At 57.9% G+C, this 54813-nt stretch carries 60 protein-coding genes and 2 pseudogenes (1 of these 62 only partly in view); 29 read left to right on the top strand and 33 right to left on the bottom strand.

Annotated elements, in window-relative coordinates:
• A protein-coding gene (locus AC2FFE_RS17390) for a sodium-dependent bicarbonate transport family permease (protein WP_496847229.1) crosses the window boundary here: on the top strand, nucleotides 1-932 show its 3' portion. Its footprint begins 31 nt before the window's first position; only the last 932 of its 963 coding nucleotides appear in the window; its start codon lies beyond the left edge, outside the window; it ends in the stop codon at nucleotides 930-932.
• Here the strand turns inward: AC2FFE_RS17390 and AC2FFE_RS17385 are convergent.
• From AC2FFE_RS17385 to AC2FFE_RS17370, 4 genes are read right to left on the bottom strand one after another with little or no spacing between them, the layout of a single operon-like run.
• Nucleotides 925-1827: an OmpA family protein gene (locus tag AC2FFE_RS17385; RefSeq protein WP_496847228.1), complete on the bottom strand. Its 903-nt coding sequence runs from the start codon at nucleotides 1825-1827 to the stop codon at nucleotides 925-927. The genes AC2FFE_RS17390 and AC2FFE_RS17385 overlap by 8 nt on opposite strands.
• Complete coding sequence (locus AC2FFE_RS17380; protein WP_496847255.1) at nucleotides 1824-2381, bottom strand: peroxidase-related enzyme; 558 nt, start codon at nucleotides 2379-2381, stop codon at nucleotides 1824-1826. Before AC2FFE_RS17380 ends, AC2FFE_RS17385 begins: the two co-directional genes overlap by 4 nt.
• A gap of 30 nt (nucleotides 2382-2411) precedes the next feature.
• Complete coding sequence (locus AC2FFE_RS17375; protein ID WP_496820584.1) at nucleotides 2412-3122, bottom strand: GNAT family N-acetyltransferase; 711 nt, start codon at nucleotides 3120-3122, stop codon at nucleotides 2412-2414.
• Nucleotides 3119-3841, bottom strand: coding sequence for a competence/damage-inducible protein A (locus tag AC2FFE_RS17370; RefSeq protein WP_496820583.1), 723 nt, complete (start codon nucleotides 3839-3841; stop codon nucleotides 3119-3121). The genes AC2FFE_RS17375 and AC2FFE_RS17370 overlap by 4 nt, the downstream gene beginning before the upstream one ends.
• A gap of 49 nt (nucleotides 3842-3890) precedes the next feature.
• Here AC2FFE_RS17370 and sfsA point away from each other — a divergent pair, with 49 nt between their 5' ends.
• The 3 genes from sfsA to map all read left to right on the top strand — a co-directional run bounded on the left by sfsA (nucleotide 3891) and on the right by map (nucleotide 6150).
• Nucleotides 3891-4607, top strand: a complete 717-nt coding sequence (sfsA, locus tag AC2FFE_RS17365) for a DNA/RNA nuclease SfsA (protein WP_496847227.1) — start codon at nucleotides 3891-3893, stop codon at nucleotides 4605-4607.
• A gap of 63 nt (nucleotides 4608-4670) precedes the next feature.
• Nucleotides 4671-5198, top strand: a complete 528-nt coding sequence (locus tag AC2FFE_RS17360) for a GNAT family N-acetyltransferase (protein ID WP_496820581.1) — start codon at nucleotides 4671-4673, stop codon at nucleotides 5196-5198.
• Nucleotides 5199-5337: 139 nt separating this feature from the next.
• Nucleotides 5338-6150 (top strand): type I methionyl aminopeptidase, encoded by an 813-nt coding sequence (gene map / locus AC2FFE_RS17355; RefSeq protein ID WP_496820579.1) that lies wholly within the window; start codon nucleotides 5338-5340, stop codon nucleotides 6148-6150.
• Here the strand turns inward: map and AC2FFE_RS17350 are convergent.
• From AC2FFE_RS17350 to AC2FFE_RS17335, 4 genes are read right to left on the bottom strand one after another with little or no spacing between them, the layout of a single operon-like run.
• Nucleotides 6138-6317: a hypothetical protein gene (locus tag AC2FFE_RS17350; protein ID WP_496820577.1), complete on the bottom strand. Its 180-nt coding sequence runs from the start codon at nucleotides 6315-6317 to the stop codon at nucleotides 6138-6140. The two genes, map and AC2FFE_RS17350, sit on opposite strands and share 13 nt — an antisense overlap.
• Nucleotides 6318-6341: 24 nt before the next feature.
• A complete protein-coding gene (locus AC2FFE_RS17345) occupies nucleotides 6342-6977 on the bottom strand; it encodes an HAD family hydrolase (protein ID WP_496820575.1) in 636 nt (211 codons plus the stop codon).
• Nucleotide 6978: 1 nt separating this feature from the next.
• On the bottom strand, nucleotides 6979-7536 hold the full coding sequence (gene rsmD / locus AC2FFE_RS17340) for a 16S rRNA (guanine(966)-N(2))-methyltransferase RsmD (RefSeq protein ID WP_496820574.1): 558 nt from the start codon (nucleotides 7534-7536) through the stop codon (nucleotides 6979-6981).
• Complete coding sequence (locus AC2FFE_RS17335) at nucleotides 7533-8744, bottom strand: NAD(P)/FAD-dependent oxidoreductase (RefSeq protein ID WP_496847226.1); 1212 nt, start codon at nucleotides 8742-8744, stop codon at nucleotides 7533-7535. The genes rsmD and AC2FFE_RS17335 overlap by 4 nt, the downstream gene beginning before the upstream one ends.
• 99 nt (nucleotides 8745-8843) lie before the next feature.
• Here AC2FFE_RS17335 and AC2FFE_RS17330 point away from each other — a divergent pair, with 99 nt between their 5' ends.
• The 4 genes from AC2FFE_RS17330 to AC2FFE_RS17315 all read left to right on the top strand — a co-directional run bounded on the left by AC2FFE_RS17330 (nucleotide 8844) and on the right by AC2FFE_RS17315 (nucleotide 10370).
• Entirely contained in the window at nucleotides 8844-9329 is a 486-nt protein-coding gene (locus AC2FFE_RS17330; RefSeq protein ID WP_496847225.1) for a peroxiredoxin, read from the top strand.
• Nucleotides 9330-9432: 103 nt separating this feature from the next.
• A complete protein-coding gene (locus AC2FFE_RS17325) occupies nucleotides 9433-9678 on the top strand; it encodes a glycine zipper 2TM domain-containing protein (protein WP_496847224.1) in 246 nt (81 codons plus the stop codon).
• Complete coding sequence (locus AC2FFE_RS17320) at nucleotides 9672-10034, top strand: EF-hand domain-containing protein (protein WP_496847223.1); 363 nt, start codon at nucleotides 9672-9674, stop codon at nucleotides 10032-10034. Before AC2FFE_RS17325 ends, AC2FFE_RS17320 begins: the two co-directional genes overlap by 7 nt.
• Before the next feature lie 24 nt (nucleotides 10035-10058).
• Nucleotides 10059-10370, top strand: a complete 312-nt coding sequence (locus AC2FFE_RS17315; RefSeq protein ID WP_496847222.1) for a hypothetical protein — start codon at nucleotides 10059-10061, stop codon at nucleotides 10368-10370.
• On the opposite strand, the gene AC2FFE_RS17310 is transcribed toward AC2FFE_RS17315, so the two are convergent.
• From AC2FFE_RS17310 to AC2FFE_RS17295, 4 genes are read right to left on the bottom strand one after another with little or no spacing between them, the layout of a single operon-like run.
• Nucleotides 10367-10660: a 4a-hydroxytetrahydrobiopterin dehydratase gene (locus tag AC2FFE_RS17310; protein ID WP_480551051.1), complete on the bottom strand. Its 294-nt coding sequence runs from the start codon at nucleotides 10658-10660 to the stop codon at nucleotides 10367-10369. The two genes, AC2FFE_RS17315 and AC2FFE_RS17310, sit on opposite strands and share 4 nt — an antisense overlap.
• Entirely contained in the window at nucleotides 10657-11844 is a 1188-nt protein-coding gene (locus tag AC2FFE_RS17305) for a GNAT family N-acetyltransferase (protein WP_496847221.1), read from the bottom strand. The genes AC2FFE_RS17310 and AC2FFE_RS17305 overlap by 4 nt, the downstream gene beginning before the upstream one ends.
• Nucleotides 11845-11889: 45 nt before the next feature.
• Nucleotides 11890-12657 carry a glycerophosphodiester phosphodiesterase family protein gene (locus AC2FFE_RS17300; RefSeq protein ID WP_496847220.1) on the bottom strand — a complete coding sequence of 256 codons (768 nt, stop codon included), beginning with the start codon at nucleotides 12655-12657 and terminating at the stop codon, nucleotides 11890-11892.
• Nucleotides 12654-13109: a RidA family protein gene (locus tag AC2FFE_RS17295; RefSeq protein WP_496847219.1), complete on the bottom strand. Its 456-nt coding sequence runs from the start codon at nucleotides 13107-13109 to the stop codon at nucleotides 12654-12656. Before AC2FFE_RS17295 ends, AC2FFE_RS17300 begins: the two co-directional genes overlap by 4 nt.
• Before the next feature lie 290 nt (nucleotides 13110-13399).
• Between AC2FFE_RS17295 and AC2FFE_RS17290 the strand changes: the two genes are divergently transcribed.
• Both AC2FFE_RS17290 and AC2FFE_RS17285 read left to right on the top strand, forming a co-directional pair.
• Entirely contained in the window at nucleotides 13400-14215 is an 816-nt protein-coding gene (locus AC2FFE_RS17290; protein ID WP_480551044.1) for an MlaA family lipoprotein, read from the top strand.
• On the top strand, nucleotides 14205-14813 hold the full coding sequence (locus AC2FFE_RS17285) for an MlaC/ttg2D family ABC transporter substrate-binding protein (protein WP_496847218.1): 609 nt from the start codon (nucleotides 14205-14207) through the stop codon (nucleotides 14811-14813). The genes AC2FFE_RS17290 and AC2FFE_RS17285 overlap by 11 nt, the downstream gene beginning before the upstream one ends.
• Nucleotides 14814-14905: 92 nt before the next feature.
• On the opposite strand, the gene fliP is transcribed toward AC2FFE_RS17285, so the two are convergent.
• Genes fliP through fliF form a run of 4 tightly spaced genes read right to left on the bottom strand, consistent with a single transcriptional unit; the run spans nucleotide 14906 to nucleotide 18099 of the window.
• On the bottom strand, nucleotides 14906-15637 hold the full coding sequence (gene fliP / locus AC2FFE_RS17280; protein ID WP_496820561.1) for a flagellar type III secretion system pore protein FliP: 732 nt from the start codon (nucleotides 15635-15637) through the stop codon (nucleotides 14906-14908).
• The gene (locus AC2FFE_RS17275) at nucleotides 15637-15924 is read right to left on the bottom strand and encodes a FliM/FliN family flagellar motor switch protein (protein ID WP_496847217.1); all 288 of its coding nucleotides are present in this window, start codon (nucleotides 15922-15924) and stop codon (nucleotides 15637-15639) included. Before AC2FFE_RS17275 ends, fliP begins: the two co-directional genes overlap by 1 nt.
• Nucleotides 15917-16513 carry a FliH/SctL family protein gene (locus AC2FFE_RS17270; RefSeq protein ID WP_496847216.1) on the bottom strand — a complete coding sequence of 199 codons (597 nt, stop codon included), beginning with the start codon at nucleotides 16511-16513 and terminating at the stop codon, nucleotides 15917-15919. The genes AC2FFE_RS17275 and AC2FFE_RS17270 overlap by 8 nt, the downstream gene beginning before the upstream one ends.
• Nucleotides 16513-18099, bottom strand: a complete 1587-nt coding sequence (gene fliF / locus AC2FFE_RS17265) for a flagellar basal-body MS-ring/collar protein FliF (protein ID WP_496820557.1) — start codon at nucleotides 18097-18099, stop codon at nucleotides 16513-16515. Before fliF ends, AC2FFE_RS17270 begins: the two co-directional genes overlap by 1 nt.
• A gap of 119 nt (nucleotides 18100-18218) precedes the next feature.
• On the opposite strand from fliF, the gene AC2FFE_RS17260 reads away from it, so the two are divergent.
• From AC2FFE_RS17260 to AC2FFE_RS17240, 5 genes are read left to right on the top strand one after another with little or no spacing between them, the layout of a single operon-like run.
• Complete coding sequence (locus AC2FFE_RS17260; RefSeq protein WP_496820556.1) at nucleotides 18219-18716, top strand: flagellar basal body-associated FliL family protein; 498 nt, start codon at nucleotides 18219-18221, stop codon at nucleotides 18714-18716.
• Between the two features lie 9 nt (nucleotides 18717-18725).
• Nucleotides 18726-19217, top strand: a complete 492-nt coding sequence (locus AC2FFE_RS17255; RefSeq protein WP_496820555.1) for a hypothetical protein — start codon at nucleotides 18726-18728, stop codon at nucleotides 19215-19217.
• A complete protein-coding gene (locus AC2FFE_RS17250) occupies nucleotides 19217-19801 on the top strand; it encodes a MotE family protein (RefSeq protein WP_496820553.1) in 585 nt (194 codons plus the stop codon). Before AC2FFE_RS17255 ends, AC2FFE_RS17250 begins: the two co-directional genes overlap by 1 nt.
• A gap of 46 nt (nucleotides 19802-19847) precedes the next feature.
• Nucleotides 19848-20717 carry a flagellar motor stator protein MotA gene (motA, locus tag AC2FFE_RS17245; protein ID WP_496820552.1) on the top strand — a complete coding sequence of 290 codons (870 nt, stop codon included), beginning with the start codon at nucleotides 19848-19850 and terminating at the stop codon, nucleotides 20715-20717.
• Complete coding sequence (locus AC2FFE_RS17240) at nucleotides 20714-22849, top strand: hypothetical protein (RefSeq protein ID WP_496847215.1); 2136 nt, start codon at nucleotides 20714-20716, stop codon at nucleotides 22847-22849. The genes motA and AC2FFE_RS17240 overlap by 4 nt, the downstream gene beginning before the upstream one ends.
• 52 nt (nucleotides 22850-22901) lie before the next feature.
• Here the strand turns inward: AC2FFE_RS17240 and AC2FFE_RS17235 are convergent, their stop codons facing one another.
• A complete protein-coding gene (locus AC2FFE_RS17235) occupies nucleotides 22902-24254 on the bottom strand; it encodes an MmgE/PrpD family protein (protein ID WP_496847214.1) in 1353 nt (450 codons plus the stop codon).
• Nucleotides 24251-26692 carry a GcvT family protein gene (locus AC2FFE_RS17230; RefSeq protein ID WP_496847213.1) on the bottom strand — a complete coding sequence of 814 codons (2442 nt, stop codon included), beginning with the start codon at nucleotides 26690-26692 and terminating at the stop codon, nucleotides 24251-24253. Before AC2FFE_RS17230 ends, AC2FFE_RS17235 begins: the two co-directional genes overlap by 4 nt.
• 331 nt (nucleotides 26693-27023) lie before the next feature.
• Here AC2FFE_RS17230 and AC2FFE_RS17225 point away from each other — a divergent pair, with 331 nt between their 5' ends.
• Nucleotides 27024-27353, top strand: a complete 330-nt coding sequence (locus tag AC2FFE_RS17225) for a hypothetical protein (RefSeq protein WP_496820548.1) — start codon at nucleotides 27024-27026, stop codon at nucleotides 27351-27353.
• A gap of 3 nt (nucleotides 27354-27356) precedes the next feature.
• Here the strand turns inward: AC2FFE_RS17225 and AC2FFE_RS17220 are convergent, their stop codons facing one another.
• Together AC2FFE_RS17220 and trhO are read right to left on the bottom strand one after the other, a co-directional pair.
• Nucleotides 27357-27869: a potassium channel family protein gene (locus tag AC2FFE_RS17220; protein ID WP_496847212.1), complete on the bottom strand. Its 513-nt coding sequence runs from the start codon at nucleotides 27867-27869 to the stop codon at nucleotides 27357-27359.
• Nucleotides 27870-27934: 65 nt separating this feature from the next.
• The gene (trhO, locus tag AC2FFE_RS17215) at nucleotides 27935-28840 is read right to left on the bottom strand and encodes an oxygen-dependent tRNA uridine(34) hydroxylase TrhO (RefSeq protein WP_496847211.1); all 906 of its coding nucleotides are present in this window, start codon (nucleotides 28838-28840) and stop codon (nucleotides 27935-27937) included.
• Nucleotides 28841-28936: 96 nt separating this feature from the next.
• Between trhO and pncA the strand changes: the two genes are divergently transcribed.
• The gene (gene pncA, locus AC2FFE_RS17210) at nucleotides 28937-29530 is read left to right on the top strand and encodes a bifunctional nicotinamidase/pyrazinamidase (RefSeq protein WP_496847210.1); all 594 of its coding nucleotides are present in this window, start codon (nucleotides 28937-28939) and stop codon (nucleotides 29528-29530) included.
• On the opposite strand, the gene AC2FFE_RS17205 is transcribed toward pncA, so the two are convergent.
• The gene (locus AC2FFE_RS17205; RefSeq protein ID WP_496834427.1) at nucleotides 29527-29964 is read right to left on the bottom strand and encodes a hypothetical protein; all 438 of its coding nucleotides are present in this window, start codon (nucleotides 29962-29964) and stop codon (nucleotides 29527-29529) included. The genes pncA and AC2FFE_RS17205 overlap by 4 nt on opposite strands.
• 262 nt (nucleotides 29965-30226) lie before the next feature.
• Between AC2FFE_RS17205 and pncB the strand changes: the two genes are divergently transcribed.
• On the top strand, nucleotides 30227-31519 hold the full coding sequence (pncB, locus tag AC2FFE_RS17200) for a nicotinate phosphoribosyltransferase (RefSeq protein WP_496847209.1): 1293 nt from the start codon (nucleotides 30227-30229) through the stop codon (nucleotides 31517-31519).
• Here the strand turns inward: pncB and AC2FFE_RS17195 are convergent.
• From AC2FFE_RS17195 to AC2FFE_RS17170, 6 genes are read right to left on the bottom strand one after another with little or no spacing between them, the layout of a single operon-like run.
• Complete coding sequence (locus AC2FFE_RS17195; protein ID WP_496820542.1) at nucleotides 31516-32967, bottom strand: aldehyde dehydrogenase family protein; 1452 nt, start codon at nucleotides 32965-32967, stop codon at nucleotides 31516-31518. The two genes, pncB and AC2FFE_RS17195, sit on opposite strands and share 4 nt — an antisense overlap.
• Nucleotides 32968-33002: 35 nt before the next feature.
• On the bottom strand, nucleotides 33003-34601 hold the full coding sequence (locus AC2FFE_RS17190) for an ABC transporter ATP-binding protein (protein WP_496820541.1): 1599 nt from the start codon (nucleotides 34599-34601) through the stop codon (nucleotides 33003-33005).
• A complete protein-coding gene (locus AC2FFE_RS17185) occupies nucleotides 34598-35413 on the bottom strand; it encodes an ABC transporter permease (RefSeq protein WP_496847208.1) in 816 nt (271 codons plus the stop codon). Before AC2FFE_RS17185 ends, AC2FFE_RS17190 begins: the two co-directional genes overlap by 4 nt.
• Nucleotides 35410-36357 carry an ABC transporter permease gene (locus AC2FFE_RS17180; RefSeq protein WP_496820539.1) on the bottom strand — a complete coding sequence of 316 codons (948 nt, stop codon included), beginning with the start codon at nucleotides 36355-36357 and terminating at the stop codon, nucleotides 35410-35412. The genes AC2FFE_RS17185 and AC2FFE_RS17180 overlap by 4 nt, the downstream gene beginning before the upstream one ends.
• Before the next feature lie 40 nt (nucleotides 36358-36397).
• Nucleotides 36398-37417 (bottom strand): hypothetical protein, encoded by a 1020-nt coding sequence (locus tag AC2FFE_RS17175; RefSeq protein WP_496820538.1) that lies wholly within the window; start codon nucleotides 37415-37417, stop codon nucleotides 36398-36400.
• A 22-nt stretch (nucleotides 37418-37439) separates the two neighbouring features.
• On the bottom strand, nucleotides 37440-38927 hold the full coding sequence (locus AC2FFE_RS17170; RefSeq protein WP_496847207.1) for an ABC transporter substrate-binding protein: 1488 nt from the start codon (nucleotides 38925-38927) through the stop codon (nucleotides 37440-37442).
• Nucleotides 38928-39097: 170 nt separating this feature from the next.
• Here AC2FFE_RS17170 and panB point away from each other — a divergent pair, with 170 nt between their 5' ends.
• The 4 genes from panB to AC2FFE_RS17150 all read left to right on the top strand — a co-directional run bounded on the left by panB (nucleotide 39098) and on the right by AC2FFE_RS17150 (nucleotide 42795).
• Nucleotides 39098-39937, top strand: a complete 840-nt coding sequence (panB, locus tag AC2FFE_RS17165) for a 3-methyl-2-oxobutanoate hydroxymethyltransferase (RefSeq protein ID WP_496820535.1) — start codon at nucleotides 39098-39100, stop codon at nucleotides 39935-39937.
• Nucleotides 39934-40788, top strand: a complete 855-nt coding sequence (gene panC, locus AC2FFE_RS17160) for a pantoate--beta-alanine ligase (RefSeq protein WP_496847206.1) — start codon at nucleotides 39934-39936, stop codon at nucleotides 40786-40788. The genes panB and panC overlap by 4 nt, the downstream gene beginning before the upstream one ends.
• A gap of 72 nt (nucleotides 40789-40860) precedes the next feature.
• Nucleotides 40861-42339, top strand: coding sequence for a glycerol kinase GlpK (gene glpK / locus AC2FFE_RS17155; RefSeq protein ID WP_496847205.1), 1479 nt, complete (start codon nucleotides 40861-40863; stop codon nucleotides 42337-42339).
• Nucleotides 42340-42378: 39 nt separating this feature from the next.
• A complete protein-coding gene (locus tag AC2FFE_RS17150; RefSeq protein WP_496847204.1) occupies nucleotides 42379-42795 on the top strand; it encodes a VOC family protein in 417 nt (138 codons plus the stop codon).
• A 229-nt stretch (nucleotides 42796-43024) separates the two neighbouring features.
• On the opposite strand, the gene AC2FFE_RS17145 is transcribed toward AC2FFE_RS17150, so the two are convergent.
• A complete protein-coding gene (locus tag AC2FFE_RS17145) occupies nucleotides 43025-43438 on the bottom strand; it encodes a hypothetical protein (RefSeq protein ID WP_496847203.1) in 414 nt (137 codons plus the stop codon).
• A 225-nt stretch (nucleotides 43439-43663) separates the two neighbouring features.
• Between AC2FFE_RS17145 and AC2FFE_RS17140 the strand changes: the two are divergent.
• Nucleotides 43664-44292: pseudogene (locus AC2FFE_RS17140) on the top strand (IS6 family transposase); the annotation flags it as partial.
• Nucleotides 44291-44721, top strand: a pseudogene (locus AC2FFE_RS17135) (transposase); the annotation flags it as partial. The pseudogenes AC2FFE_RS17140 and AC2FFE_RS17135, both read left to right, overlap by 2 nt.
• Before the next feature lie 70 nt (nucleotides 44722-44791).
• Here the strand turns inward: AC2FFE_RS17135 and AC2FFE_RS17130 are convergent.
• Nucleotides 44792-45409, bottom strand: a complete 618-nt coding sequence (locus AC2FFE_RS17130) for a helix-turn-helix domain-containing protein (RefSeq protein ID WP_496820530.1) — start codon at nucleotides 45407-45409, stop codon at nucleotides 44792-44794.
• A gap of 102 nt (nucleotides 45410-45511) precedes the next feature.
• On the opposite strand from AC2FFE_RS17130, the gene AC2FFE_RS17125 reads away from it, so the two are divergent.
• From AC2FFE_RS17125 to AC2FFE_RS17105, 5 genes are read left to right on the top strand one after another with little or no spacing between them, the layout of a single operon-like run.
• The gene (locus AC2FFE_RS17125) at nucleotides 45512-46702 is read left to right on the top strand and encodes an LLM class flavin-dependent oxidoreductase (RefSeq protein ID WP_496847202.1); all 1191 of its coding nucleotides are present in this window, start codon (nucleotides 45512-45514) and stop codon (nucleotides 46700-46702) included.
• Nucleotides 46695-47372, top strand: a complete 678-nt coding sequence (locus AC2FFE_RS17120) for a glutathione S-transferase family protein (RefSeq protein WP_496847201.1) — start codon at nucleotides 46695-46697, stop codon at nucleotides 47370-47372. The genes AC2FFE_RS17125 and AC2FFE_RS17120 overlap by 8 nt, the downstream gene beginning before the upstream one ends.
• Nucleotides 47372-47854, top strand: a complete 483-nt coding sequence (locus AC2FFE_RS17115) for a flavin reductase family protein (protein ID WP_496847200.1) — start codon at nucleotides 47372-47374, stop codon at nucleotides 47852-47854. The genes AC2FFE_RS17120 and AC2FFE_RS17115 overlap by 1 nt, the downstream gene beginning before the upstream one ends.
• Complete coding sequence (locus tag AC2FFE_RS17110; RefSeq protein WP_496847199.1) at nucleotides 47851-48747, top strand: alpha/beta hydrolase; 897 nt, start codon at nucleotides 47851-47853, stop codon at nucleotides 48745-48747. Before AC2FFE_RS17115 ends, AC2FFE_RS17110 begins: the two co-directional genes overlap by 4 nt.
• Nucleotides 48744-49118, top strand: a complete 375-nt coding sequence (locus AC2FFE_RS17105; protein ID WP_496820524.1) for a nuclear transport factor 2 family protein — start codon at nucleotides 48744-48746, stop codon at nucleotides 49116-49118. Before AC2FFE_RS17110 ends, AC2FFE_RS17105 begins: the two co-directional genes overlap by 4 nt.
• Nucleotides 49119-49810: 692 nt before the next feature.
• Here AC2FFE_RS17105 and nadC read toward each other — a convergent pair.
• The 4 genes from nadC to AC2FFE_RS17085 form a co-directional block, all read right to left on the bottom strand.
• Nucleotides 49811-50689 (bottom strand): carboxylating nicotinate-nucleotide diphosphorylase, encoded by an 879-nt coding sequence (nadC, locus tag AC2FFE_RS17100; RefSeq protein WP_496847198.1) that lies wholly within the window; start codon nucleotides 50687-50689, stop codon nucleotides 49811-49813.
• Nucleotides 50690-50692: 3 nt separating this feature from the next.
• Entirely contained in the window at nucleotides 50693-52231 is a 1539-nt protein-coding gene (locus AC2FFE_RS17095; RefSeq protein WP_496820522.1) for an L-aspartate oxidase, read from the bottom strand.
• Nucleotides 52228-53199 (bottom strand): quinolinate synthase NadA, encoded by a 972-nt coding sequence (nadA, locus tag AC2FFE_RS17090; protein ID WP_496820520.1) that lies wholly within the window; start codon nucleotides 53197-53199, stop codon nucleotides 52228-52230. The genes AC2FFE_RS17095 and nadA overlap by 4 nt, the downstream gene beginning before the upstream one ends.
• Before the next feature lie 77 nt (nucleotides 53200-53276).
• Entirely contained in the window at nucleotides 53277-54158 is an 882-nt protein-coding gene (locus tag AC2FFE_RS17085) for an NUDIX hydrolase (RefSeq protein WP_496834425.1), read from the bottom strand.
• Between the last annotated feature and the right edge of the window lie 655 nt (nucleotides 54159-54813).

Raw genomic sequence — 54813 nt, 5'->3', positions numbered from 1 at the left:
ATCTGCTGGTACCTACCATATTGTTTTTTGCCCTTGGGCTTCTGGCGGCCTTCGTGCGCAGCGATCTGTCGATTCCAGCAGGAGCGGCCAAGTTCATGTCGCTCTATCTGCTGCTTGCCATTGGGTTCAAAGGAGGGGCCAGCCTGGCCGCCCACGGCATTCACCTGCAACTGTTCCTGACCCTGATAGGCGGGGTTGCCTTGTCATTTGCCATCCCATTTGTTGCCTTTGGTATGCTTAGGGTCATGACACGGCTGGATCCGCTGAACGCAGCAGCGGTGGCAGGGCACTATGGGTCCATCTCGATTGTGACGTTTGTCACTGCCATCAGCCTGCTGGATCTTGTGGGCATCAGTCATGACGGTTTCATGGTAGCCGTTGCGGCAGCGATGGAGGTTCCAGCCATTCTGTCGGCGCTTTGGCTCGCGCACAAGACCGGCAACAATGGCGTCAAGGATGACAAGCTGTGGCGGGACCTGCTGGCCAATGGCTCGATTGTTCTGCTCACCGGTGCGTTTGTGATCGGGGCCATTACCGGTGGTGAAGGAATGCAAATGATCGCGCCTTTCATCGTCACACCTTTTACCGGCATCCTGTGCCTGTTTCTGCTGGATATGGGCCTGTCGGCTGGACGCAGCCTGATCAGCAATCGGGACAAGCTGTCGGTTGGTCTGTTTGCCTTTGGCGTTCTGATGCCTCTGATCGGTGCATTGATGGCATGGGCGGTCGGAACCCTGATCAGTTTGCCACAGGGCAGCTTGTTCCTGTTCATGGTGCTGTCGGCTTCCGCCTCATACATCGCGGTTCCGGCTGCCATGAAAATCGCGCTACCGAAGGCCGAATCCGGGATTTACCTGACGCTTTCGTTGGGTGTTTCGTTCCCGTTCAACATCACCGTCGGATTGCCGCTTTACCTGTGGTGGGTCAGTTGACCAGCAAAACGGCCTCAACCCGGCGGTTGAGGTCGCGCCCTTCGGGCGTCGCGTTCGAGGTGATCGGGGCAAGATATCCCACGCCCTGAGCCTCGATCCGGTCAGCAGCCACGCCATGCGCTTCGATCAACCGGCTACGGACCGCCTCGGCCCGGCGTGTGCTGACCCGGATATTCGCGTCCAGGTCGCCGGTATCATCGGTATTGCCAACCAGCGCCAAACGCATGCCTGGGTTGTCAGCCAGAAATCCGGCCAGCAACGAGAGCGAGGAAAATGGCCCGTCGCCCAGCGCCACCTCACCCGTGCGGAAATGCAGGTCGTCCAGAATGACGTGCCCGTTTTTCTGCAACTCGACCAAAAGGCCCTCGGTTCCATCGACGGATTGTTCAACAACAATAGGTTCTGGCGCGGGCTGATCGGCCGGAGTGACCCGGATCATTTGCACATAGCCGTCGGGCGTATTCCGGCTGACCAGCAGGCTCAGCACGGTTTGCCCTTTCTGTGCTGCCAGAAACCGGTAGTCCTGAATGGCCACATACATGTCGGGCGTGGGTACGACCTCGGTTCCAAACCGAAAGTCAAAACCGCCACAGACGCGGGCCTCGCATTCGAAAAGGATGTCATATCCTTGCGCTTCGATCTGATCCCGCAGTGGGGCCAGCAACTGCAGGGTCGTGCTGGACCCGGCCTGCAGGCGCCACGTGTACCGCTCAACCTGCCCTTCGACGGTTCGTGATGGCACAGCCCCATCTGCAAACGGTCCGGTTGGCAGATCATAGCTGTCCAGGGCCGAACTGCGGTCGCTGATCTGCTGTGCCGTCTGCGGCAAGGTCAGTTCTTGCGCCACCACAGGTCCGGCACAAACCAGCAAAACAGATACAAGCGTTCGGATCATCGAAATTGCGCGTGGTATTCGGGGTTTGGTGCCATGGCGGTGGCGCTGGCGACCCGGTTGGACATGTTGAAGAACCCGGCCACATTGGCGATGTCCCAGATGTCACGGTCGCTGAACCCCACATCGCGCAAGTGCTGACGGTCAGGTTCTTCAATCTCGGCGCTGGCCTTGGTCATTTTGGCAGCAAAATCCAGCATGGCACGCTGACGCGCATCTAAAGGTGCAACGCGATAGTTCATCGCCAGCATCTCTCCCAATTGCGGATCACCCGACAGCTGCCGCACTGCCGCACCATGGGCAACAAGACAATAGAAGCATTTGTTGATTGATGACACGACAACCGCGATCATCTCACGTTCCAGTTTGGACAGCCCGCTATCGGCCAGCATCAGGTCGTTATACATGGCGGTAAAGGCGTTCAGCTTATCGATATCGAACGCGTAGGCCCTTAGCACATTTGGCACCATGCCCAGTTTCTCGACACAGATATCAAAGTATTTCTGCGTCTCAGGTGGCAGCGGATCGACCATAGGCAGGTCCAGCGCGGTAGGCATATCTTGTTGTGTCACGGGGACCTCTCTTCGTCAGATAAGTTGACGGTAATGGTATTCGCCCACGATCTCCATCCCAAGCGCGCGGTAGAGACCATTTGCCCCTTGGTTCGCCTTGGTGCAGATCACGCTGAGCGTTTGCGCACCGTTGTCGCGCCCCCATATGGCAGCGGCCCGCATCGTCCATTCGCCCATACCCTGCCGTCGGTGATCTGGCAGAATCTCAAGCGCATGCAGCATGGCGATGTTCTCGTGCATCGCAACAAATGCAGCTCCGCAAGGTTGATCCGAATGGCGCAAGAGCAGGCTGGTCTTGGGCCCTTTGGCGCGCTCCATGATCGCCACTCTTTCAGGGCCGATCCCACCGGAGGCCCAGATTTCCCGCATTATTGCAAGCGGTTCCCAGATCTGGAAAACGGTGACCAACGGGATCGGGCGATCTGTCAGTTCTGAAACAGGGCAGGTGTAGATGTTAACCGGGTCCAGCACCTGATAACCGCGCGCGGCAAGCTGCGCATCCAACGCTTCATCACCTGGGCGCAGGCAAAAGATGCGCTTTTGCCCCATGGCAAGCATTGCCTGTTCTGCCGCATCAATATCCGCTTCGCTGACCAGGCCTACGGCACTGGCTGCCGAAACCCGCGACCCGCCGCCCTGACCCCGGCGCAGCTGAAAAGGGCCCAACTGCCCATACCCAGCCGCGGGCCAGGTGCCATCGACAACCTCGGCCCAATTGACGCTCACAATTCCAGCTCTTTTGCCAGTTGGGTCATGGCGGCGTCGATGCGTGTCCCTTCGGTTCCACGGATCACGACGTTTGCGCCGAAAACCCCGTTAACTTGGAACGGGTAGCAACCGATCGACAGGTCATCATAGGTGTCCGCCAAAGAGGCCAAAGTCGCCGCGATGTCGCCCTCACCCCGGTCCACGCGCAGGGTCTGAGACAAGAGCGGGCTGCCTCCGGTCAGCTTGGGCAAAACGCTCGCCACCATGGCCTGAAACACCGATGGCACCCCAGCCATGACATGGACGTTTTCGATGGTAAAACCCGGCGCGGTTGAGACCGGGTTGTCAATCAGAGCCGCACCATCGGGGATACGGGCCATGCGCAGGCGCGCTTCGTTCAGCTCCAATCCCGATTTGTCATAATGTGCCTGCAACAGGGCCCTTGCATCATCTCGCACATCAATATGCGCCCCAAAAGCGCGCGCTATGCAATCGGCAGTGATGTCATCATGGGTCGGGCCGATCCCACCGCTGGTGAACACAGTGTCATAGCTGCCGGACAAAGCCTTCACAGCGGCCTCAATCGCCGGGGCATCATCGCTGACAATGCGCACTTCGTTCAGGTCGATACCGTGTTTGGTTAGCTCTCCAGCGAGGTAGTGCATATTCGCATCGCGCGTCCGGCCGGATAGAATTTCATCCCCGATCACCAGCATTGCAGCGGTTGGATTGGCCATAGCGCTTCCCCTCTTGATCGACCTTAGGGGCAGGTATAGGCCCTAGGCTATGCGATTTGAAACCCCTCTTGTCCCCGCCCGCCTGATCCGCCGTTACAAACGCTTTCTGGCCGATTGCACACTGGAGGACGGCAGCCAGATCACCGCCCATTGCGCCAATCCTGGTTCGATGTTGGGGCTGGCGGAACCTGGGCAGAAAATCTGGCTGGAACCGAATGACGATCCAAAGAAAAAGCTGAAATACGGTTGGCGGCTGGTTGACCATGAGAACGGACATTTCACCGGGGTCGATACATCCGTGCCCAACAAAGCCCTGCGTCTGGTGTTGCAGTCGGGTGAGATTCCCGAACTGGCCGCCTATGATAGCGTCCGGGCCGAGGTGAAATACGGCCAGAACAGCCGCATCGATTTCCTGCTATCCGGTCCCGGCCTGCCCGATGCTTATGTCGAGGTCAAAAGCGTCACCCTGTCTCGTGAACCCGGGCTGGCCGAGTTCCCCGACAGCGTCACCGCACGCAGCACCAAACATCTGGGCGAGTTGGCCGCGATGGTCGAGCAAGGGCACCGGGCGATCATGCTGTATCTGGTGCAGCGCACCGATTGCGAACGCTTCGCGCTGGCCGCAGACATCGATCCAGCCTATGCGGCGGCGTTTAAGGCTGCACAGGTGAAAGGAGTGGAACGGTTGGCCTATGGCACTCGGATAACGCCCGAGGGCGTTTGGGTTGATACAAATGCCTGCATCGGATCTGAAACCAAGATATGATCGCAGGATGTCGGTGAAACCTGTTCGCGGCAAAAGCCAGTACGGCCAGCTAGGAGCCCCCTGATGGTAGAAGTATCGATTGAAACCTGTACCGAGTTACCGGAAAAGGACGCATTCAACAGCATTTTATCGCAGTATTATGGCCTCATCGTCCAACGAATGCAGGAAATGGGTTTCGACATAGACCCAACCGCACCCGAAAGCGCAATGGCCGAATTCTGGGCCAATTCGAACGATTATCTGCCTCCGGACGGCTGCATCGTTGTGGCGCGAGATGCCGCCGGTGAAATCATCGGATGTGGCATGCTGAAACGGCTTGATGACCAGACTGGTGAACTCAAGAGAGTCTTTGTTGTTGAGGGCGCAAGAGGAACAGGCACCGGAAAAGCACTGATCGAAGCCCGAGAAACGGCCGCGCGCGCGATGGGTCTGACACGATTGGTCGCCGATACGCTGACGCCCAATGTCGAAATGCGCAGCCTTTATCCAAAACTGGGCTTTGTAGAACTGGATGAACCAATTGAGACGACAACCTACAAAGACCAACCTATGCTGCGCCCGCATATGCACTACTTCGTGAAAGAAATTTAAGGCAATACGCCCTTGCTGGCGATACTTGAACACTGCGACACACCCGCCAATTTGGGGATCTCAGCCCCACGCCCTCTGGAACTTTCTGCACAAGCAGCGTAAATAAAGTGCTGCGCGACATATTTGGAGCTGAGCGTCGATGAAAGAGCATCGCGGCCGTATGACGAAGGACGGCATTCGCATATATGAACAGGGTGACTTTGCTGGCATGCATGCGGCAGGGGCCTTGGCTGCGCGGATACTCGATGACATTGCCGAGCATGTGTTTCCCGGTCAGACAACCGGCGCGATTGATGGGCTGATCACGCAGATGGTCGAGGATGCAGGCGCGACCTCGGCGACCATCGGCTACAAAGGCTATCAGCACGCCAGCTGTATCAGCGTGAACCACGTCGTGTGCCATGGCATCCCCGGCGACAAGAAGCTGAAAGAGGGCGATATCCTGAATATCGACGTGACCGTCGTTGTCGATGGTTGGTTCGGTGACACCTCGCGCATGTACGTGGCGGGAAAACTGCCTCGCAAAGCCGAGCGCCTGATCCAGGTCACCCATGACGCGCTGTTCAAGGGCATCGAGATGGTCAAGCCCGGCAACACGTTCGGTGATATCGGCCACGCCATTCAGGCCTATGTTGAGGCGCACCGGATGAGCGTTGTCCGCGATTTTTGCGGCCACGGTCTGGGCCGAGTGTTCCACGCACCGCCGAACGTTCTGCATTACGGCCGTCCGGGAACCGGCGCGGTGCTGGAAGAGGGCATGTTCTTCACCATTGAACCAATGGTCAATCTGGGACGTCCCGAAACCAAAACGCTGGCCGATGACTGGACCGCCGTAACCCGCGACAAATCCTTGTCCGCGCAGTTTGAGCATTCAGTAGGTGTCACGGCAGATGGGGTTGAGATTTTCACCCTGTCACCTGGCGGGAAGTATCACCCGACCTACTCGTCCTGATCGGCGGCCTGTTCGCGCAGAAGCTTCAGCAACATCGTCTCTGCCCCCCATGGCGTGACAGCATCATGGATCAACACCGGCGCATTCCGTGGCTTTGGCGGCGGGTTTGTCGCTGTATCGGTATCTGGCGCAATGCTCCAGATTGGCAGGGATAAGGCGCGGTCCATAGCGCCGACGATAGCACGGTTCGATCAAATCCCCAAAAGATCGGGAACTGCTGCCATATCCTCAAAGACCTCCGCCCCAAGCTCTGCAAGGCTCGCGCCACCCCCATGTGGTGCGTAAGCCAAACAACGCATATCGGCGCGGATGGCTGCGGTCACACCGCTGGCGCTGTCTTCGATCACAACCGGAGATTTGGCCCCAAACTGCGCGGCAGCGGTGCGAAACATGGTCGGGTCCGGTTTTCCAACGCCGATTGTATAGGCCGAGAACATCACATTCTGAAACCGGTCCCAAAGACCATGCTGGCCCAGCGTGATCTTCATCTTCTCGACATGGCCATTTGAAGCGACGCAGAACGGCAGGCCTTGCGTGTCCAGGATTGTCAGCAATTCGGGTATGCCTTTGACCAGCGGCACACCGTTGCGCAGCCGGGCATAGGTTTCTGCGTAGACTTCATCGATCCAGTCGCCGAGCAGGGCGGCGCCCATTTCGCCCGCGATCTCCTGCGCGCGGGCCATGGTGGTGCCGACGAACGTATCCATACACTCGGCCATGGTCAGGTGCAGGCCATACTGGGCCAGACTATCGATCATCACCTGGTTCATCAGTGGCTCGCTATCGACCAGAACGCCATCGCAATCGAAGATTACCAGATCGTGCATCTTAGCCCTCTGTGCGCCACATCAGTGAGATATGCGTGTCGCCATATTTTCGCTGGTCGCGCAGATCGAACCCTTCGGGCGCAGGCATCGAGGCACTCTCTTCCCAGACAATCAGGGCATCGGTGGCGAGCCATCCGCCCTGCCCCGCCATGGCTAATGCCTTCTGGCCCAGGGATTTGCCATAGGGCGGGTCAAGAAAGACAAGGTCATATGGCGCGCCGGGATTGTCACCAAGGCGGGTTGCATCGCGCCGGATCAGATCACTCTGCGTCCGGCTGCCCGTCAGCTCGATATTCTTGCGGATCAAACCCTGCGCAACCCGACCGTCATCGACAAACGTGACATGGGACGCGCCGCGCGACAGCGCCTCAAGCCCCAGTGCGCCGGTGCCTGCAAACAGGTCCAACACGCGCAGACCGTCGAAGTCGATCTGATGCATCAGGACGTTGAACAGGCTTTCACGCACCCGGTCAGTGGTGGGGCGCAGATGCGCGCCCGCATCGCCCCTGCCGACGGAGGCCAAGGCGCGGCCCCGGAAGTCTCCGGCGATGATCCTCACGCTTTGAGTAGCGGCTTCAGGTCCGCTTCCGGGTCTGCGACCACGGATGGATCAGCTGTCTTGCCCGCATCGATCAGGCGTTTGCCAACCATGTAGGCACGGGGATCATTCATTGCGTCGACCGCGATCAGCTGATCGCCCTTGTAGTACCAGAACGACACCGTCGCGCCCTCGCCTTTGCGGGTCACAACCCGGTCATACCCCGTGTTCAGCCCAGCGATTTGTAGTTTGACGTCATATTGATCTGACCAGAACCACGGCGTTGCGGTGTAGTCCTTGGCGGCACCCAGCATGTTCTGAGCGACAATCTCGGCCTGGTCGATAGCGTTTGGGACGCTTTCAAGACGAATACGCCCTTCGCCATGCGGGAAGGATGCACAATCGCCTGCCGCCCAGATCGATGGGTCAGAGGTACGGCCATGCGCGTCGGTTTTAATGCCGTTGTCCAGTTCCAGCCCCGCCATCTCGGCCAGTTGTGTCGATGGGGCGATGCCAACACCGACAACCACGAAATCTACCTCGATCTCGGACCCGTCCGTCAAAACGGCGCCGACCACTCTGCCGCTGTCACCGATCAGCCGATCCAACCCAACGCCTTCGCGGATATCCGCACCGTATTCGCTGTGCAGCGCACGGAAGTAATCGCTGGTTTCCTTCGCAGCGACACGTTGCAAGATACGCTCGGCCATCTCTACCAGAGTCACTTTGACCCCGCGCTTGGCACAGACGGCCGCGGCTTCAAGCCCGATATAGCCGCCACCCACGATCAACGCGCGTGCGCCTTCGGTGACACGGGGCTCCATCTCATCGATATGCGCCAGATCGCGTACCACATGTACGCCCTGCAGATCACCTCCGATCGCGGCGGGGAGATAGCGCGGGTCCGATCCAGTAGTCAGCGCCAGTTCGTCGTAGGAAATGGCATCATCGCCAACCGTCACCGTCTTGGCCTGCGGATCAATTGCGGTGACACGCTGCCCCAGGCGCAGAGTGATGTTGTTTTCGGCATAGAAGCTCTCGGGTCGCAGGAACAAGCGCTCCAATTCCATTTCACCCAGCAGATAAGCCTTGGATAAGGGCGGGCGCTGGTAGGGCGGATGCGGTTCAGCCCCGATCAGGGTGATGTCCCCTTCGAACCCGTCTTTGCGCAGCCGCGCGACAAGCGAAGCGCCCGCTTGTCCGGCACCGATCACGACAATATGGCTCATGTTCCTCCCACCCTGTCGAATTACCGTGGTCTCATCCACGCGACCACCTATATTGCGGCAAAGCCCGACTCTGCAAATCCAAACGACAGGAGGTAAGAAATGATTTCAACAGGTGACACGCTGCCCGATGCCACGTTAACCCAAATGGGTGCGGAAGGCCCGGAAGAAGTGCGGATTTCCGACAAAACCAAAGGTCGGAAAGTGGTGATCTTCGCGGTGCCGGGTGCCTATACCGGCACCTGCACCACCGCCCATGTCCCCAGCTTTATCCGGACCAAGGATCAGTTCGACGCAAAAGGTGTAGACGAGGTGATCTGCGTTTCTGTCAACGACCCGTTTGTTATGCATGCCTGGGGCGAATCCACCGGCGCGGCTGCGGCGGGGCTGACCATGCTGGGCGATGCCACATCGGAATTCACCAAAGCCCTCGGCATGGATTTCGATGCACCACCCGTGGGTCTGATCGCGCGGTCCAAACGCTATGCGATGCTGGTCGAGGACGGCAAGGTTGTCGCGCTGAACCTGGAAGAAAACCCAGGGATGTGCGAAGTCTCGGCTGGCGAGGCGCTGCTGGACGCAATCTGAACCGATCTGGCCCCGGCCTGTGTCGGGGCCAGATGAACCCTATTTAACTTGCGACAACACCCCATTGCGCGAATACTTGACGCATAAACACGGGAGTTGATTGATGAAACTCAGATTTTTAACCCTCTGCGCGGCCTGTACAGGTGCTTTGGCAGCCTGCGGCCCCGCCCCGACCCCGCAACAACAAGCCGCGCGCCAGCATGAGATCGCCTGCCTCGGCGGCACATTAGGCGGCGCTTTGATCGGCGGTGCAATTGGCAATCAGTTCGGAGGCGGTTCCGGCAAAACCATCCTGACTGCGGCAGGCGCTGCTGCGGGTGGCATCGAAGGGCAGAGGTTCGCATGTTGAAAACATTGAAGATGAAACCGTTTTTTCTGATCGCTTCAGTGGCACTGACCGGTGCGGCCCAAGCGGAAACCGTGGCCGAGCTACACGAAAACGAATTGCGCGCCATTGACGCCAACAATGACGGGTTCCTGTCCAAGGACGAATTCAACGCCTTTTCCGACTACGCGTTTCAGACGATGGACGAGGATAAGAACGGCACGCTGGGATTGGATGAGGCCAAGCCGTTTCTGGACATCAAACAGTTTCAAAACGTTGACCGGAACGACGATAGCTTTATCTCAAGGGCAGAATACGACGCGCAGATGGGCAATGATTTCACCACTGCGGATCAGGACGGAAACGGCCAGCTGGACTAGGCCAACTCTGAACAGGAGCGTGGTATGAACAAATGGATCGCCTTTGGGGCGCTTGCCGCCCTTTGCGCATGCGATGTGCCCCAAGCCCCAGTCATAACGGGGCCGGATGGCCAAGCCCGCATTCAGATCAATACCAGTGGTTTGACCTGCTACAATACAAAGTGTCTGGATATTAATCCGGCCGCGCGTAGCGTGCGTCAGGTGGGCAACCGCACAACCGGAATTCCGGGCAACATCAATGTCAGTGACGGAACCGTGACACCGGCCGAGTTTGAACAGATGGGCGTCGCCGCCTCATTGGCCGGTGGAATGGGATCGCGCGGAGATCGAGGCTAGACTAGACTGTCCATCTTGCGTGCCAGTTTGGCATCCAGAGACGACAAACCGCCCACATCGTGGGTGGACAGCACAACTTCGACCGTGCGGTAGACGTTGAACCATTCCGGGTGATGGTTCCATTTCTCGGCCCAGATCGCCACCTGTGTCATCCAACCAAAGGCGGCAACAAAATTGTCGAAAATAAAGGTTTTGGTGATAGCATCCCGGCCTTCAACCATTGTCCAACCGTTGCTAAACAGCGGATCCAGTAGGGGGCCTCGGGTCTCGGTCGACAAAAGCTCGGTCATTGCTGTTCCTCCGGGTTCGATTTTCTGAAGGGTCCGTAATCAGTCAAGATTTCAATCTCTTCTCCTACGGCGCGGCCTTCGGCGTCCAGATATCTTTTGACAGCATCAGCAAAACTCGGATCACCGACCCAATGCAAGCTATGCGTGCGCGTCGGCAGATAGCCGCGCGCCAATTTGTGCTCGCCCTGCGCACCTGCCTCGACCCGAAGCAAACCCTGGGCAATCGCAAAATCAATCGCGCGATAGTAACACAGTTCGAAATGCAGGCAGGCGTGGTGTTCGACACAGCCCCAATACCGACCAAAAAGCGTTTCGCGCCCGATAAAGTTCAACGCCCCTGCAACCGGATAACCGTCGCGCACGGCCAGAACCAGCGCCATGTCATCCGCCATCGTGTCCTGCGCGATGTCAAAGAACTGCCGCGTCAGATAGGGTGAGCCCCACTTGCGGGCACCAGTATCCTGATAAAACTGCCAGAACGCATTCCAGTGTTCGGGGCGCAGCTCTGACCCGGTCAAAGTGATGATCTCACCACCGAACCCGTTTGCCTGCGCCCGTTCTTTGCGGATATTTTTGCGTTTGCGCGAGGACAAGGCCGCAAGAAACCCGTCGAAATCCGCATATGCGTCGTTCAACCAGTGAAACTGCTGCGAGCTGCGCAGCATCAGGCCCATCTGCTCACCCGCAAGCGCCTCATCCTCGGTGCAGAAGGTTGCGTGCAGGGATGAAACCTGATTGTCAGCCGCCAGTTGTACCGCGCCCTGCACCAGCGCGGACATGCCAATCGCCTCATAACCTGGTCGCACCAAAAATCGCCGCCCGGTTGCGGGCGTGAAGGGAACGGCAATTTGCAGTTTAGGATAGTAGCGCCCGCCCGCATTTTCATAAGCATGGGCCCAACTATGGTCGAAAATGTATTCGCCCTGACTGTGCGACTTGGCATACATCGGCGCGGCGGCGATCAGCATTCCGTCCAGATAGCTGGTCAGGTATTGCGGGTGCCAGCCAGTTCCTGACCCGACCGATCCGCTGTTTTCCAGCGCCAACAGAAACCGATGGGTGGTGAACGGATCCAGAGGGCGCCCGCCATCTTCGGCCTCGGGGCAAGCGCAGGCATCCCACTCTGCCGCAGAAATCTGCGACAGAGAGCTCAGCACCTGAACTTCGATCTGAGCCTGATCCATGTACCCTCCGCGTCTGTTCTTTATCTGTGACAGTGCGGGGCAGGTTCAACCCGGATGGGCGGCCAAATACCCCTCGAAGGTCACATTGTCGGCAATGTCGCGGGCTTTTGCCTCTTGTTCGGGCGAACGCACTGTCCAGCACAGAATCGGAACGCCCTGTGCCTTTAGCTCGGCAACACGGGGGCGGTGCAGGTCGTGAACCTCATGGCTGATGAAGCTGGCCCCCACCCGGTCAAAATCCGGGATGCCGCGCAGATGATCACAAATGCTGTCTGACAGAGGCCAATCCCGCGGATCATAAGAGCTGGTCACGATCCCGCGCGGCAGATGCGGCGCCAAGCGCGCCAATTCAGCCACGCTGTTGGGGTTGAAGGACATCAACGCCACCGGGCCCTTGTAGCCCTGCAGGGCCCGCACGGCATCCGCCTCAAGCGGGCCAATATCGGTACCCATCGCGCCATCCTGATCTTTTAGTTCGATCAGCAAAGGCACCTTTCCGGCGACCATCGCCAGCACCTCATCCAAAGCGGGAATACCATCATCGCCATGCAGCAAGGGGACGTCCGCCGCTTGCGCCGAGGTGATCCGCCGGATCGGACCTGCCTGTCCGGTCAGACGCGCCATATCATAGTCATGAAAGACCATGGCGCGGTTGTCCGACGTCAGTTGCAGATCAATCTCAATCCCGTACCCGGCGTCCACCGCTGCACGAATAGCCGCCCGGCTGTTTTCCGGGCGACGATCCGAGATGTCATGCAGGGCTCGATGCGCAATCGGAGCCTGCAGAAATTCGGCTGGCAGTTTCGGGGTCATTGGACCTCGAAAATGCCTTCGATTTCAACCGCAACGCCCAAGGGCAGAGAGGCCGCGCTGACGGCCGAGCGGGAATGACGCCCCGCGTCGCCCAGCGCCTCGACCAGGAAATCGGACGCGCCATTGATCACCTGCGGCTGCGCGGTGAAATCAGCGGTCGAATTCACAAAGCCGGTCAGCTTGATCACGCGCTCCAGTTTCTCAATGTCACCACCGCAGGCCGCTTTGACCTGTGCCAGAAGGTTGATGGCGCAGACCTTTGCCGCCGCAGCGCCCGCTTCGACATCCATGTCATCGCCCAGCTTGCCGGTAATCAGATCATCCGCCTTGGAAATCTGGCCCGAAATATAGACAATATTGCCCACGCGCACGAAAGGTACATAGTTCGCGGCAGGTGCAGGGGCGTCGGGCAGGCTGACGCCCAGGCTTTCCAGTTTTGCGGTGATACTCATGCGATGATCCTCATCCCTGATTTGACTCGGGCGGACGCTACCCCCTTGGGCGCGACAGGGAAAGCAGGAAACTGGCATTTTTGAACGTGGCGTTTATCTGGGCATAACTTCTCTTATTCCGCAGTGTTGAAGCGATGTCACTTTACCACGCGCAGGCAGACGCGCTAAATGCTGGATGTTTCAATTTGGACCTGAAACATTTATGTGACCAAGACTTGTGCCAACGCGGCACTATTATCGATTTAACATCTGGCAATCATGGGCCGGATTACTTTGGAGTAGCAAAGACCGTGTTGAGCAGATTGCGTCTGAAACACCTTGTTGTGCTGTCCCTGTTGCCGATCCTGTCCGCCTGCGCCACGCAGCCATCGGAGCAGGCGGCCCGGGGCGAAGTGTTCGACCCTTACGAAAAAACGAACCGCGGCATCCACAAGTTCAACCTGGGTGTTGACCGGTTTTTGTTCCGCCCGGCCTCAAAAGGTTATGTCAAAATCGTCCCCGATCCGATGGTGACCAGTTTCAGCACCTTTGCTGAAAACATCTCGCTGCCTGGTCAGGCCGTCGATTATCTGCTGCAAGGCAATCCAAAACAGATGGGCAACGCGCTGCTGCGTTTTGTTGTGAACATGACAGTGGGCGGGTTTGGCCTGTCTGCACCCGCTGATGAGCTGAACCTGCCGCCCGTGGATACGGATTTCGGCGAAACGCTACATGTCTGGGGATTTGGAGAGGGCGCCTATGTCGAGCTGCCGTTCTACGGCCCCTCAACAACCCGCGATGCGGTGGGCGTTGTGGTCAACCTGTTCTCGAACCCGATCAACTTTACCCCCACGCGCCCCGCCGACAACCTTGGCGTTTATGCCGAGATCGTGCGCCGTATGGGCGACCGGGGGCGGTTTTCGGATACAGTTGACTCGATCCTGTATGAAAGCGCCGACAGCTATGCGCAGGCACGACTGATCTATTTGCAAAATCGCCGCTTTGAACTGGCACGCGATGATGAGGATGCCTATCTGGATTTGTACTCCGATCCCTATGCTGAAATCGGAACCGACCCTGTCAGGGACCCCTATCTAGACCCTTACGAGGACCCCTATGCCGAGTAAATCTTTGAACCGACGTCATTTTGTTTTCACCAGCCTGACCGGATTGGCGCTGACTGCGCTACCTGCATCCGCCTTTGCCCAGACCGAAGCAAGCGCCAAGGCGCTGGTGAATAGTGTTGTGGCCGAGATCAACCGCGTGATCGCGTCCGGCAAATCTGAAAGCGCCATGCTGCGCGATTTCGAGAAAATTTTCGTGCAATATGCCGATGTTCCGATCATGGCGCGCTATGCGCTTGGCGCCGATGCGCGTACCGCCAGCCCGGCGCAGCTGAAACAATTCACCAAAGCCTTTCAGAGCTATATTTCGCGCAAGTATGGACGCCGGTTCCGAGAGTTCATCGGTGGCGAAGTACAGGTGCGCAACGCTCGCAAAATCCGCGCCGGTTACGAAGTCAGAACACGGGTAAAGTTGCAGGGCTCCTCCCCGTTCGAGGTTACCTTTCTGGTGTCGAACAAATCCGGGCGCGACAAGTTCTACAATATGTTCATCGAAGGCGTGAACCTGCTGCTGACCGAACGGACCGAGATCGGCGCTATGCTGGATGCCCGAAGTGGAGACCTCAACCAGCTGATCAAAGATCTGAACCGGACCGCGTAAGTCTCGGTTTCGTATCCAAGGGGCCGCTTTGCCACGGGCAGCGCGGCCCTTTTGTTATCTTTGACGCCCGGCCCTTCATTTCCCAGACACGTCTAGGGCATGTAGCTGCGCACAAGCGCACTGGCGATCAGGGCCCAACCATCGGCAATCACAAAGAACGCCAGCTTGAAGGGCAACGAGACGATGGCCGGAGGGACCATCATCATACCCATCGACATCAGCACGGCCGCGACAACCAAATCGATAATCAGAAACGGCAAGAAAATCAGGAAGCCGATCTGAAAGGCCCGCGCAATTTCTGACAGCATGAAAGACGGCATCAGGACAGACAGTGGTGCCTCGGGCGACAATTCCATCGCGTCACCCCCCGGCCGCAGCGCCGCCATGGCTTGAAACGTATCTACATCCAGACGCGCAGCCATGAAGGCACGAAACGGTTGCAAGGCGCGCTCAAGTGCAGGTTCCACCTCCATCGTTTCGTCGATCATGGGGCGTATTCCTGCTGTCCACGCCTCGGTAAAGACTGGGTCCATGATGAAATAGGTGAGGAACAGGGCCAGGCTGACAATCAGCATATTCGGTGGTGATTGCTGCAATCCGATCCCTTGACGGAGGATCGACAAAACCGTGATCAGAAAGGGGAAACAAGTGATCATGATCGCCAGCCCCGGCGCAAGGCTGAGGACCGTGATCAAAAGGATCAACTGGATGGTGCGCGCCGAGATCGATTCCCCGTCACCCAGCGACAGGCTCAGGTCTTGCGCCACGGCTAGCGACGGCGTCAGCACCGCTGCGGCAAGCACCAGCCCGATCAGAAGGCGCATCAGCCGATCCCGTTCTGCAAATCTGCGATTTCCGTCAGGCGCACGGCCAGTTGTCCGGCCTGATCACCTTCCATCTCTTCCAGAAGGCCGCGCGCGACCAATTGATCGCCAACGTATAAGTCCACCGGGTCTTCGATCCGTTTGTCCAACGTCAAAACAGCGTTTTCGCCCATGTTCAGCAAATCCCGGATCAACGGGCGGGCACGGCCCACTGAGACCGTGACCTCAATCGGGACCGCGTCGAACGGGTTGGCTTTTTCGGGTTTCTGGATCTGGGGGTCACTCATTTTTTAATGCCTCTCTGGCTTCAAATAGATATGCATCAAAGGCCCGTCCGACCGAGGCCAAAATGGCACGGCAATCCACTTCGCTGCGAGAGATACCCACCTGCAGGCGGGCTTGTCCCGGCTCTAACGCGGGGTCTTCAATGACTTTTGGGGATGAACTAAGAGGTGCCGACAACATCGCTTCGACCTCGGCTGCACGACCTTCGGGAACCATGACGTGCATGGGCTGACCAATCTGATCGCGCGCCATCTCGGTCAATTGCTCGACCACTTGCGCGGCAAAGCCACGATCGATCATGTCGGGCAAAACCAGCCGGGTCAGGCTGTCGAACATCGGTTCCAGCGACAAGGACATTCGGGTAACCGCCTCGGTGTAGGTGAACGACATATCCTCAAGCGATTTCCCCAGTTCAGACGAAATCTGCCCACGACTTTGTTCCTGCACCTGCGTTGCGTCCTCCCACCCCGCGCCGTAACCTTGTTCAAAGGCCGCAAGGCGCTGTTCTTCCAGGGCGTCTTCGTCCAGCAGATGAACCCGACCGCCTCCGGCAAGTATGGTGAAATCTTCAAGAAGATGGGTGATCGACATCAGACACGCTCCTCACCTTCTTCCAGCCAGCTGCGCAGAATCTCGACCGTTTCCTCTTGCTTGTCGCCGATCATCGCTCGCAAACGATCCACCGGATCCTGCGATTGATCGACGCCAATAGCGGGCACGTCGGCTTGCGCGGCCAAAGGCGCAAACTCAGACGCACCATCAGGGGCGATCTCACCCGTCAGCACCTGCGCGTTCTCAGTCTCAGGATCCCCACTCGCCGGCAGCAAGGCAGGCATCACCGGAGGTTTCATCAGGATCGGGCGAATGACAAACAGTGCCAAAACCAGTGAAACCGCCGCCAGAACCGCCATCTGAACCAGAGACATCGCATCCAGATGAACGTTCTGCCACATTGATGCGGATACCAGTGTGCCTTGCGGCTCAACCACCGGTAAATCCAGCGATTTCAGGGTTATCACATCCCCGCGCTCGGCATCGAAGCCCACTGCCGAAGCAACAAGTTCTTGCAACGCGTCCAATTCGTCCTGCGGAAGTGGCGCAAAGCTTTCAGCCCCAGCAGCATCGACCACACGTGTGCCATTGACCAACACAGCGACTGTCAGGCGTTTGACGGCGCCGGGAGCAGTATGCACTTCAAGCTCGGTTTCTGAGACCTCGTAATTCACCCGCTCGCGTGTCTGGGTCGCATTCGAGTTCGATTCGTCGCCGCCAGCCCCATCGCCATCGGGCAAGTTCGAGGCCACCGTCACATCCGATGATTGATTGCGGGCACTGTCCGAACGTTCCTCAACATCGGTGCTGATAGCAACGCGGCCTTTGGGGTCGAAACGCCGTTCGCGGATCGATTCGGTTTTGGTCACTGTATCAACGCTGACCTCGACAACCGCGTTGCCCGCACCGACACGCGCCTCAACCAGACGCAAAACACGCTCACGCAGCTGGCGTGATTTATCATCGGCCGTTTCGGCAGCCGCAGCAGTTTCCTGCCCTCCGATCACCGCACCTTTCGAATCGATCACCGCCACGTTTTCCGGAGCCAAACCGCTAACCGCCGAAGACACAAGAAACCGGATCGCCTTGGCCTGATCACCGGTGATTTCAGCTCCCCTAGACACCAGATAAACCGAAGCAGTCGGCGCCACGCTGGGTTGAAACGGGTTTGCAGACCCGTTGGCAATATGCACGCGCGCCTGACTGACATGAGGGCTGCCAACAATCGTGCGCGCAAGCTCGCCCTCTTTGGCGCGCCAATAGGCGGCATCAAACATCTGAGAGGTGGTGCCAAACCCGCTTAGCGAATCGAGCAGCTCGTACCCGCGATTGCCGTTTGCTGGCAACCCTTCGCTGGCCAGGGTCATCCGCAGTTCATCCCGTTGCCCGCCCGGCACATAGATAGACCCACCGCGAATCTCATATGGCACGCCGCGTTGATCGAGCGAACGGACGATATCACCCGCTGCGCCGCTTTCCAGCCCCGCATAAAGCAGCGTCATCGACGGCGCAGACGCCAACCGCGACATGCCCAAAATTCCCAGAAACACCAGCACAACTGCGCCGGCAACGATGATTTGTTTTCGCCTGTCCAAACTTGCCCAGACAGTTCCGATCTGCTGCACGCTCACCTCCGACTCGCCGACATTCTGCCCGACGCGTTCTCTGTTTGGACCATTGCCCTTAACAATCGGTTAGTCCCTGACGGGTTATGACGGATTCACAATGAATGGATGAGGACGTCATGACAGACGCAACGGCAGAAGAGGCAGAAGCGCCTGAGAAAAAGGGGAAAAAGGGTCTGTTGATCGGGCTGATTCTGGCCGTCGCTGGCGCCGCGGGTGGATATTTTTTGACCACATCGGGCCTGCTGCCTTTCGGCGCAAAATCCGAGGAGACATATGCCGAAAGTGATAAGAAAGACGCCAAGGCTGAACCGCTTGCGGATGTCGGTTTCGTGAATCTTCCGCCCGTGGTCATCTCTTTGACCGAAAGCCAGGCGCGTCATTTGAAATTTCACGCGCAGCTCGAAGTTAACGCTCCGTACATCGCTGATGTGGAAAAAATACAACCACGAATCATGGATGTGCTGAACGGCTATCTGCGCGCGGTCAGGGTTTCGGATCTGGAAGATCCGATGGCTTTGACCCGGATCAGAGGACACCTGCTGCGGCGCATTGAAATTGTTACTGGAGAAGGTCGGGTGCGCGATGTTCTGGTCATGGAATTTGTACTGAATTAGGAGGCGAAATTGGAGCTTATCGCGGATATTTTGCTGGTCGCGGGCGCGCTGGGTGCAGGGCTGTATTGCTTTGTTCTGTCGCGCAGACTCAGACGGTTTACCGATCTTGAAAAGGGCGTAGGCGGCGCTGTTGCGGTGCTGTCCTCGCAGGCAGATGAGTTGAAGAGATCCCTCGACAATGCGCGCGCGGCTTCGGATCAGTCAGGCGAGTCTTTGAAGGATCTGACTCAGCGCGCCGAAAGCGTGGCGCAACGTCTGGAACTGATGATGGCCTCGATGCACGACGTGATTCCAGCAGAGGAGACCGATCCCGAAACGGTCGACATCAAGGACCCTCTGGTCGAGCCTGCACCAAAGTCTGAGGTAGCGAACGAAGTTGCTGAAACTGACGTGGAACCGCCCGAAGCGCAGCCTGAGGACACACTGAGTGAGGCCCCTGCCAAAGCCCCCGAAGGGCTGATGTTTTTCCGGCATGGCCGAAACATGAACGAGGCCACCTGATGCGTTCCAAAACTGCGGATAAAGGGCAAAATCGTCCGCGCGCGGGGGTGTTGACGGTCATCTCTCTGTTGATGATCGGATCAGCGATTATTCGTGTCGGGCTGGAAGCCGGGCCAGCGCTGGCGAAATCCGCGGATGTCGAGCAGTCGAAAGAAAAACACGCAACAACGCAAGCGCGCGATGTTGAGGGCCTTCTGGCCGAGTTGTTGCGCCGTGAAGAACGCGTGAAACAGCGCGAAGATAGGGTGATGGAAAAGGAAAAGGCTTTGGAAATTGCCAATGAGGCCATCGACATGCGCCTCGCCACTTTGCAAGAGGCCGAAGAGTCACTGCGTGCGACCCTGGCCGTGGCAGACAAAGCCGCCGAAACGGACCTGACCCAGCTGACAGATGTCTATCAGAACATGAAGCCGAAAGACGCGGCCGCGTTGTTTGAGACGATGGACCCAACCTTTGCGTCCGGCTTTCTGTCACGCATGCCGCCAGAGGCTGCGGCGAGCATACTGGCCAGTCTCAGTCCGGATGCAGCCTATACCATCAGCGTTGTGATGGCAGGTCGCAACGCGACCGCACCGCAAGAGTAGACCCCATGGACCGCACACCTGCCTCGAACATGCCTGGAGATCGCAAATGATTGGAATTGTTGGAATTATCGTCATTTTCGTAATGGTGTTCGGCGGCTACCTTGCAGCCGGCGGTAAGATGACAATCATCCTGAAATCGCTGCCATACGAGATGATGATGATCGGCGGGGCTGCCGTCGGGGCCTTTTTGATCAGCAATGATGCAGGTGGCATCAAGCACACAATCAAGGACATGGGTAAGGTTTTCAAAGGGCCAAAATGGAAGCCCGAAGATTACCGTGACCTGCTCTGCCTTTTGTTCTCATTGATCCGTATTGCGCGCGCGAACCCGGTTGAGTTGGAACAACACATCGAAGAACCCGAAAGTTCGAGCCTGTTTTCTGCTTATCCCAAGATTCAATCCGACAAAGAGGCGGTGGATCTGATCTGCGACACGATGCGCGCTGCCGCCATGAACTATGACGATCCGCATCAGGTGGAAGAAGTGCTGGATAAACGGATGGAGGCGAATTTTCATCACGCCATGCATTCAAGTCACGCATTGCAAACCGTAGCGGACGGCCTACCGGCCTTGGGCATCGTTGCTGCGGTTTTAGGAGTGATTAAGACCATGGGCTCGATTGATCAACCGCCCGAGGTGTTGGGTAAACTGATCGGGGGGGCGCTGGTTGGGACTTTTCTGGGCGTCTTCCTCGCCTATGGCCTGGTTGGCCCTTTTGCAGGCAAGTTGAAAAACGTGGTGGAAGAGGACAACCATTTCTACCAACTGATAAAAGAGGTGCTTGTCGCCAATCTCCACAACCACAACGCTGCAATGTGTATTGAAGTCGGTCGACAGAACACACCCACACATAATCGCCCCGATTTCACCGAGTTGGAAGATGCCCTGAAAGAGCTTAAGCAGGCGGCCGCATGATCCGGTTTGTCGTATTGGCATTCGCGTTGATGGCCTCAGCAACGCTGGCGTCGTCACAAGAGGTAACAATCCGCTCGGGTGAGCATGACGGATACACACGCCTTGTGTTTAACGTGCCGCCAAACACGGGTTGGGTCGTTAAGCACCGCAAAGGCGGGGCACGTTTGATCGTCGATCTGGACAATGTGACCTACAAGACCGGAGGCGTGTTCAGTCGACTGACAACAAACCGCCTCGCCTCGTTGTCGCAGAAACAGCCGGGGGATGGGCTGGACCTGGATTTTGGCTGCGACTGCGTTGCTTCTGCATTTCTTTATCGCGACTCGATGATCGTTCTGGATATTGCGCCCGGCGCGATATTGCCGCCGTTGCTAGCCAATATTCCCCCGCCCCGATCATCACCCAAGCCCGACCTTTCGTCACGCCCTAACCCATCAGAAGCCATTGAATTGCCTTTGTTGCCCCTTGGCGGGCAGAGTTTCAAGGAGCAGCTATCGACGCGTCTTCTACAAGGGGCGGATCGGGATGTATTGGATCTGAATCTGGCTACTATCGGACCAAGACGGCTGCCCGAGCTGCAGGCACTACCCTTGACGGGTGCTTTGAATTCAAACGTAGAGCTTTCGACCGCATTTGATGAACTCAATGCCCTGCTGGGTTCTGAATTCCCGCAGATCGAAGCCAAACCTACCTGTTTCACAAGCGTCGAGCTTGGATTTGAAACCTGGGCAGACGATCGGCCTTTCCTGGACCAAGTCGCACGGCTGCGCGCAAAGCTGTTTCAAGAGTTCGACAGGCTGGACGTAGACCGCGCTTTGGCTTTGTCCAAGCTTTATGCCTATTACGGTTTTGGCGTGGAAGCCCTCCAAATGCTGAGCCTTTCGAGCTTGCAAAGTGATGAGGCTCAACGGGTTGCGGCAATTGCAAGTATCGTTGACGATCAGCCGTTTTCCCAGCGCAGCCCATTTCACGGCCTTCAGCGATGCGACAGCGATGCCGCGCTTTGGGCTGTGATGGCTGAACGGAAACTGACAACCGATGCGCGCGTTGAGGCAATCGAACAAAGCTTTTTTCGATTGCCCGACCATCTGCGCCGCAGTCTGGGCCCGCGGCTATCCTCAATTCTGGTTGACGCCGAGCAACTTGAAGCGGCGCGGCGTGTTTTGCGGTCGGTAGAGCGTGTTGAATCGGAAACATCACCCTCACTCTCCAACGCCAAGGCCGAAGTGGCCTCTGCCGAAGGGGATGGCCAATCAGAAGAAGGCCACTTATCCGAAGTGATCAAAGCGCCTGAAGCCTCGACCGAGGCGCCGCTGGCCCTGGCGCGTCTGATTGAAAAACGCTGGAACGATCGCGGGGCTGTTTCGCCGCAGGAACTGGATCTCGCCGCCGCCTATGCGATCGAATATCGCCAAACCGATATGGGGCCTATGATGGCCCGAACACATGTGGTGGCACTAGGTCTGATACAGGAATTCGAACAGGCCTTTGCACTGATCGACACAATGCCAGTTAATGCAGAAGTTCCTGCCCTGCTGGACCGGCATCTGCAATTGCTTGCAGAACGTGCGGATGACTTAGCTTTTTTGAGACAAAGCCTGTCTCTCTCACAGTCTCAGAAGGATGCTGTTTCAACCGATACAGCTATTGCACTGTCCATGCGATTGACGAAGCTGGGGTTCGGCGCTCAAGCGGCGGAACTTGCGAACCGCCACCAAGATCGCGCGAGGCGCGCGGAACGGGCGTTGCTACGGGCGCAGGCCGCGTTGCAAATTGGTCGCCCCTATCAGGCAGTGCTGGAATTGGCAGATGACCCGTCAAAGGCGGCCGATGCTTTGCGGATCGAGGCGATGATTGCCAGCCGCGACTTTGCCAACGCCGCAGCTTTGTTGCAGGAGGTCGGCGATGTGCAGGCCGCAAACAGATATTACTGGTTGGCAAATTTACCAGGCCGGGCCAATTCGGATATGAACGAAAAGTTCGCTGAATTAAATGCGACGACACAGGCACTGGCCAGCCTGCCTGAACGCATAGAGGACAAACCATTGGCAGATGCTGTAAACCTGCTGGATGAAAGTGTTAAAGCACGCGCAAGAATCGCTGCTTTGCTTGAAATCGTGGAGATCGATTAGACTAGTCAATCGACGCCGGTTGCGGTCTTAAACTATGAGTTCTGGGAAAAAGCTATAGAGCCGGTGGTTCATACAGAAGCGCAGCCAAATCAGCATAACGCGAATGCGGATCGGTCCAACCCAAAATCGCGTCGCGGATGGCCTCGGCCCGATCCACACCGACGACAGGCTCAGCAAACTCCATGTACTTCGCAATTACGTCTGATCGCGAAAACGGCGCTTCGGGGCCGCCTCGGGCATGAATATCGCCAGAATAAAGCACGTGCCCATCCGTGGTGGTGATCTCAACATCGGCCCAGCGCCCCTTAGGGAACCGCGCAGTGTGCCGCTCAACTTCCGCAACCTGAATACGGGACATGAACGCGGCAACCTCGGGATCGGAAAGGCCACTCCCCGAGATATGCTCAACACAAATCCGGCCATGAAGTGCGTAGACAGCCAAGGCAAAGGGCAAAGAATACTGCGCTTGAGATGTCGACTGAGGGATACCCGAATACAGACAGGCCGCCTGATGAAAGCTGTTCACCTTCAGGGTCGCAATTTGGCTAGGGTTCAAGTTGTGTTCGATCATCACCGCCCGCGTGGCATCGATGGCCGCGTGGGCCCATCGGCAGATGGGATAGGGTTTCACATATTGATGCTCGACCTGCCAGAAGCTCCCCAGATCCAACCAATGCGATGCCGCTTCATCAGCTTCGATGGTGATAGCCGGGGCCCCGGTGAACCCACGCTCAGCCAACACGGCGGCGGACAGACCAACCAATGCGCCCCAGCCTGAACCGTCATGCAGCATGGTGGGGTTTGCAATCTCGCGCATCATCTGGCTGCGGGGCCCATGGTATTCGGCGATGCCCATGGCCTGCCGCAGTTGTTCGGCACTTTGCGCCCGCAGGCGCGCTGCCATGGCCGCGACGCCCAAAGAATTCCACGCGCCCGATGTGTGATAGTCACTGACGCTGTCATGCAGCGATATCCCGGCCCGACCGGCAATTTCATAGCCTGTGATCACCGCTGCCAACGCCTCGGGCCCTGACAGATCGGGTCGATGTTCGGCCAAAGCTGCCAGAGTGGGCAGAACAACGACACCGATATGACCCTTGGTCGGGTTATAGCCATCATGGCCGTCCAGATTATCGGTCTGGGTCGCGGCCGCATAAGCCGCACCTGCCAGACTGACCGCGCGGCCATCGAACATCATGCGGGCGCTGAACGCTGGATCAGAGCTGGCATACAGCAGCGCCGCAGTGTCGCGCGCGATCACGCCCGCCTCCATCGGACCTGCGGCGATCAGGATACCCATCGTATCCAGCATCATCAGCGCCGCTGCCTCGTGCGCGCTGGAGGGCATATCGGAAGCCGCCCGCGTCAACGCAAATTCTACAACTCGGGCGAAACTATTGGTCACGCCACGCCCTCCATCACCGGTTGTACATCGCGCAGCCGGTGGCCTGCCGGGTCAAACGGGGGCTCTGACAAAATCCGGGCTTTGTGCGGTTTGCCGAGGATGAAAACCTCAACCGTATCGCCGGGCTTGGCCACCTTCGGGTCCGCATAGCCGATGGCCAGCGATTTCCCCACCGAATAACCATACGCGCCCGAGGTCACGCGGCCCACCGGCGTGCCATCCAGTGCAAAGATCGGCTCGCCACCGCTGGCATCGGCATCTGCGGCGTCAACCTCGAAGATCGACAGGACCTCACGCGCGGAATTGTCCTTGATGGACAGATAGGCCTCTTTGTGCAGGAAGTCCTTGTCCAGCTTGATCAGGCCCGCAAGGCCAACCTCTTGCGGCCAGTATTCCTGAGAATACTCGCGCCCCCAAGAGCCATAGCCCTTTTCGATACGCAGCGACCCGAGTGCGCGACCGCCAACCGGGCCACCACCATGTTCTTTCGCCGCGTCCAATAGCGCTGTATAGAGCCTGATCTGGTCGGATTCTGCGCAATGCAACTCCCACCCCAAATCGCCCGTAAAGCTGACGCGGATAGCCAGACAGGTGACACCCGCGACCTCGATGGTTTGCGAGCGCATGAAGCGGAACACCTCGTTCGACAGGTCCGAATTCGTCAGGCGTTGCAGGGTGTCGCGCGATTTTGGGCCCGCCACGTTGAAGCCAGCGATGCGGTCCGTGGCGACCTCAAGCGTGGTTCCTTCGGGCAGGTTAACCATGTTGAAGAAACGCTGATGATAGCGCTCGGCCATGCCCGAGCCGATCATCATGTATTCACCATCCGCCATTTTGGTGATCGTGAAATCCCCGGCCACGCCGCCACGCACCGAGATCAGCGGGGTCAGGCAGGACCGCCCAACCTCAGTCGGGACGCGGTTGGCCACCAGCTGATCAAGCCAGTCATAGGCGCCGGGCCCCTTGATCACGTAGTTGGCGAAGTTCGAGATATCGATCACGCCAACCGCATCGCGCAGCATCTTCACTTCGCGCCCCACCGGCTCCCACCAGTTCTGGCGGGTAAAGCCATTGGTTTCGACGGTTCCTGGCTGATCGGCAAACCAAAGCGGATGTTCCCAGCCGCAGTTCAGGCCAAAGACACACCCCATCGCCTTTTGCATCTCATAGGCCGGGCGCACGCGGGCGGGGCGGCCGGCGCTGCGTTCTTCGTTGGGGAAGTGGATGGCGAAACGGTGCGAATACTGATCCTCGACCCGCGCCTTGGTGAACTTCTTGTCGGCCCATTCGCCAAAGCGAGCCAGATCCCAGGCGAACATGTCGTATTGCGGCTCACCCTCGATCATCCACTGCGCCGCCAGCAGGCCCAGCCCGCCGGATTGCGAGAAGCCGGGGATGATGCCGGTGCAGCAGAAATAGTTCTGTAGCTCGGGCACCGGCCCCCAGATCGCGTTGGAATCCGGCGACCAGATCATCGGGCCGTTGATGACGCGTTTGACGCCCGCGGTGGCGGCGACCGGCACGCGTTCGGTGGCGCGGATCACGTTTTCCATGATCCGGTCCAGATCGTCGGGGAACAGATCGTGGGCGAAATCCAGTGGCGTGCCGTTTTCGGCCCAGAACCGCATGTCTTTCTCATAAGCCCCGATTAGCAGGCCATTGCCTTCCTGTCGAAAGTAGTACTCCCCGTCCCGGTCAGCGATCGACGGCAGACGGCGGCCCATATTGGCCACTTCGTCGATTGCTTCGGTGACGAAATACTGGTGCTCGGTCGGTTGCAACGGCAGTTCGATCCCCGCCAGCGACGCAACCTCGCGCCCCCAAAGACCACCCGCATTGACGACCCATTGCGCGTTGATGTCACCCTTTTCGGTCTGCACGATCCAAGAGCCGTCGGGCTGCTGTTCCGTCCCTATTACGGGGCAGAACCGCTCAATCGTGGCTCCCATAGCGCGTGCGCCTGCGGCATAGGCCATGGTCACACCGGACGGATCTACATTGCCGCCATCGGGTTCGTACATGATGCAGCGGATATCATCGAACTGCGCAAGCGGATGCAGTTCTTTCGCCTGTTCACGGCTGATCTCATAAAAGTTCAGGCCGTAGAACCGCGCTTTGGCCTCTTGCAGGCGCAGCTGATGTTCCCGGTCTTCGGTTTGGGCCAGGTATAGCGAACCTGGTTGAAATACGCCGCAGCCTTGCCCTGTCTCTTTCTCCAGCTCTTTATATAGGTTCATCGTATAATGCTGGATGCGCGTGACGTTGTTATTGTCATGCAGCCCATGGATATTCGCCGCCGCATGCCAGGTCGAGCCGGATGTCAATTCATCCCGCTCCAACAAAACAACGTCTGTCCAGCCGAGCTTGGCCAGGTGATAAAGGATTGAACAACCGACTAGGCCCCCTCCGATAACGACGGCCTGTGCGTGGGTTTTCATGAGATCTCTCCTAAAAAATCGGGCGCTGCCTGCATGGCAGGTTTCAACAAGAGTCAGCCATAGGTTGGAATAGGCATATGTTCTGTTCCCGACGCCAAATGTCGGGAACAGGTCTTTCTTAACATGAGTCTAACTCAACCCAATTAAAACCTTTATGATGTTTGGAAAGCTTCTGGGTTAAGTGGAGTAACCCTGTAATCTTTTTGAATACGGGCCTGTCATCAGGGCTGCTTTGGAGGAAAAACGCCGAACGACAGGCCAAAACCCACAGGATACTTGAAATATTCGGTTAATGTTCTATTTATGTTCTACAAAGTCAGAGGACAAACCGATGGCCCAGCACATCCGAAATTCGGCTCTGGGTGAGCCGAGCAACGATTATCACCTGCTGCCAGTGACAGACCGGCAGATGCGGTATGCCCGTGCGATTGCAGAGCAATCTGCGCTGGAAATCCCTGTTGATGTGCAACGAGACCGCAGGATGCTGTCTGACTGGATTTCAGCGCATAAGCCCCGCGCAACCTCGCAATTCGACAATTACCCAACTGGCAAGCAGGTCGCCTTTGCCGAGCGGATTTCGCGCAGCAAACGCCGACCTATCCCATCCGAATGCTTCCATGATAAACGGATGATGTCGCGCTGGATTGACCAGAACAAATAGGCTCTAACCTTGGCTGTTTGGGGTGTGGTTGCGTGCATAGATTGCAACCGCGGCTGCCACAAACATACCCAGCAGAATGTAACCCGTGACCGCTTCGGCCGCAGCAAGTGCGCGGCACAGTCCGACTGGGGACATGTCCCCGTAGCCGACGGTGGTGAAGGTGACATACGAGAAATATAGGATGTCCCCAGGCCCCTGTGCACCGATCACGCAATTGTCGTTATAGCCAAAGGCGCCATAGACGGCGGCAAACAGGAACGGCACGACCTGAATGAAGGACACGCCCATCAGCAGCAACAGCCGCCGGGGGGATTTCACCTGGGTCACATAGTACCACGATTGCGAGGCAATCCAGATCAACAAACCCACTGAGGCGAAAGAGCCGATTGTATCGCCAGCGGTCGCATCATTCAGGCGCGACAGGCCATACCACGCCAGAAAACTGGCAATCACCAAACCCAAGGCGGCCAGCAGGGTCGATTTCCACTCTTCCAGAGTTTTCGGTTCACGATGCATTGGGGCTCCATCCCGCTGATGTGCCCCTGATCATCCGGCTTAAGGAGCAGGCCCGCAAGCCGAATTTAGTTCGAACCCAGATGCTCAAACCCACGTTTGCGCGCCAGCAGGATTTGCTTTTGCCGTTCACGAAACCGGGCCTTGTCCGCCTCGGAGGTCTCATCGACACAGCGATGACAAGCCACGCCGTGCTCGTATTCAGGGCGTTTCATATCTTCGGGCAGGATCGGGCGGCGGCAGGCATGACACAGACTGTGCGGCCCCTCGACCAGCCCATGACCGACCGAAACACGATTGTCGAACACAAAGCACTCACCCTGCCAGGTGCTGTCCTCTGCAGGCATCTCTTCGAGATAGCGCAGGATCCCGCCTTTCAGGTGATAGACATACTCAACCCCCTGCCCCAGCAGATAGTTGGTAGATTTCTCGCACCGAATGCCGCCTGTGCAGAACATCGCGACACGCTTGTTGTGAAAGCGGCCCTTGTTTTCCTCCCACCAGGTCGGGAAGTCACGGAAACTTGCGGTTTCAGGGTCTATTGCGCCCTCAAACGTACCGATTGCCACCTCATAATCGTTGCGTGTGTCGATCACCACCACATCGTCCGAGCGGATCAGCTCGTTCCAGTCCTCCGGCTCAACATAGTTGCCGACACGGGCACGCGGATCGACATCCGGCTGGCCCATGGTCACAATCTCTTTCTTCAACCGCACCTTCATCTTGCCGAATGGCGGATGGTCTGCGGTTGCCTCTTTCCACTCGAGATCAGCACATCCGGGCAGCGCTTTGATATGCGCCAGCACCGCATCAATCCCAGCACGAGGACCCGCGATGGTACCGTTGATCCCTTCCTGCGCCAGCAGCAGCGTGCCCTTGACCGATTGGGCGCGGCACAGGTCCAGCAACGGGTGCCGCAGGGCGGCGTGATCCGGAAAGCGGGTGAAGTGATAGAGAGCAGCGATCGTATACATGCGCGCGGTCTAAACCCGCAGGCGCAGAGTCGCAAGAGACCGCATTGACGACCAGCCCCCGCCCGCCTACCGATAAAGCATCAAAGGAGGCCCCAGATGACCCATGCCCTGATCGTAATCGACGTCCAGAATGATTTCTGCCCCGGGGGTGCGCTGGCGGTAGCGGGCGGGGATGAGGTCGTGGCGCCCATCAACGCAATGATGAATGATTTCGACGCGGTGATCTTGACGCAGGATTGGCATCCGGCAGGCCATTCCAGCTTTGCTAGTTCGCACCCGGGTAAAACCCCGTTTGAGATGATCGATATGCCCTATGGCCTGCAGGTCCTGTGGCCCGATCACTGCGTTCAGGGCACGAATGGCGCGGCGTTTCACCCCGGTTTGCGCACCGACGCCGACCTGATCATCCGCAAAGGATTTCGCAGCGCAATCGACAGCTATTCCGCCTTTTTTGAGAATGATCGAAAAACACCGACAGGACTTAAAGGCTATCTTGACACACGTGGCCTGTCGAAGGTCACCCTGGTCGGGTTGGCAACGGATTTCTGTGTTCACTACTCCGCCGTAGATGCCGCACAGCTGGGGCTGGACGTGACCGTCCGACTGGATGCCTGTCGTGGGATCGATATGGACGGGTCAATAGCAGCGGCTGAGCAGGCGATGCGCGCCGCCGGTGTGATTCTGGCTTAAGGCGTCGGGGTGCCGCTTGCCTCCAGAAACTTGAACATCACAAAAAGTATGACCGCCAAGCCCAGGGCAAAGCCGATGCGACCCGGAATGGCCCGCCGCCGGGTTCGGCTTGCCGGGATCGGTTCTGGCGTAGGCGCAGTCAGAACAGGCTGCACGATCCCTTGCACCGGCCGCGCGCGTTTCACATGCGCTAGGAACTGCAAAAGGTCGAATTCGCCGCTGTATTCACCCTGAACGCCCTGGCTTTTGATATTGGCAAACAGCACCTGCAAAATCTGGTCACGGTCGGCCTGATCTGAGGGCGGATAAACATCGGGCGCGATACCGCTGTCATGCGCGGCCAGCTCAAAGCCCGCATCCTGAAATATCTTGCGAATCTTGGGCGATGCCCCGCGCAAGGCATCCGACGTTTTCACATCCCGAAACAGCGCCACAGGGCGAATCCCATCCTTGGTCTCGCCTGAAAGTGTTTCAAATGCTTGATCGCCTGATGTTTTTCTTAAAATATCAAAATCGTATCGAAGACTCATTCACGAACCAACAACCTTTTCTTTCCATCCCGCACCCTCACTAATCGGTGATCAGATCAAACAATATGCCCGCTTTGTGGCGTCAAGCGGGCATTGTCACCAAATCAGCGACTCTTGCCATTCGCCGTGCCGATTGATCTAACAACGGAAATCGCAGGAGTTCCCCATGGTCGATATTGCGACCCGTGTTTACAATCACAAATGGAAGATTGATCCGATTGTGCGGTCTTTGATCGACACGGATTTCTACAAACTGCTGATGTGCCAGTCAGTGTTTCGAAACAAGCCCCAAACAAATGTCGAGTTTTCGCTGATAAACCGCTCGAATCACGTGCCATTGGCGCGCCTGATTGACGAAGGCGAGCTGCGCGAACAGCTGGATCATATCCGCTCGCTCAGCCTCAGCCGGGGGGAAAGCACCTGGCTGCGCGGCAACATGTTTTATGGCAAACGGCAGATGTTCCGCTCGGATTTCATGGAGTGGTTCGAAAACATGCGCCTGCCGCCCTACCACCTGGAGCGTAAGGGCGACCAATATGAACTGACTTTTGAGGGTAAATGGCATGAGGTCATGTTGTGGGAAATCCCTGCTTTGGCCGTGCTGATGGAACTGCGATCCCGCGCGGTATTGAACCACATGCGCCGGTTCGAGTTGCAGGTTCTTTATGCCCGCGCAATGACGCGGGTATGGGAGAAGATTGAACAGCTCAGCACCATTCAGGGCCTTGGAATCGCGGATTTCGGAACACGCCGGCGGCACTCTTTCCTCTGGCAAGACTGGTGTGTTCAGGCGATGATCGAAGGGTTGGGCCAAGCCTTCACGGGCACCTCGAACTGCCTGATCGCGATGCGGCGCGAGGTCGAGGCCATTGGTACCAACGCCCATGAATTGCCCATGGTCTATTCCGCTCTGGCCGACACGGATGAGGCATTGGCGCAGGCCCCGTATGACGTCCTGAGCGATTGGCACGATGAACATGACGGCAATCTGCGCATCATCCTGCCCGACACCTATGGCACCAAGGGCTTTCTGGACCGCGCGCCCGATTGGCTGGCGGGTTGGACCGGCATCCGCATCGACAGCGGCGACCCTGCTGAAGGGGCCGAAGTGGCCATTGAGTGGTGGAAATCTCGCGGTGAGGACCCGAAACGGAAGCGAGTCATATTCTCCGACGGGCTGGACGTCGACAAAATCAAAGAATTACACGCGCAGTTTGTCGGGCGCACCAACATCTCATTTGGGTGGGGCACCTTGTTGACCAATGATTTCCGCGGGCTTGTACCGAATGAGGCGCTAGCGCCGTTCTCTCTGGTCTGCAAGGCGGTGTCAGCCAATGGGCGGCCAACGGTCAAACTGTCGGACAACCCGGAAAAGGCGATGGGTCCCGACGATCAGATCGACCGCTACAAACGGGTATTCGGTGTCGGTGCTCAGAAGGCCATCGAGGTGATCGTCTAGCCGTGAAACGCCGCAACCGTTTTGAGTTGTGAAAAGCCATAAAGCGCCTCGAACCCCTTCTCACGGCCATGGCCGGATTTTCCAACCCCTCCGAATGGCAATTCGACGCCACCGCCAGCGCCATAGTTATTGATGAACACCTGCCCCGAGCGCAAGCGTTTCGCCAGCCGCATCTGCCGGGCGCCATCGCGGGTCCAGATACTGGCGACAAGGCCATAATCGGTGCTGTTTGCTATAGTTAGAGCCTGTTCTTCGATCTCAAACGGGATCAGAACCTGAACCGGTCCGAAAACTTCATCCTGCGCCAGAACGTGATCAGCTGGCACGTCAGCGAATAAAGTCGGTTGGACATAGGCACCATCCTCTGGCGCACCCGGAGTGATCTGCCCCCGCGCGGCTATGGTCAAATCCTCTCCCTTCGCCAGAAAACCGGAAACGATGGTTTTTTGCCTGTCTGAGATCAAGGGGCCCACCCGCAGGTCCTCCATTGCGGGCCCAACAGTCAACTGGCCATAAGCCTCAGACATTCGTGCCTTGACCTGATCATAGACCCCGCGCTGCACCAGAATGCGTGATGAGGCCGAGCAGGTTTGCCCCGCATTCTGAATGCCCGCATTAACTAGAAACGGTAAAGCCGCGTCCAAATCAGCGTCATCAAACACCAATTGCGGGGATTTTCCGCCGAGTTCCAACGTCACAGGGACTACGTTGCGCCCCGCTGCTTGCTGCACCAAAGCCCCAGTCGCGACGGACCCAGTGAACGAGATATGATCGACCCCAGGATGTCCGGATAGCGCGGCCCCAGCCTCGGCCCCCAATCCGGGCACAACATTCAGCGCGCCAGCCGGTAACCCGGCCTCAGTCGCCAGATGGGCAAAGGCCAACGCGGTCAGGCAGGCCTCTTCCGCTGGTTTCAGAACACAGGCATTGCCCATGGCCAGCGCTGCGCCGACCGAGCGACCAATGATCTGCATCGGGTAGTTCCACGGCACGATATGACCTGTCACGCCATGTGGTTCGCGCAGCGTGTAGACGGTGTAGCCGTCCAAATAAGGAATGGTCTCGCCCATCACCTTGTCCGCCGCACCACCATAAAACTCACAATACCGCGCCAGGGCTACGGCATCCGCCCTTGCCTGTGTCAGCGGTTTGCCGACATCCATCGCCTCCAACTTGGCCAAATCATCAACACGCTCCAGAACCAACCGCCCTAAGCGGCTTAGGATACGCCCCCGCTCGAAGGCAGGCATCCGGCCCCATTCGCCATCTAGGGCAGCGCGGGCCGCTGCGACGGCGGCATCGACATCCGATGCATTCCCCCGCGCGATCCGGCAGATTTCCGATCCATCGGACGGGTTGACCAAGGGCAGAGATTGACCATTGACCGGCGATTGCCACGCGCCCCCGATCAAACAGAGGCTGGGATCAAACCATATCATATTGGTCATCGGAAACTCCTATTTCGGCTCTAATACTGATGAAATCACGCTGCACCCACCCCGATCTCCGGCAGCTGCGGCGCGGCCGAAATCAGCTTTTGTGTGTATGAGTGGCGCGGGTTGGTGAAGACCTGCTCGGTCTCGCCCTGTTCAACGATCTTTCCGGCCTGCATGACCATCACCCTGTCCGTAATCGTGCGCACGACGCTCAGATCGTGACTAATAAACAGATAGGTCAGATCATAGGCCGCACACAGTTCAGCCAGCAAATCCAGAATCTGCGCCCGGACCGAGACGTCAAGGGCCGAGACAGCCTCGTCAAACAGGATCAGTTCCGGCCGGATGATCAGCGCGCGGGCAATGGCGATGCGTTGCCTTTGACCGCCCGAGAATTCGTGGATGTACTTGTCCGCATCTTCCGGGCGCAGCCCCACAGCGATCAGCATTTCGGCAATGCGATCCCGCCGCTCGCCCCCAGCCGGAGGTGTTTCGAGCAAATGAAATGGTTCGGTAATCAGGCGCGCAACCCGGTGGCGCGGGTTGAAACTGCCATAGGGGTCCTGAAACACCACCTGCATTTTATGCCGCACGGCGGGGTTGGGTTTATGGCCCGAGAACACCGGCTGACTGTCCAACCGGATATCACCGGATTGAACCTCTTCCAGCCCCAGAATAGCCCGTGTTAGGGTCGATTTTCCGCATCCAGACTCCCCGACCAGACCCAGCCGCTCACCCCGGTTGAGGGTGAAGCTGACCTGATCCACGGCACGGGTATAGCCGGGCGCATCGAACAGGCCCTTGCGGGGCAGGCGATAGTCGCGGACCACTTGCGTGACCTCAAGCAGCGGCTGCGGTTGTTTTACATCAGGCAAAGCCACCTGATGGTTCGACGCCTCGAACAGCATCCGGGTATAGGGGTGCTGCATATTTTGTAGCAGAAGGTCGGTCACACCGCTTTCGACCACCTCGCCATGGCGCATGACGACGATCTGATCCGCCATATCGGCGACAACAGCCAGATCATGGGTGATCATCAGCAGACCCATCCCGTATTCAGTCACCAACCCTTTGAGAAGGTCCAGAATCTGCGCCTGTGTGGTCACATCCAGCGCCGTTGTCGGTTCATCCGCGATCAGAAGTTTCGGCCGTAGTGCAATCGCCATTGCAATGACTACGCGCTGACGCTGACCACCCGATAGCTCGTGCGGATAGCGGGACAGGGGGAAGCGATCTGAAGGCAGCCCAACTCGGGCCAATACCTCTTGCGCCCGCTCCCGCGCCTGCACAGGAGGCATCGCCTTGTGGATCAGGATGGTCTCCATCACCTGATCGCCGATGGTTTTGACCGGGTTCAGTGCGGTCATCGGCTCTTGAAACACCATCCCGATCGAAGCACCGCGTAATGCGCACATCTCTGCCTCGGGCCGGTTCAGGATTTCCTGCCCGTCCAGCAGGATCGAGCCATCACTTTCCGCCCCATCGGGCAACAACTGCATCACGGCCAGTGCAGTCATCGATTTACCCGAGCCGCTTTCCCCGGTTACAGCAACGATCTGCCCCGGTGCAATCGACAAGCTGACCTGTTTCAAAATCTCGATCCCGTGTATGCCAAGGGACAGGCTTTCGATCCGCAGCAAACTCATGTCCGCGCCACCCAGATTCGGGGATCCAACCAATCGCGCAGACCATCCCCTAACAGGTTCAACCCTAACACCGTCACAATGATCGCCAGCCCTGGGATCAGAGCCAAATGCGGGGCAAAACTGACCATGGTCTGCGCGTCAGCCAGCATACGGCCCCAGCTGGGTGTCGGTGGTTGTGCCCCCAGACCGACATAAGACAGGCCGGCCTCGGCCAGAATGCCCAGGCTGAACTGAATGGTACCCTGCACGATCAGCAGATTGGCTACATTGGGAAGGATATGTTCCGCTGAAATCCGCGCCGCGCCCTTGCCCGAGACACGGGCGGCGAGGATGAATTCCCTCTCCCACAACGACAGGGCGGCCCCGCGGGTGATGCGAGCGAAGACGGGGATGTTGAAGATACCAATGGCGATGATCGCGTTGATGGCGCCCGCGCCGAACACAGCAGTGATCAGGATGGCGATGACCAGAGAGGGGAAGGCAAAAACCAGATCGTTGCCCCGCATGATCACTTCATCCAGCCATGACCCCTTGCGTGCCGCCGCGGCCAAGCCCAGCGGCACACCTAGTGCCATACCGATTCCGACAGCAACCAGAGCCACCGCAATCGACGTCCGCGCGCCGACCATGATCATCGAGAACATGTCGCGCCCGAAGTGGTCAGTCCCGAACCAATGCTGCACGTTTGGCGGTTGTAGCTTCTGTGGGATGTCCAGCGCAGTGTGGTCGTAGGGCGTCCAGACAAAGGACACCAAGGCTGCCAGCAGAACCAGCGACGACAACACAGCTCCAAGGATCAGGTTGCGGCTCATGTCCGGCTCCTCAACCTTGGATCGACGGCGGCATAGGCCAGATCCACCAGGAAGTTCACAGTGATGACTGCGAAGACCAGCAGCATGACCACCGATTCAACCACGATCAGATCACGGGCAGAGATCGCCTGAAAAACCAGCCGACCGAGGCCGGGCAGGTAGAACACTTGCTCGATGATTATCGATCCGGCCAGCAGAAAGGAAAATTGCAATCCGATGATGGTCAACACCGGGATCAGCGCGTTTCGCACCCCATGCCGCCACAGCGCCTGACGGCGGGACAGCCCCTTGGCACGGGCGGTGCGCATGAAATCTTCGCCCAGTATGTCCAGAAGCGAGGATCGCATCACCCGCGCCAAAATGGCCGCTTGCGGCAACGCCAGGGCGATGGCGGGCAGGGTCAGAGAATGTAGCCCGGTCCAGAACCCTTTGTCCCAACCGGCGAACCCTCCGGCATTGAACCAGCGCAGGTTGATGGCAAAGATCAGGACCAGCATCATCGCAAACCAGAAATTCGGCACCGCAATGCCCAGCTGTGTTGCTCCCATCACTGTCAGATCACCCGGTTTGCCGCGGCGCGCGGCAGCGTAGATGCCTGCAGGAAAGGCGATCAGGGTCGACAAGGTCAGTGCATACAGCGCCAGTGGCAAAGACACCCACAGCCGATCCGCGATCATCTGCGAAACAGGGGTGCGATAAGTGTACGAGGTCCCGAAATCACCCACCAGCATCCCGCCTACCCAGTTGAAGTACCGCTGGGTCTTAGACATGTCCAACCCCAGCTCGGCACGCAGCGCGGCCAATGTGTCGGGCTGCGCGTTAACGCCCAACATGAACGAGGCTGGATCGCCCGGCGCCACCTCGATCACCGCAAAGATGACGACCGAAGCAATGGCAAGGCTGATCACAAGTGAAAGCAGTCGTTTGAGGGCATAGCGTAGCATTGGGGGCAGGTTAAGTGCGCGCCCTGCCCGGGTCCAGCGGCTAGTTATACTTACGCTGCTCTTGCCGAACCAGATCGAGGGCGCAGGCCGAAAGCTCTTGCGCAGGGGCTGATTCTGCCAGCGTTTCCAGATTGGTTTCGGTACGTGCCAAAGCCGCTCGGCGTAACACCATCAACCGGGCACGTGGGCTGTCCAGAAACTGCGATTGCGGGATGACGGTCTCAAAGGGGCTGTCGATACGGATGACCTCGAAGTACCCGCCCAGCAGCGCGAGGAAGGCAAAGGAACAGGCCGGAGCCTCTACCGTACAATGCGTGTTGCAAAGTTGCGCGATGGGTCGCGTCGCCTCGGCTGTCATCAGCCAGTCTTCGACGGCAGACCGCCACGGGTTACCCGGTGACAGATCGCCATAGCCCAACCCCAACGCCAAAACACCAGCCATTCCAAGCGCCTGCTCCGAGTTCGCCGAAACCGGGTCGGGCTGAATATGGCGCAGCGCCGCCAAACCATCCCCGCGGGGTTCAGGACTGTCCGAAAGATAGGCCAGATAAGGCTGCAGATCGTCCATGGTCCCGTCATAGGCGCGCAACTCATCCCGCATCGCCTGACTGCCATACAATGCAACGATCCGCGTTGAGTAATCTGTGGCTTGATGTTCACCAAGATCGTTGAGACGTTTCACCTGATCGGGATCAGGCTGAGGCTGCCTGGATCGCAGCAAGGCCTGCGCCAGTGCATTCCCCCTGGCGGCCTCAATGGTAAGCCAGGACGTGCCGAAATTGCTGTTGTCGCGACGTCGGAACAGGGCGCGGGATTCGGCAGGCTCAAGGCTCTGCCGAAACGGGGATGGCCCAAGATCTGTGGTTTCGATCCGGCCCAGCAACAAACGCGCATCCGAATTGCCAGACGCCGCCAGCGCCGCCAACATTGGCAACGCCTTGGCATCGTCGCCGTCCAGCCACAAGGCTACTGCCGCATCCAATGTGGTCTCTGCCGATGCGGATGGCGCAACACATAGCTGCGCCAGGACCATCAAGGTGAGGAAAGAGCGTTTGATCATTGGCCTTTCCTTAGACTGAACGCTACTCCGCCCAGCTGATTGCCGTCAGATCAATCGCCGCTGTCGGCGCGTTCTGCCACAACCCCTGCACGCCCGCCTTAGCCACACCCAGTTTGGCCAGCTGGAACAGGTATCCGTTGACATAGTCGTTGGAAATCAGGCGCTGCGCTTCACCCATCAACCGGGCACGCTCTTCAGGGTCGGTGGTGGTGTTCAGCAACTCCATCAAGGCCTGAAAATCGGTGCTGTCGTATTGGAAATAATAATCGGGCCGTGCATAGATGCCGATATCCATCGGTTCGGTGTGGCTGACGATGGTCAGTCCGAAATCCTTGCCCTTGAACACGGATTCCAGCCATTGTGCCCATTCTACATTGATGATCTCGGCGGTGATCCCAACCTCGGCCAGTTGTGCTGCGATGATCTCTCCACCCCGGCGCGCATAGGACGGGGGCGGCAGGTGCAGCGTAGTCTCAAAGCCTTCGGCAAACCCGGCCTCAGCCAGCATAGCCTTGGCCTTTTCCGGGTCATAGGCAGACTGCCCAGTCAGATCGACATAGGCCGGGTTATGCGGCGCGAAATGGGTTCCGATTGGGGTGCCATAGCCGAACATGGCTCCGTCAATGATGGCCTGACGATCAATCGCATGGGCCAGAGCCTGCCGGACGCGGATATCGTCGAACGGCGCTTGCTTGTTGTTGGTCGACAGGATCGTTTCGCCTTCGGTCGAGCCAACAAGGACCTGAAAGCGCGGATCAGCCTCGAACTGAGGCAGGTTTTCTGGCGCTGGGAAATTGTCGAACACATCCACATCTTCAGCCATCATGGCAGCAAAAGCGGCGGTCGGGTCTGAGATGAATTTGAACGTCGCACTCTCTAGTGCAGGCTGATCACCCCAATAGTCAGGATTGCGGTTCAATGTGATGCTATCGCCCTGCACCCATTCGCCAAAGGTGAAAGCCCCGGTACCGACCGGGTTGGTCTTGATGTCATCGATGCTCTCAGAGGCAACGATCACCGCGTCGCCCCAGGCCATGTTGAACAGGAAGTTACCGTTTGGTTCGGAGAGGGAGACCTTGACGGTCAGCGGGTCGACGGCCTCGACGCTTTCAATTCCGGCAAACAGGGCCTTCTGCGCGTTAGCACTGTCTTCGGCCATTGCGCGATCAAGGCTGAATTTGACATCCTCAGCATCCATCGCACTGCCGTCATGGAAGGTCACTCCATCGCGCAGCTTGAAGGTATAAACGGTGCCGTCATCCGAAATCTCCCAGCTTTCCGCCAGCCCCGGCACGACCGAACCATCGCCCATGAACCGGGTCAGGCCTTCGAAGATATTGGTGTAGACCACCGAATCGATGGCCTGAGCAGCCGCGCTGGTCGGGTCCAGATGAGGCGGTTCTAGCTGCATGGCGATTGTAATGTCCGATTGGGCCATCGCTTGTGTTGCCAGCACTCCGACGCTCAGCGCCAGCACCGAGCCAAAGGTTCGAAACACCTGCTTAGTCATGGAAACTCTCCCCGTTGAAGTCAACGCAGCCGCGTGTTTGCGGGCTTTTCTGGGCCTAGTGTTCCCCTAAACCTAAGGTCATTCAAGAAAATGTTCGCGCAACCGGGGTTTCGTGGGCCCTGTTCGATCTGTTATGCCGCACTGCAACATGAACCCCGCAAGGAGCGAACATGAGCGCCACCGCCCGCAAAAAAGCCCCAAATGCAGAGGATATTCGCGCCCGGAAGGGAGGCGAGCCGCTGGTCAGTCTGACCGCCTATACTACCCCGATGGCGCGTTTGATGGACACCCATTGCGACTTTGTGCTGGTGGGCGACAGCGTTGGCATGGTGCTGCACGGGCTGGAATCGACCCTTGGCGTGACGATGGAGATGATGATCCTGCACGGGCAGGCCGTTGCCCGTGGGTTGGACAGTGCAATGATGGTCATCGACATGCCATTCGGCAGCTACGAGGAAAGCCCGGCAAAGGCGTTCCGCAACGCTGCCCGTCTCATGGCAGAAACCGGGGCTGGGGCTGTCAAACTGGAAGGTGGGGTCGAGATGGCCGAAACCATCCGCTTTCTGGTCAAGCGCGGCATTCCGGTGATGGCGCATATCGGCCTGACACCGCAATCGATCAACACCCTGGGCGGCTACAAGGTGCAGGGGCGCGACGAACAAGCCGAGGCCGTTTTGGCCGATGCCCACGCTGTCACCGAAGCAGGCGCCTTTTCTGTCGTGTTAGAGAAGGTTCCGCAAAGTCTGGCCGACCAGATCACCAACGAAGTTACGATCCCGACAATCGGTATCGGAGCCTCTGCCGGGTGCGATGGGCAAATCCTTGTGGTTGACGACATGGTGGGCTTTTTCACGGCCTTCAAACCGAAATTCGTGAAACGCTATGCCGAACTGGGCCCGCTGGCCGAAGCCGCCATCGCCGAATACGCCGCCGAGGTGCGCGCGCGCAGTTTCCCGGCGGATGAACATGTCTTTGCCGATCAGGCCCCTGCCAAAGGGCCAAAGGGATGACCGCACCAATCCTGCGCCGTCTGGCCGATCTGCGCGCGCTGACGACCGAATGGCACCGCAAGAGCGAAACCATCGGCGTTGTGCCCACCATGGGCGCGCTGCACCAGGGGCATCTGTCACTGGTTCAGGCCGCCAAGGCAGGTACAGACCGCGTGATCGTCACGATCTTTGTGAATCCCAAACAGTTCAACAACCCCGAAGATCTGGCCAATTACCCGCGCACCGAGCATGAGGATGCGCAGAAGCTGGCCCCTTACGATGTCGACGCGATCTATGTACCCGATCCCGAAGAAATCTACCCAGCGGGCTTTTCCACCACTGTTACGGTCGCTGGCTTAACGGATATGATGGAAGGGCCCTTCCGCCCCGGCCATTTCGACGGCGTGGCCACGGTGGTTGCCAAACTTTTCCTGCAAACGCAGGCGGATAAAGCCTATTTCGGCGAAAAAGATTATCAGCAACTGCTGGTCGTCCGCCGTATGGCCCGCGATCTGAACATTCCCATTGAGGTTGTAGGCTGCCCCACGGTCCGCGAGCCCTCGGGTTTGGCCATGTCCTCTCGCAACCTGCGGCTGACGCCCAAAGGGCTTGAGATCGCAGCGCGAAAGAACACGCTTATGCAAGCGATGGCCAAAGAACTCGCTGCCGGTGCATCGTTCGAGCCACTTGCACAGCAAGCCAGGGATGACCTGCTGGCCGCCGGGTTCACCGAGGTGGAATATATCGACCTGCGCTGCGCAGAAACGCTTGAGACCCTACCCAACGCATCACGCCCGGCCCGACTGTTCATCACCGCCTGGGCCGATGGTGTGCGCCTGATTGACAATATCGCTGTTCCACCTGCGGCCTGATTTCTGCTCTGGCCCCTGCGCGAGTGTTTGCGCTAAAGTCCCGCAAAACCATGCGGGGGAGGATCGCAGGCAATGACCTATATTCTGGCAATCGATCAGGGCACCACGTCCTCGCGCGCGATATTGTTTGATGCACAAATGCAGGCCGTCGGCACCGCCCAGCGCGAATTTCCCCAGCATTTTCCGCAGGAAGGCTGGGTTGAACACGATGTCGAGGATATCTGGGACAGCGTTCTAACGGTCTGCCGTGAGGTGATGGAGGGCACCAGCGTCTCGGCCGACCAGATCGCCGGGATCGGCATCACCAATCAGCGTGAAACCACCGTGGTCTGGGACAAGACCACCGGTAAGGCCATCCACAACGCCATCGTCTGGCAGGACCGTCGCACCGCCGAGATCTGCGCCCGCTACAAACAGGCCGGGTGCGAGGATGATGTGACCGCCCAGACCGGGCTGCTGCTGGATCCGTATTTCTCGGGCACCAAGGTTAAATGGCTTCTGGATACCGTCGACGGCGCGCGCGCGCGGGCCGAGGCCGGAGAGTTGCTGTTCGGCACCATCGACAGCTTCCTGATCTGGCGTCTGACCGAAGGACGCAGCCATGTCACCGATGCGACCAACGCCGCGCGCACCCTTCTGTTCGACATTCACAAGGGTGAATGGAGCACCGAGATTTGTGATCTGCTGGACGTGCCCCTGACAATGCTGCCAAAAGTGCTGGATTGCGCGGCAGATTTCGGCAGCACGTCCCTGCTGGGTGGCAACATCCCAATTCTGGGTGTCGCCGGGGATCAGCAGGCCGCTACTATCGGTCAGGCCTGCTTCCAACCCGGTATGATGAAATCAACCTATGGCACCGGGTGCTTTGCGCTGCTGAACACCGGCGCGCAGCCCGTCGCCTCAAAAAACCGTTTGCTGACCACCATTGGCTATCAGTTAGACGGGCAAAAGACCTATGCGCTGGAAGGCTCGATCTTTATCGCAGGAGCTGCGGTGCAATGGCTGCGGGATGCGCTGAAAATCATCGATGCCGCCCCGCAAAGTGGAGATCTGGCCGCGCAGGCCGACCCGGCCCAGCATGTGGTTCTGGTCCCCGCTTTCACCGGCCTCGGCGCACCCTATTGGAAGCCTGATTGCCGGGGCGCGATGTTCGGGCTGACCCGCAATTCGGGCCGGGCCGAGATTGCCCGTGCCACGCTGGACAGCATCGCCTACCAGACCCGCGACCTGTGGCACGCCATGCAAGGCGATTGGGGCGCCGAGGCAGATGTAATCCTGCGCGTCGATGGCGGGATGAGCGCGTCAGACTGGACCATGCAGGGCCTGTCGAACTGTCTGGGTGCCCCGGTGGATCGCCCGGTGATGCAGGAAACAACCGCATTGGGCGCGGGCTGGCTGGCCGGTATGAAAGCGGGCGTCTATCCTGATCAGGACGGGTTCGCCGAGACCTGGCAGCTGGACAAACGTTTTGAACCCCAGTTGGCGCAGGACGCGCGCGATGCGGCCTACGCCCGCTGGCAACGTGCTGTACAGGCGGCCATGTCATTCTAAAATCTGTTGTCTCGGCCAGCCGAGACGAGGAGGGATACTATGATCGCCTATGTCACTGTTGGCACCGATGACATCGCACGGGCCAAGCGGTTCTATTCAGCCTTCATGCCTGCGTTGGGCTATGAGCTTGAAGAAGGGCCCGAAGGTCTAAGCTATGCCCTGCCAGTGGAACCGAGCCAATCCCCGGTACTGCCCGAGTTCTATGTCAAACCCACCTTTGACGGAGCTCCGGCCTCAGCGGGCAACGGGTCAATGACCGCATTCGAGGCGCAAAATCAGCAACAGGTACGTGATCTGCATGCCGCCGCGCTGGCTGCTGGCGGATCAGACGAAGGCGCGCCAGGCTTTCGCGCCGCTTACGGACCCAATTTCTATGTCGGCTACCTGCGCGACCCGCAGGGCAACAAGATCGCGCTGTTCTCCAGCAATCCAAACGAACCAGGACGGGATGACTAAGGCCAGGCGGCAGTTGTAGCCTTTCAAGGACGTGGCGCTCGCGTTACGTTCTTTGCTGGATACAACTGCTCCGACGCGCGCTCCTATCTGCATGAAGCCGAGCCCATCGGTCAGTTGCATCACCTGTTCATCTCCAAGCCGAACGCAACGACCTAGAATCAAAAAAGGAACCGATACGCGAGCAATCGCCCATCAATCGTCGGCAAATTTGCCTTCGATCACATCTGCCCTAGAAATGCCAATCGTCGAATGACGCGACTGCGGAATAGGTCCAGAAAATAGTTTCAGGCGTATCGGACGTTTGCAGTGACAGCGATGGGTATTCTTGCTCTGTCAAATTGGACAGGGCACGTTCCATCCCGCTGGGAATCCCGCCATTTCCAGCCTGTGCGTCCGAGGTATTGAAAACAAACGCGTCACCGCTGACCAGTGTAGTGCTCGCAGGCGCGTCTTCGACGGGGCGGAAAGGAATAACCTCAACATTCAATTGCGCACCGCCACCCGCATCAGTCGCATCGGCGTTAACCAAAGCAACGATCCCGGGGGTCTTGGTATCGTCAACTGAGGCGACCTGTCCCGGCAGTTCGCCTTTCAATCTGGCGATAAGCTCGGGGTTCAACTCTCGTGCACAAAAGTTACACATTGCGTTCTCCAAAACTTCTACTGGCAGGCATGGAATCCCGTCAGCTTGAATATCCAATTCTTAGCTTCCGTATCTGGGAAATGCGGCAGCTTTTGGGCCTTAAACTCAGAACGTTAGCCTATGCAATGTGCAGTGACCATGGGATCTATTGCAATTTTTGGCCATCGACCTTTGTGGTGCTGCCCCCGGGGTAGCGAGCGGCGTTACCCAGTTGAAGGTTAGTCTATGGTTTCTTTCAAAGTTGCACAGTATCCGAAAGACGTGATCCTGTTCGCAGTGTTCTTTTATGTTCGCTACGGTGTCTCCTATCGAAACCAGCAAGAAATCATGGCCGAGCGCGGTGTTCCAGTGGGCCGCACCACGCCGAACCGATGGGTAACCCGGTATTTCGGTGCAATCTCTGAAGCAGCGCGTCGTCGCAAAGGGCCATGCGACCGTTCCTGGGGAATGGATGAGACTTACATCAAAGTGAACGGTGCATGGATTTACCTCTGTCGGGCCATCGACAAACACGGCAAGACCCTTGATTTCACGCTGTCTGAGCGCAGGAACCATCCAGCAGCAGCAAGGTTCTTCGCCCGGATGTCGGAGACAAATGAATTGCCGAGCAAGATGGTGATCGGCAAAAGCGGCGCCAACGCAGCTGGCATCAAGGTCATCAACAAGATGCTCAAAGGTTTTGGCTGCCCAATCCCAAGTGAGGTAGTAAGGCGTAAACACCGGAACAATATTGTGGAACAGGACCACCGTTTCATCAAGTGACGCACTCGGCACATGTGTGGGTCCAAAGCCTTCGCTTCACTAGCGGTGACGCAGACGGTATCGTAGTTGCGAACATGATCCGCAAGGGTCGACGCGCGCAAGCATGGCAGCCCGAAGCGGCGCATATCGCGCAAGATCAACCTTGGAATCGACGAGCGAACGCAAGAAGTCTAACCATCAAGATCACCGGAAGCTATATCGACGATGCGCCAATGCTGCAGGAACTGCTCGACCAGATCCCGGCACACGACAAGGTTGGTTCGGTGACTGCTGATGACGCTTACGACACGCGCAGATGCCACGAAGAGATTGCCGCTCGAAACGCCGCCACGCCATCTGGCGACGCCGGAGCGGATATCACCTTAGGCGCTGCGTCGAGAGCGAGATGAACTGCATTAAGCTGCTCGTTCAATCGTTGATGGCATGGGACTTCAATCGCCAGGTTACGGCGTCGCAGGCCCGCATCGCCGTGCTGAACGGCTATCCCGCTCTGGGCGCCTGTCACAGAGGCCGCAGGATAAATCCGTCCGTGGAAAGGGGGACCTCGGCCTTCACCCGAGTTGTGCAACAAGGCCAATAGCAGGCCAACAGTCACCACGTGATACGGATCGGCGACATCGCCCAGATCATTGTTGCCTCTTTTTCGGTCTTGTTGCGAAAGCGATGGGCGATCATGGACGGATAGGAAAAACTGTCTCCTTCACGCAATGCAATGACCTCGCTCCCGAGACGTAGCTCAACTTCACCGCTCAGGACGATGGCATGTTGCTCACCTTCAAAGGAATACCCTTCCAGTGGCTCGGGCGGCTCTCCTGCGCCGGGGCGGAATCGCGACAGGATCAAATAGCACTGGCCGGATAATGTGCTGGAAAGCAATTCGTCTTCAAAGCCCAATTCATCTGTTGACCGCGTATACATCGCAGACAGCGCCCGGCGGTTCTCGCGTCGCACGACATGCTTGCGCTCAAGGGGACCATCGCCCGCCTGTTTGGGGAAGAACCAGTTGGGATCGACCGCAAGCGCCACACTGATTTCCGCAAGCAGTTCGTCCGACACCTTTGCCGCCCCAAGCTCAATCCGGCTGAGATAAGCCTTTGAGCACGACACCACCTCGGACAGGCGTTGAAGGGTCAGACCACGCGCTTTGCGCACTTCACGAATTTCACTGCCAAGGCTTTGGGCGTCGGTCTGGGATACGTCATTTTCCATGACTTCATGATAAGTGTTTTTAGTTGACTTTTCGAGGTAAAATCAAGCTAGTTGAAAATAGTGCAAAAAATCAACTGATTTTCTATCAGCCGGGAGAATGCTATGCGCTTTGATTTGATTGCGAATTTCAGCCCAGGAGAGACGATTCCCTGGACCCGGACTTTGGAGATGATCCTCGAACAGTGCTCGCTGGCAGAGCAGTCAGGGTTCACGACAGCATGGTTCACCGAGCATCACTTTGCTCATAACGGATACATGAATGCTCCGCCCAATCCGATCCAAATGGGAACCCATGTGGCGGCGCATTGCAAAAAGCTACGTGTAGGAACCGCCCCTATCATCCTGCCGGACTGGCATCCGCTGCGGGTGGCCGAGGATGCGGCCATGCTTGATAACATGACGCGGGGCCGGTTCGATTTCGGGGTTGCCAAAGGCATCAACGAACGTTCGACCTTGCAGTTCAATAAGGATGCGGACCGGCGCGAGAATGCCAAGGTCATGCGGCTGTATCAGGAGAGCCTTGAAGTCATTTTGAAAGCCTGGACCAGCGAGGCATTCACCCATCACGGTGAGTTCTATCAGTTCCCGGTTCCGGGCTGGAAGGAGAGCAACCGCTTTTTTGATCCTCTGGACCCGCGTTATCATGACGAGGATGGCGAATACAAAGCGATGTATGTGCATCCGCGCCCTTATTCCAACCCACATCCGCCGGTCTGGCTGATGTCGAATGCCCCGCCCACGTTCAAACTGGCCGGAGAGCGAGGCTGGGGTGTGATCTCGATGGCTGCCGGCCCCAAGGCGACGATGGCCTGTTGGGAACCCTACCGTCAGGCCCTGTCAATACGCGAGGGACGCGATGTAAAACTTGGCGAAGGTGTCGGTGTCTGCACGGCTTTTTATGTCGGTGAAAGCATGGAAGAAGCGGTGAACACGATCCGTGGCCCGATCAATGCCTATTACGAATTCCTGGGCGGGTCGCGCCCCAAGGGGGAATGGACCAAGCATGGCTATCTGGATGTCGGCGAAGACATGACCCCAGAAGATGAGGAGATGGACTGGTTCGACTTTCTCAACAAACGCGGGATCATCGTGGTGGGCGACGCCGAATATGTCGCGGATCGCTTTGCCGAGCGGCAGGAAACCATCGGCCTCGATCATCTCATGCTGATGCAGCAATACACCGGCGTGCCTTACAAAAAGATCCTCGCCAGCTGGCATCGTCTGTTCGAACATGTTGTTCCGAGATTCGGCACGCAATCCATCGCTCAGAAAAGGATGCTGGAACATGCTTGAGATATGGGGGCGCCCCTATTCATCGAATGTCATTCCGGTGATCTGGGCGGCGAATGAATTGGGATTGGACTATACCCTGCAACTTGCCGGAGGCAGCTTTGGCAAGCTCGACACCGACATGTATGCGCAGATCAATCCCAACAAGATGATCCCAGCAATCCGCGACGGGGATTTCGCGCTGTGGGAAAGCCTGGCCATTGTGCGCTATCTTTGCGATCGCTACGGCGCAGGCACGCTTAGCCCCGCCGACATCCAGACCCGCGCGATTGCAGATCAGTGGATGGAGTGGTCGGCCAGCCGCGCATTTGGGCCTGTGATCTATCTGTTCTTCGCCACGGTGCGGACGCAACCCGACCAGCGTGACCCGGAAAAGATCGCCAAGCTGCGCGATGAAGCGCATGAAACCCTGACCATTCTGGATCAACACCTTGCGGACAAAGCCTATGTCTGCGGCGACAGTTTCACTATGGCGGATATTCCGCTGGGATGTGTAGCCTATCGTTACTTCAACGTTGACGTCGACCGCCCACCCTTGCCCAATGTCGAGGCCTGGTATCAGAGGCTGACGGACCGTCCTGCCTATCAGGATCACGTCATGCGTCCATTCGGGACAAACCCCGACGAATGGGCTGTGCTGGAAAGAGCTTCTGCCAGCGAAGGGGTGTTATGATGGATACCCGGGATTACCGTCGCGCGCTTGGCGCCTTTCCGACGGGTGTTACCATCGTAGCAACCTATGACGCGGACAGAGAGCCATGGGGCCTGACCGCCAATTCCTTCACTTCTGTCTCATTGCAGCCGCCGGTGATCTCGGTCTGTGTCGCAAAGTCAGGCCGAGTCTTCCCGACGTTGTCGCAATCGGATCATTTTGCGGTCAATATCCTGTCGGCCAACCAGAAGGACCTTGCGATGCATTTCGCCAGTGATGTCGAAAACCGGTTTACCGACACCGAATGGACCCCCGGAACAGCGACGCCCCTGATCTCCGGTGCTTCGGCGCAATTGGAGTGTACGGTTCACGGCAGGGTCGACGCAGACGATCATGAGATCCTCTTGGGTCGCGTCATCGATTATACCCACATGCCCTTACCCCCACTTGTCTTTTGCCGCGGCGCATTCTTCCCCGCGCCCCAACCCGAGGCTACGTCATGACCGATCATCCGACCTATCACACACGCTTCAGCCCCGATGAGTTCGACGCGCAATACAATCTTCGAGCCGGGCGACCGGACTATGAAGCCACCGTTATTCCCGCGTGGACCAGCAGCAGCGAGGTTGCGCGTGCCACAACTGATTGCAGTCTCGATATCCGATATGGAGACGGCGAGAAACAAAAGCTGGATGTCTTCCGTTGCCCGGACGCGACTGCGCCGACGCTGGTTTATGTGCATGGCGGCTATTGGCAACGCGGCGACAAGTCGATCTACAGCTTCATCGCTCCGCCCTTTGTCGCTGCGGGGATCAATGTTGTGGTCATCGGCTATGATCTTTGTCCATCGGTGACCATCACCCGTATTTCCGAAGAAATCCGGGAAGCCATGGCATTTATCTGGCGCAACGCGCCTGACTTCGGCCTGAACCCCGACCGTATCACCGTGATGGGCCACTCGGCCGGCGGCCATATCACACAAATGATGATGGCGACTAACTGGCCTGCGTTTGGCGCGGATCTTCCTTCCGACATGATCAAGTCCGGCATCCCGGTGTCGCCACTCAGCTACCTTGAACCGGTGCGCCTGACCGAGGCGCTTAATGCAGGTATTCGCATGACCCCGGAAGAGGCCGAAGCCGAAAGCCCGATGACCAATCATCCCCCGGTTACAAACGCACCGCAACTGGTTGTGGTCGGCGGCGCAGAAACGGACGAATTCCACCGTCAGGCGCGCATGTATGTCGAAAAATACGAGACCCAAGACCGCCAAATGGGCCTCTATTTCGTGCCCGACGTCGATCATTTTGACGAGTTGAATGCGCTTGTTGATCCGGCAAGCGCCTTCTTCAAACACACATGTAATATGCTTCAAGGAAAAGGACCAAACGCATGACCGCTTTGACCCGAGATATTGTTGACTCTGTTGGTGACGCCTTCAACGCCAATGAGATCGATACTGTGATGAAGCATTTCGCAGACGACGCCACATTTGACCACGCCGTCGGCCCGGACGAACATGGCGTGCGTCTGGTAGGGGCCGAAACGATCCGCGGTGCATTTTCTGCACTTTTCGAAAAAGTCGAAAACGTGCATTGGGAAACCCTGGACTGCGCGATCTCCGGCAACAAAGCCTACTGCGAATACCGCCGCACCGCGACGCACAAGGATGGCACAAAAGAAGAGTTCTTGAGCGTCGACATCCTGACCTACCGTGATGGCCTGATCGTCCACAAGGACACCTATTACAAGCAACGGACAAGTTGATCGGTTAACCCCTGATGCGGCCAGGCAGTCGGCAGTCTTGTTTGAGGGCCGCGTCGTCGCTTTGGTAGGCCCAATGACGGACGGGCTTCGGCGGGCGTGCAATACCACTGCATCCAGCGCCCTAGATTACTGTCAGTCACGGCCCAGATCGTTCGGCCCTCTCGCAGCGAAGTGCACTTCTCCAGAATACGGTTCTGCTTGGTGTGTCTGAGACGCCCGCCAGCAGCATTCTGCATAGCTGCGTAGAGGACCGTCAGCGATCTGCAATACTGTCACTGAAATCGCTGATACAGCAACTCGGGGCAGCTTTGGGCCTGATCCTGGCCGGAGCCATCGCAGAGCTCTACTCAACACCCACAGCCTGGATGTTGAGCGCCGTGTTTCTTGTTATAGCCGTTTTTCCTGATCGGCGTCCTCACCAAACGGCTTACCACCGAGAGCGAATAGCGAGTATTCTTGAAAGTGCAGCATTCGGCACTCTAGGCCCTTAACCGCCAGTCTGCTTTGCTGATCGTACATCAAATCACGCACAATCAGCCATTCGCACCCTTCACCTCGGTTGTGGGAGTCGGATTACCCGTGTTGGACGCTGCAACGGAAATCTCGCCTCGACAGATTGGTTATCGAACTTTCCACCACATCGACTTCACGATAGTACTCGCGCGTTTGCAAGATCAGTTTTTTGAGCCGGATCAAGGTGATGAACTGACCGTTGCAACGAAATCCAAGCCGATATCGAGACAGGGTGCACTGTGAGTGATCCAGCCCATCGAAATCAGATCGACCCCGGTTTCCGCAACCGCAGGTACGCTATCCGGTGTGATTCCGCCCGAGGCTTCGGCGATGGCCTGACCATCAATCATGGCGACTGCTTTGTGCAGGGTCGGCGGATCCATATTGTCGAGCAGTACTGCATCAGTACCGATCTCGAGAACCTGTGCCAGCTGTTTCAGTGTATCGACCTCAATCTCGATCTTGACCATATGGCCAACGGTCTGTTTTGCCCGGGTCAGAGCCGCGCCAACACCGCCCGCTATCGCAATATGGTTATCCTTAATCAGCACAGCGTCACTTAGCGAATAGCGATGGTTCATGCCGCCGCCTGCTCGCACGGCATATTTCTCGAGTATGCGTAGACCCGGCGTTGTCTTGCGGGTGCAGCTGATCGCTGCTGCTGTACCTTCAACGCGGCGCACCAGATCCGCCGTTACGCTGGCGATGCCAGAAAGATGCCCCATGAAGTTGAGCGCGGTACGCTCTGCAATCAAAAGGCTGCGAGACGGGCCTTGGAAAGTTGCGATTACCGCGCCGGACGTGACGGAATCGCCATCGTTGACATGGCGTGTCACCTTGATCGCTGGGTCAACCAACGCACAGGCCAGTTCCGCACAATCCAAACCAGCAATGCATCCGGCTTGACGTGCACGAGCCACAACTTCAGAGGTGTGATCCTCCGGAATAACAGCCGTTGAGGTTACATCGCCAGCGAGACCCAGATCTTCATCAAGTGCGTGACGGATTATGGGCTCCAGCATCGTCCGGGGCAGCGAGGCTAGGGGTAGGTCGGTCATGATTCAAGCAGTCCTCAAAAGGGGTTCTCGGCAGGTCAAACCTGCATGGGCAAGAATTTCCGCCAGGGTCATATGTTGAGCTTGCGCCGTGGGCTTTCGGTCGGGGAAATCGCTGCGAAAATGTCCACCGCGCGGTTCACGGCGAAGTTCTGCAAAGATCGCGATAGAAACCGCCACAAGGGCTGGATCAGAATCGCGCTGCGCCGATTCAACCAAGGGCAACAATTCTGAGATAGCGCGGCGTAGTCCCGCTTCGTTGCGGATTACGCCCAGATGTTTTGAAACCAATGGCCGAACTAAACTAAGGTCGGGATCGGGTAGCCAATCAGACAGATTGGTCGTCTTCAGGGTGGGTCCCTCACACCCAGTGATGTCCAGTGCAGCGCGACGTCCCATCACCACGGCTTCGAGCAACGAGTTACTTGCAAGGCGGTTTGCGCCATGCAGACCTGTGCCCGCGCATTCACCAATGGCCCAAAGGCCGGTCAGGGTGCTGCGGGCGTTCTTGTCAACGGCGACCCCGCCCATGTGGTAATGCGCCGCCGGGCGTACTGGGATCGGTTCGCGTCCCGCGTCAATGCCGTTCGCGGCACATATTGCATGAATGCCGGGAAAACGACGAGCAAAATCGGCCCCAAGAGCTGTACGGGCATCCAGAAACACGCGCCCGCCTTCGGCGATGACCCGATGCACAGCACGGGCGACCACATCACGTGGGGCCAGTTCGGCCCCCGGAACATGCGCCATAAAGCGCTTGCCGGTTTGGTCAACAAGGATGGCGCCTTCACCCCGCACGGCTTCACTGATCAAATGCAATGGCCTCTGCGGGGTATCCAGCGCGGTGGGATGAAACTGCACGAATTCCATGTCGCGCAAAGCCGCCCCGGCGCGCGCAGCAATCATGACACCCTGCCCATAGTTGCCCGATGGGTTGGTGCTGGCGTCGAACAAACCGCCGCAACCACCTGTCGCCATGATGACCTGAGACGTGCGCAGAACCTCAGCCTGACGGCCTTTTTGAACGTGAATGCCGGTGACGTGCCCGTCAGCCGACAACAGCCGCCGCGCCTCGACATCTGTCAGACAGGTGATCGACGGGCATTGCAGGGCTGCACGTGTCAGAGCCGATATTATTTCGGCGCCGGTGCGGTCACCACCCACATGTAGTATGCGGCGGTGGAAATGCGCGGCCTCGCGCCCAAAGGCATATGCACCATCAGCAGCCCTGTCGAAACGAACACCATAGCCTTCCAGCATTGTGATCGCCTCTTGTGCCTCGGACAGAATGCCTGATGCGATAGCCTCGTCGCACAACCCGTCGCCAGCTTGCAACGTATCGACCAAATGCTGCGCGGGATCATCATCCGCGTTCAGCGCTGCGGCAATACCTCCTTGTGCCCAGACACTGGAACATTCCTGCCCCAGTCCTGAACGGGTGATCAACACGACCGGTTGCGGTGCCAGTTCCAGGGCAGCGATCAAACCTGCAAGGCCACCGCCAACAATGGCAATATGGCCGTGAAGCCCGTCAAGCCGGATCATTTTACTGCCAACATCCGTTCCACCGAGCGGCGCGCATCTTCGGCGATGGTCGGGTCGACCATGACTTCGTGGCGGCCAAATTCCAGCGCCTCGCGGATATTGCGCAGACTGATACGCTTCATGTGAGGGCACAGGTTGCAAGGACGTACGAATTCCACGTTCGGGTGGTTAAGCGCCACATTGTCGCTCATGGAGCATTCCGTAAGCAGGCAAACCCGTGCCGGTTTCTTGGCGCTCACGAAATCCGACATCACAGCGGTAGAGCCGGAGAAATCCGCCTCAGCGACCACGTCAGGTGGGCACTCCGGGTGGGCTAGCACCGTTACTCCGGGCCATGCCTCACGCATGGCGCGCACGTCATCGGGTGTGAACAACTCATGCACCTCACAATGCCCATGCCATGCGATCAGTTCGACATCCGTTTCTTTGGCAACGTTCTTTGCCAAATACTCATCAGGTATCATCAGCACTCGCGGCACCCCGAGGGACTCCACCACTTTCACCGCGTTGCCCGAGGTGCAGCAGATATCCGATGCCGCCTTCACCGCTGCCGATGTGTTGACGTAGGTGATCACCGGTACGCCAGGGTGGGCTTGGCGCAGCAATGCGATATCCTCAGGCGTGATGGAGTCAGCCAGCGAACACCCCGCGCCCATATCGGGGATCAGCACTGTTTTCTCGGGGTTCAGCAATTTGGCGGTCTCGGCCATGAAATGCACGCCTGCCATAACAACAACATCAGCATCGACTGCAATGGCCTCGCGGGCCAGGGCCAGGCTGTCACCCACAATGTCGGCCACGCCGTGGAAAATTTCCGGCGTCTGATAGTTATGTGCCAGAATGACCGCGTTCTTCTCGCGCTTCAGTTCGAGAATAGCTTCTAAATCCTCTTCGAACAGCATCCATTCGGGTCGCGGGATGACCTGCTTAACCCGGTCATAGATATCCGTAAGGCGAAAATCTCTCATTGGTTTCTCCACTTATACTCAATTCGAGTACATCGGAGTGACAATTATTCTCACTTCGAGATTATGTCAATGAAGATTCAGGGCCGGGAGAGAGGTAATCTTGCGCCCGACAGCATGCGGGCCTCAAGAATGGCTGGGCGATATCGGAACAGACGCGCCGGACGGCCGCTGGTGCCACTGGATATCTCGCCGGTTTCCTCAATCAGTTCCTGCTGGTCGATTTGGCGGCGGAAATTGGGTTTATGCAGGCGCAGACCAGACAGCGCCTCAACCGTGCGCTGCAATTGTAGCAGCGTGAAGCTTTCGGGCAAAAGTTCGAACACCACCGGAGAGTATTTGATCTTGGCCCGCAGGCGCGAAATCCCGGTCGCGAGGATGCGACGGTTGTCGCCTGCCATGGGCACACCGAATTCTGCTGCATCGACCAACCCGGCCTCGTACATCAATTCATAGCGTTGTAAAACAAGCTCTTCATTCCACGTCTTTCCATTCAGACCGAACAGGTAGTCGACACGCTGGGTCTTTAGCGGATCCCTCTGGGACCAGGCTTGGAGACGGTTGGTGATGCCTCGCAGTTCCTTGGGGCTATGGTCACGGTGATCCTCCCACGGGAAGTATCGATACCAGCTGCGCCACGTCGGACGTCTGGCCCCGGCTGCATCTTGTTCCCGCACCAGCCCGAGATAGCTGATCGAAATACGCTGCGAGGTGGTGACCTTGTCAGATCGTGGATCACGATCCTTATCTGCAAAGGTATAGAGCTGCTCGAGATAGCCCACCGGATGGCCTGTCTGCGCCTCAATCCAAGCGCGCAACCCACTCTGTAGGCTGCGATGAGAAGACTCGAACGGCCCGGAAGGCAAGGCATCGCCTCCACGCAGGGTCATGACGCGCGGCTGATCATCAGTCACGGCAGTCAGAATGGCGATCAGTTCGGCAGGGGCTAGTCCACTTGGCAATGAAAGTCCTGTATATTGAATGTCGCGAGACATTGGCTTCAATGGGGGTTCTAACTGAAACTCGATACCTTTGCTTGGGGAAAATGTTTTGTGAGGCGTGCAATTTCAGAGAATTCGGCTCCGGCCCAATTCCCCGCCTCGCCCAGCAAAAAGCAAGTACCAACTATCGTTACCATGGTTTCGAACCAGCGTTTCACACGCGATTTCGTTTCAGGTTGCGCTGGTAATCCGGTTGATCAGGCGCCAGCCTAGGGCGCTGTCATCGACATCAAGTGATGACGTATTTCATGACCTCCAACCGGAAGAAGCGATCTACTGACGCGTTCTCAATGCCTTAGCAATTGGCAGCAGAGCAGCCACAGAGATTGCGCTTCGCCCACACGGTCGAACGCGGCCGCCACGGCATAAATATCGTCGCATATCTCTGGTTCCAGTGCACTCGGTCGGCTGAAAAAATGTCCGACGGTTGTCCAATCAACCGAACCAATTCGCTCCGTCATCTGTCACAGGAAGTGGGTGGTTTAAAGAGCAGGCTCCTTGCAAAAGGAAAAGCGGGCTTTACCGTTTGTGTGCCTTTGGGCAATTGATCGGGGGGATCAATTGAGGTCTGAACGGGGTGTTATGATGTTTTTCCGACACTGGTTGCGGGAGCAGG

It is taken from the genome of Ruegeria sp. YTSA168 (genome assembly GCF_059610045.1).
Note: the sequence above shows the minus strand (reverse complement) of the source record. Positions and strands in the feature narration are given on the sequence as shown.

Excerpts from the sequence above, each read along its gene's own strand:
- AC2FFE_RS17345 (WP_496820575.1), bottom strand. The coding sequence starts at position 6,977 with ATGCACGATCTGGTAATCTTCGATTGCGATGGCGTTCTGGTCGATAGC.
- AC2FFE_RS17125 (WP_496847202.1), top strand. The coding sequence starts at position 45,512 with ATGCGCTTTGATTTGATTGCGAATTTCAGCCCAGGAGAGACGATTCCC.
- AC2FFE_RS17275 (WP_496847217.1), bottom strand. The coding sequence starts at position 15,924 with ATGAGTGACCCCCAGATCCAGAAACCCGAAAAAGCCAACCCGTTCGAC.
- nadC (WP_496847198.1), bottom strand. The coding sequence starts at position 50,689 with ATGACCGACCTACCCCTAGCCTCGCTGCCCCGGACGATGCTGGAGCCC.
- AC2FFE_RS17310 (WP_480551051.1), bottom strand. The coding sequence starts at position 10,660 with ATGACCGAGCTTTTGTCGACCGAGACCCGAGGCCCCCTACTGGATCCG.
- AC2FFE_RS17360 (WP_496820581.1), top strand. The coding sequence starts at position 4,671 with ATGGTAGAAGTATCGATTGAAACCTGTACCGAGTTACCGGAAAAGGAC.
- AC2FFE_RS17240 (WP_496847215.1), top strand. The coding sequence starts at position 20,714 with ATGATCCGGTTTGTCGTATTGGCATTCGCGTTGATGGCCTCAGCAACG.
- AC2FFE_RS17145 (WP_496847203.1), bottom strand. The coding sequence starts at position 43,438 with ATGTGTAACTTTTGTGCACGAGAGTTGAACCCCGAGCTTATCGCCAGA.
- AC2FFE_RS17220 (WP_496847212.1), bottom strand. The coding sequence starts at position 27,869 with ATGCATCGTGAACCGAAAACTCTGGAAGAGTGGAAATCGACCCTGCTG.
- AC2FFE_RS17315 (WP_496847222.1), top strand. The coding sequence starts at position 10,059 with ATGAACAAATGGATCGCCTTTGGGGCGCTTGCCGCCCTTTGCGCATGC.
- AC2FFE_RS17270 (WP_496847216.1), bottom strand. The coding sequence starts at position 16,513 with ATGTCGATCACCCATCTTCTTGAAGATTTCACCATACTTGCCGGAGGC.
- AC2FFE_RS17370 (WP_496820583.1), bottom strand. The coding sequence starts at position 3,841 with ATGGCCAATCCAACCGCTGCAATGCTGGTGATCGGGGATGAAATTCTA.
- AC2FFE_RS17175 (WP_496820538.1), bottom strand. The coding sequence starts at position 37,417 with ATGATCAAACGCTCTTTCCTCACCTTGATGGTCCTGGCGCAGCTATGT.
- AC2FFE_RS17250 (WP_496820553.1), top strand. The coding sequence starts at position 19,217 with ATGCGTTCCAAAACTGCGGATAAAGGGCAAAATCGTCCGCGCGCGGGG.
- AC2FFE_RS17380 (WP_496847255.1), bottom strand. The coding sequence starts at position 2,381 with ATGCCTACCGCGCTGGACCTGCCTATGGTCGATCCGCTGCCACCTGAG.
- AC2FFE_RS17190 (WP_496820541.1), bottom strand. The coding sequence starts at position 34,601 with ATGAGTTTGCTGCGGATCGAAAGCCTGTCCCTTGGCATACACGGGATC.
- AC2FFE_RS17350 (WP_496820577.1), bottom strand. The coding sequence starts at position 6,317 with ATGGACCGCGCCTTATCCCTGCCAATCTGGAGCATTGCGCCAGATACC.
- motA (WP_496820552.1), top strand. The coding sequence starts at position 19,848 with ATGATTGGAATTGTTGGAATTATCGTCATTTTCGTAATGGTGTTCGGC.
- AC2FFE_RS17170 (WP_496847207.1), bottom strand. The coding sequence starts at position 38,927 with ATGACTAAGCAGGTGTTTCGAACCTTTGGCTCGGTGCTGGCGCTGAGC.
- AC2FFE_RS17105 (WP_496820524.1), top strand. The coding sequence starts at position 48,744 with ATGACCGCTTTGACCCGAGATATTGTTGACTCTGTTGGTGACGCCTTC.
- AC2FFE_RS17225 (WP_496820548.1), top strand. The coding sequence starts at position 27,024 with ATGGCCCAGCACATCCGAAATTCGGCTCTGGGTGAGCCGAGCAACGAT.
- sfsA (WP_496847227.1), top strand. The coding sequence starts at position 3,891 with ATGCGATTTGAAACCCCTCTTGTCCCCGCCCGCCTGATCCGCCGTTAC.
- AC2FFE_RS17195 (WP_496820542.1), bottom strand. The coding sequence starts at position 32,967 with ATGACCAATATGATATGGTTTGATCCCAGCCTCTGTTTGATCGGGGGC.
- AC2FFE_RS17335 (WP_496847226.1), bottom strand. The coding sequence starts at position 8,744 with ATGAGCCATATTGTCGTGATCGGTGCCGGACAAGCGGGCGCTTCGCTT.
- AC2FFE_RS17385 (WP_496847228.1), bottom strand. The coding sequence starts at position 1,827 with ATGATCCGAACGCTTGTATCTGTTTTGCTGGTTTGTGCCGGACCTGTG.
- glpK (WP_496847205.1), top strand. The coding sequence starts at position 40,861 with ATGACCTATATTCTGGCAATCGATCAGGGCACCACGTCCTCGCGCGCG.
- pncA (WP_496847210.1), top strand. The coding sequence starts at position 28,937 with ATGACCCATGCCCTGATCGTAATCGACGTCCAGAATGATTTCTGCCCC.
- AC2FFE_RS17120 (WP_496847201.1), top strand. The coding sequence starts at position 46,695 with ATGCTTGAGATATGGGGGCGCCCCTATTCATCGAATGTCATTCCGGTG.
- trhO (WP_496847211.1), bottom strand. The coding sequence starts at position 28,840 with ATGTATACGATCGCTGCTCTCTATCACTTCACCCGCTTTCCGGATCAC.
- AC2FFE_RS17130 (WP_496820530.1), bottom strand. The coding sequence starts at position 45,409 with ATGGAAAATGACGTATCCCAGACCGACGCCCAAAGCCTTGGCAGTGAA.
- panB (WP_496820535.1), top strand. The coding sequence starts at position 39,098 with ATGAGCGCCACCGCCCGCAAAAAAGCCCCAAATGCAGAGGATATTCGC.
- AC2FFE_RS17330 (WP_496847225.1), top strand. The coding sequence starts at position 8,844 with ATGATTTCAACAGGTGACACGCTGCCCGATGCCACGTTAACCCAAATG.
- nadA (WP_496820520.1), bottom strand. The coding sequence starts at position 53,199 with ATGAGAGATTTTCGCCTTACGGATATCTATGACCGGGTTAAGCAGGTC.
- AC2FFE_RS17305 (WP_496847221.1), bottom strand. The coding sequence starts at position 11,844 with ATGGATCAGGCTCAGATCGAAGTTCAGGTGCTGAGCTCTCTGTCGCAG.
- AC2FFE_RS17180 (WP_496820539.1), bottom strand. The coding sequence starts at position 36,357 with ATGCTACGCTATGCCCTCAAACGACTGCTTTCACTTGTGATCAGCCTT.
- AC2FFE_RS17260 (WP_496820556.1), top strand. The coding sequence starts at position 18,219 with ATGACAGACGCAACGGCAGAAGAGGCAGAAGCGCCTGAGAAAAAGGGG.
- AC2FFE_RS17115 (WP_496847200.1), top strand. The coding sequence starts at position 47,372 with ATGGATACCCGGGATTACCGTCGCGCGCTTGGCGCCTTTCCGACGGGT.
- fliP (WP_496820561.1), bottom strand. The coding sequence starts at position 15,637 with ATGCGCCTTCTGATCGGGCTGGTGCTTGCCGCAGCGGTGCTGACGCCG.
- AC2FFE_RS17285 (WP_496847218.1), top strand. The coding sequence starts at position 14,205 with ATGCCGAGTAAATCTTTGAACCGACGTCATTTTGTTTTCACCAGCCTG.
- AC2FFE_RS17185 (WP_496847208.1), bottom strand. The coding sequence starts at position 35,413 with ATGAGCCGCAACCTGATCCTTGGAGCTGTGTTGTCGTCGCTGGTTCTG.
- AC2FFE_RS17320 (WP_496847223.1), top strand. The coding sequence starts at position 9,672 with ATGTTGAAAACATTGAAGATGAAACCGTTTTTTCTGATCGCTTCAGTG.
- AC2FFE_RS17095 (WP_496820522.1), bottom strand. The coding sequence starts at position 52,231 with ATGATCCGGCTTGACGGGCTTCACGGCCATATTGCCATTGTTGGCGGT.
- panC (WP_496847206.1), top strand. The coding sequence starts at position 39,934 with ATGACCGCACCAATCCTGCGCCGTCTGGCCGATCTGCGCGCGCTGACG.
- AC2FFE_RS17150 (WP_496847204.1), top strand. The coding sequence starts at position 42,379 with ATGATCGCCTATGTCACTGTTGGCACCGATGACATCGCACGGGCCAAG.
- AC2FFE_RS17110 (WP_496847199.1), top strand. The coding sequence starts at position 47,851 with ATGACCGATCATCCGACCTATCACACACGCTTCAGCCCCGATGAGTTC.
- pncB (WP_496847209.1), top strand. The coding sequence starts at position 30,227 with ATGGTCGATATTGCGACCCGTGTTTACAATCACAAATGGAAGATTGAT.
- AC2FFE_RS17300 (WP_496847220.1), bottom strand. The coding sequence starts at position 12,657 with ATGACCCCGAAACTGCCAGCCGAATTTCTGCAGGCTCCGATTGCGCAT.
- AC2FFE_RS17230 (WP_496847213.1), bottom strand. The coding sequence starts at position 26,692 with ATGAAAACCCACGCACAGGCCGTCGTTATCGGAGGGGGCCTAGTCGGT.
- map (WP_496820579.1), top strand. The coding sequence starts at position 5,338 with ATGAAAGAGCATCGCGGCCGTATGACGAAGGACGGCATTCGCATATAT.
- AC2FFE_RS17325 (WP_496847224.1), top strand. The coding sequence starts at position 9,433 with ATGAAACTCAGATTTTTAACCCTCTGCGCGGCCTGTACAGGTGCTTTG.
- AC2FFE_RS17295 (WP_496847219.1), bottom strand. The coding sequence starts at position 13,109 with ATGAGTATCACCGCAAAACTGGAAAGCCTGGGCGTCAGCCTGCCCGAC.